The sequence below is a fragment of the Streptosporangium heterodermiicola genome, from assembly GCF_051390675.1.
GTDB lineage: Bacteria > Actinomycetota > Actinomycetes > Streptosporangiales > Streptosporangiaceae > Streptosporangium.
Genome location: NZ_JBPJSR010000016.1, coordinates 1 through 57,125, shown reverse-complemented (window position 1 = coordinate 57,125; position 57,125 = coordinate 1). Strand labels below are relative to the sequence as shown.

Here is a 57,125-nt window from a genome sequence, read left to right as displayed (position 1 = left end):
ACCTCGACAAGCCTGACGAGGCCGACGAGGCCGGTGGATGAAAGCGGCCATCGCCCTGCGGGGCCGGCACGAAGCCGCGCCAAGGGCTCCCGGCAGAAGCCCGGACGGGGGAAGCGTGTCCTCGCGCCGGCGCGGTGGAGCGCCGGACGCTAAGCGGGACGTGGATCGTCCTGCCGGACGTTCCGAGGACTCTCACCGGCGCGGAGACTCCCGGCCTCGCGAAAGCTCCGGGAACGGGATTTCCCGGCCTCGCGGAAGTTCTCCGCGAGGCGCCTCAGACCCGGTTCGATCCGCTCAAGGGGGATCGAACCGTACCCGAGCACCAGTCCCGCCCGCGCGGGGGCCTCGCCGTAGTAGGCGGCGAGGTCCTGCAGCTCGACGCCCGCCTCCCGCGCGTACGCCGTCACGAGGGCCGTGTCGACCCCGGCGTCCGGCGTCAGGTAGGCGCAGAGGTGCAGGCCCGCGGCGGAGGGAACCGGCTCCAGCCAGTCACGGAAGTCACGCCGGAGGATGGTGAGGATCCGCCTGTGGCGGGCCGCGTACTCGCGCGTCGCCTTGCGGATGTGCCGCCCCAGAAGACCCTCGTCGATGAAACCGGCCAGCGCCGCCTGGGTGGGAAGCTCGCCGCTCCAGCCGGTGAGCCGCTTGGCGGCGCGGAGGGCGGGCTGGAGCGAGGCCGGGGCGATCAGGAAACCCAGTCGCAGCATCGGCAGCATCGTCTTGGAGAAGGAGCCGACGTAGATGACGTGACCGCTGCGGTCGAGGCTCTGGAGCGGTTCGAGCGGGCGGTCCTCGAAGCGGAACTCGCTGTCGTAGTCGTCCTCGATCACCACGGCGCCGCGCCGCCCGGCCCATTCGAGCAGCGCGGTGCGACGGCCGAGCGACATCGGCGTACCCAACGGGAACTGGTGTGACGGCGTGACGTAGACGAGGCGGGCGGAGTCGGGGAGGGCGGCCACGTCCAGGCCCTCGCCGTCGACGGGGACGCCGACGACCCGCGCGCCCAGGGACCGGAACAGCAGCCTCGCCCGGGAGTAGCCCGGCTCCTCGACGGCCACCCGGCAGCCCGGCTCGATCATGACGCGGCCGATCAGGTCGAGCGCCTGCTGGGCCCCCTGCGTGACGAGCACGTCGTCGGCGCTCGCCCGCACCGAGCGGGAGACGCCGACGTGGCGGGCGATGGCCTCCCGCAGGCCCGCGTGTCCCGAGGGGGCGCCGTAGCCGGCGGAGCGCACCAGCGCCGGGCGCAGCTCGCGGGCGACGAGCCTGCGCCACGTTTCGAGCGGGAACAGCTCCGCGTCGGGGAGACCGACCCTGAAGTCGTAGACCGGCCCTCCCCCCTCTTCGTCCGGTTCGCTCTCTTCGTCCGGTGAGGCGTCCGGGGAGCGCCAGAGGCGGCGGGGACGCACGCCGCCTCCGCCCGCGGGCGCGTTCCTGGCACGGGTGCGGGCGAGAGGCTCGGCGCACACGAAGGTGCCCGCCCCGACCCTGCCGACGAGGACGCCCTCGGCGGTGAGCCGCTCGTAGGCGACGGCCACGGTGTTGCGCGACACGTCGAGCCGCCGCGCCAGCTCGCGGGTGGGGGCCAGGCGCTCCCCCGGGCGCAGGCGTCCGTCGAGGACGGCGTCCAGGAGCTGCCGGTAGATGCGGGCCGACAGGTCACCGCGGCCGGTGAGGCTCACGTGGAAGTCCATCGCGCCCCCTCGCATTGGCCCAGTGGATTCTCGTCATATTGGATCTTACATGGGACCAATGAGCTTCCTAGAGTTGCCCTCCGTACGGGGCCGCCGGAGCGCGGCCGAGGTGACGCCGGGCCGATGTCGAGACGGCGCCGGGCCGGTGACGTCCGGACAGCCGACGAAGGAGCACCATGTTCAGCCGGATCATGCCCTCGTCCGGGCCGCCCAGGGTCCTCGCCCTCGCGCAACTGGCCAACTCCATCGGGGACGGCGCGTACTACGTGTGCTCGGCGCTCTACTTCACCCGGATCGTGGGACTCTCGCCGACCCAGATCGGCTTCGCGCTGACGCTCGGCTGGGCCGTCGGCTTCGTGGCGGGCGTCCCGCTCGGCCATCTCGCCGACCGCCGGGGGCCTCGCGGCACGGCGGCCCTGCTCGCCGTCGCCACGGCCGCCGCGGTCGGCTCGTTCCTGTTCGTCCGCTCCTTTCCCGTGTTCGTGGTGGCCGCCTGCCTGTACGCGACCTCGCAGTGCGGTCTCGCCGCGGCCAGGCAGGCGCTGCTCGCCGGTCTGGTGGACAGGGCGCGGCGGACCCGGATCCGGGCCCACCTGCAGGCGACGGTCAACGCCGGGCTCGCGGTCGGCGCCGCGCTCGGCGGGGCGGCGCTGCACCTCGACACCCGGGCGGCCTATCTGACGGTCCTCGCGATGGACGCGCTGAGCTTCCTGCTCTCCGCGCTGATCCTGCTCCGCCTCCCCCCGGTGCCGCCCACCGCGGCCGCACCGGCGGGCGAACCGGCGCTGGCGGTGCTCAGGGACAGGCCGTACGCGCTGGTCTCCCTGCTCAACATGGTCGCGCTGCTGAACATGCCGCTGCTCAGCCTGGTCATCCCGCTGTGGATCGTCCAGCGGACCGAGGCCCCGAGCTGGACGGTCTCCGCCCTGCTGGTCCTCAACACCCTGGGCGTCATGCTGTTCCAGGTGCGGGTGGCCCGGCGGGTCACGGACCTGGAGAGCGCCGCCAGGTCCGTACGGCGGGCGGGTGCGACGCTGCTCGCCGCGTGCGCGGTGTTCGCCCTGTCGTCGGCGTCGTCGGCCTGGTCCTCGACCTGGGCCGCCGCGCTCGTCCTGCTCCTCGCGGCCTGCCTGCAGGTGTTCGGCGAGATGACGCACGCCTCCGGCTCCTGGGAGATCGGGTTCGGCCTCGCCCCGGCCGGCAGGCAGGGGCAGTACCAGGGCTTCTTCGGATCCGGCGCGGCGGTCGCCAGGATGCTCGGCCCGCTGCTGCTCACGACGCTGATCCTCACCTGGGGAACGCCGGGCTGGCTGGTGCTCGGCGGCCTGTTCCTGGTGTCCGGCCTCGCCACCGGACCGGCCGTGCGCTGGGCCCTGCGGACCCGGCGGGTGGAGCGGGCCGCCGAGGAGGTGTCCGGGTAGCGGGCGACGGGTCCGCGCCGTTCCACGGGCCGTCCCGTGGACGCCCGGCGGGTCCTCTCTGCGGGTCCTCCCGGTGGGTTCGCCCGGCGGGTCATCCCCGGCCTCGGCGAGTGACCGCGTCGCCGGCCGCGCCCACCGCGAGGCCGAGGACGATCATGATGACGTAGCTGTAGATCTCGTAGCCGTCGGGGGCGAGGAAGCGGACGAAACCCATGAAGTGGATCCAGCCGAACCACTCGTGCAGGAGGCCGCTCGCGCCGCCGACGACGAGGACGAAGCAGACAAGGCCCGACAGGGCCGCCAGCGGGGACTTCGGGGTGGTGGAGGTCATGGCCCGACGGTAGGCGTGCGGTAGCGGGCACCGGATCGGGCTCAAGATGGCCGGGTCCTGACCAAGGTCGGCCTACGGCGGGCCGGGGGTCGTACTTAAGTATCCGGCCGTGGCGTGGACGCCCGGTCGCGGGCTGGGTCCGCGTAGATTCCCGGAGTATGCGCCGCGTCCACCGCACCCGCCGCGACCGGGTCGCCGACCTGACGCTGTTCCTCTTCGCCGCCTGCTTCGCCGCCGTCAGCTCGCAGTCCATACCGATCCCCGATGACCTCGACCCCCTGTGGCGGGACGTCGACCAGGTGGTCGGCGGGCTGGGGTGCGCGGCGGTGCTCCTGCGGCGGCGCTGGCCGGTGCCGCTCGCGGTGACGCTGCTGCTGGCGGGCACCCAGGCGCACTACCTGACCGGCCCGGCGATGGTGGCGGTGTTCACGGTGGCCGCGACCCGGCCGTGGCGGGTCACGGCGTGGGTGGCCGCGCTGGCCTTCGCACCCCTGCCCGTCTTCCTGTGGCGGCTGGCGGAGCTGCCCGACGACCGCGCGGGTTCGGCGCTGACGTACTTCGCGCTGATCGCCGGGGCCGTCGGGTGGGGGCTGTTCAGACGCTCCAGGCGGCAGCTGATCGCCTCGCTGCGCGAGCGCGCCGAACTGGCCGAGGCGGACGCGGAGTTGCGGGCCGAGTGGGTCCGGCGGGAGACGCGGGAGGAGATCGCCCGCGAGATGCACGACGTGCTCGGCCATCGGCTGTCGCTGCTGAGCGTCCACGCGGGAGCGCTGGAGTTCAACCCGGGCGCGCCCGAGGAGGAGGTGGCGCGGGCCGCCGGGGTGATCCGGGAGAGCGCCCACCTGGCGCTGCGCGACCTGCGCGAGGTGATCGGGGTGCTGCGGGCCGGGCCGGAGGAGGGTGAGCGTCCGCAGCCGGAACTGGCGGACCTGGCCAGGCTGGTGGCGGAGGCGCGGGCGACGGGCGGCCGGATCGAGCTGACCGGACCACCGCGAGGGCCGGTGCCACCGCCCGTGGTCGGGCGTACGGCGTACCGGATCGTCCAGGAGGCGCTGACCAACGCGCGCAAGCACGCGCCCGGCGCGGCGGTCACGGTGGAGGTGACCGGGAGCCCGGCGGACGGTCTCGTGGTGGAGGTCCGCAACGCGCCACCGTCCGGCCCGACCCCGACCCCGCCCCTGACCTCCGGCGTGGACGGACGCGAAAGCGCCAGAGCGAACCGGGCCGAAAACATCGACGCGTACGGAGTCAGAGGTATCAAGACGAGCCGGGGCGAGAACGTAGGCGCGCACGGAGACGAAGGCGTCAGGGCGAACGGGGGCGGAGGCCGCGGGCAGGGGCTGGTCGGGCTGGCCGAACGGGCTCGCCTGGCGGGCGGTGAGCTGACGGCCGGTCCCGCCGACGGTGGTTTCCTGGTCCGCGCCTGGCTACCCTGGCCCGCGACGGACATCGCGCCCGTCGCGGGCCAGAAGTCCAGCGGCACGGAATCCGTCGCGGGCCAGCGGTTCGGCGGCACGGGACCCGTCGCGGGGCAGGCGTCCGGCGGCACGGGAGGGGGATGAGGTGATCCGCGTCCTGCTGGTCGACGACGACGCGATCGTGCGAGCCGGGCTGCGCCTGATGCTGGGCGGCGCCCCGGACATCGAGATCGTCGCGGAGGCCGCCGACGGGGCCGAGGTCCCAGCTCTGGTCACCGCGTACGGACCCGACCTGGTGTTGATGGACATCCGGATGCCGGGCGTCGACGGGCTGGCCGCGACCGAGAGGCTCCGGGCCCTTCCCGGCGCCCCGGAGGTGCTGGTGCTGACCACCTTCCACACCGACGCGCACGTGCTGCGGGCGCTGCGGGCCGGCGCGGCCGGGTTCCTCCTCAAGGACACCCCGCCGCGGGACATCGTCACGGCCGTCCGGACGGTGTCCGCCGGAGATCCGGTCCTCTCCCCCGCCGTCACCCGCCGTCTCATCGAGCAGGTCACGGACGGCTCCGAACAGGGAGACCGGGCCGCCGCCGCCCGTGCCCGGCTGGCGCTGCTGGCCGAGCGGGAGCGGGAGGTGGCCCTCGCGGTCGGGCGCGGCCGCTCCAACGCGGAGATCGCGCGGGAGCTGCATCTGGCGCTGCCGACGGTGAAGACGCACGTGTCCCGGATCCTGACCCGGCTGGATCTCAACAACCGGGTCCAGATCGCCCTGCTGGTCCACGACGCGAGCGCGCCGGGAAACCGGTAGGACCGGTCGTCACACCACCGGCCTCACGCTCTCCCCCCGGCCGAAGGCCGGTCGGCACGGAGCCGACCCGCCCCTCGCGCCCCAAGCGTCTCCTCGGCGCCGCCCCGCCCACCCGTACGGGCCATCTCGCGCCACTCCGGCCGCAGTCCCGCCAGGTTCGTGGTGAGAAAGTACGCGGCCCCGCAGGCGAGCGGTACCGGCGCTCCGGAGGAGAGCGACGGGGCTTCTTCGTGGACCGGCCGCGGCATCTGCCGGAGCTCGGCGTAGAACGCTCGCACGGCGGCGTCCGGCCGAGGCGACGGGCCGGCCGCGGGAGTCGGCGGCTGCGGGGGCGGGGGTCGGTGGTGAGGACGTAGACGATCCCTGCGACGGTTAGGGCGGCGATCAGGGGGAGCGCACTCTTTGGCTCTGCGTGCCATGCCGGGAGCCCAGGGTGACGAATTCGACGGCGGGCTCCGAAACGGAGAAGAGCCCCGCACCCGATCCCGACGCAGGGCCCTCACTCTCCCGATTCCAATCCCTCGCGAATCAGGCGAGCGGCCCGTACCTCCTGCGTCACAGGGGGTACGGGCCGCTCGCCTTCTCCACGAGAGGCCGGCCACGGTCGTCCCGGGGAGGGCGGCGACAGGGGTGACGACCTTGCGAGCGGGGAACCACGCCCAGGCGACAATCACCGCGTCGACAAGCCGCTCGGCGCGGGCCCCGCCAAGGCCCACTCAACCAGCGGCCAACCAAGTGCGCCGCCGACCCGGACGCCCCCCATCACGAGCGCGGCACGAGGTTCCACCCCGCCTCCAAGATCATGCGTCATGATCTTGGTTCGACGGGGAGGGTCCCTAGGTTCGACGAAACACCACTGTTCGCATTTCTCCAGGTCGACCGCTAGATCGTCTCGCTGACCAGGTGTGCCACGCACTCCACGTGGTGGGTCATCGGGAAGGCGTCGAAAGCGCGCAGATCGGCGAGGCGGTAGCCCCGCTCGGCGAACCAGGCCAGGTCGCGGGCGAGGGTGGCCGGGTCGCAGGAGACGTACACGATCCGGGTCGCCTGGAGGGTGGTCAGGCTGTCGACGACGTCGCGGCCCAGGCCCGCCCTGGGCGGGTCGACGACGACCAGGTCAGCGCGCTCGATGCCGAAGCGGTCGAGGGCGTTCTCCACCCGTCCCCTGGCGAAGCGGGCCTGGGGCAGGTCGCGGAGGTTGCGCTCGGCGTCGCGGACCGCCACGGACTCGGACTCGACGCCGAACACGGCCCCCTCGGGACCGACCGCCTCGGCCAGCCCGGCGGCGAACAGGCCGACGCCGCAGTAGAGGTCGAGGGCCCACTCGCCAGGCCGCGGGGCGGCGAACTCCAGGACGGCGTCGAGCAGGGTGGCGGCGGCGCCGGGATGCACCTGCCAGAAGCCGCTGCCGGTGACCTGGAAGTCGCGCTCGGCGACGCGCTCGACGAGGTGGTTGCGGCCGTGGACGACGCGGCTGCGGCCCTTGCCCTCGTCGACGAAGACGGCCACGCTCGTGTCGAGGTCGGGCACGGCCACCGTGCGCCGGGGCTTGGGCGCGACCACGACCGCCTGGTCGCCGGTGCTGGAGGCGATGACCTCGACCGAGGAGGCGTTACGCCAGTTCATGACCTCGGCGCCGACGTTCTCCACCTCGGGGTGGGCGATCAGGCAGGCGTCCACCGGCTCGATGTCGTGGGAGCGGTGGCGGCGCAGGCCCAGGCCGCCCTCGCGGTCGACGGCGAACTGGACGCGGGTGCGCCAGCCGAGCCCGTCGGGGGCTCCGGGGACCTCCTCGACGGTGCCCTTCCAGTCGATCGAGGCCAGCCGCTTGAGCTGCTCGGCCACCACGTCGGCCTTCAGGCGGCGCTGGGCGTCGAGGGAGGCGTGCTGCCAGTCGCAGCCGCCGCAGCGGCCGGGCCCCGCGAACGGGCACGGCGGGGTCACCCGGTCGGCGGAGGGCTCCAGGATCTCGACCGCGTCGGCCCGCAGGAAATGGGAGGTCTCCTCGGTGACCTCGGCGGTGACCCGCTCACCGGGCAGCGCGTGCCGTACGAAGACGACCCGGCCGTCGTGGCGGGCGACGCACCAGCCACCGTGCGCAACCGGTCCTACCGTCAGTTCGATGGCCATGGTCGTTGCCCCCAAGGGAAAATCCGTCGTCGGTCGAGCCTCCTCGCGTCAGGAGCGCATACGAAAGGTTATGCCTTGACGTCCTCGTCCCGTGCCGCCTCGGGGCGCGGACGGCGTACGGCGCCCGGCGCGAAGGGCTCGGGGCGGCCCTTGAGCCGGTCGGAGGAGTGCAGCTGCCAGGGCACGCTGATGACCATCACGCCGGGCTGGAACAGCAGGCGGCCCTTCAGCCGCAGCGCGCTCTGGTTGTGCAGGATGTGCTCCCACCAGTGGCCGACGACGTACTCGGGGATGTAGACGCTCACCACGTCGCGGGGCGAGCGGCGGCGCAGCGACTTGACGTACTCCAGGATCGGCCGGGTGATCTCGCGGTAGGGCGAGTCGAGCATCTTCAGCGGCACCGGGATGCCGCGCCGTTCCCACTCCTCCTGCAGCGCCCTGGCCTCGGGGCCCTCCACCCCCACGGTGATCGCCTCCAGCTTGGAGGGGCGGGTGGCGCGGGCGTAGGCGAGGGCGCGCAGGGTCGGCTTGTGGATCTTGGAGACCAGGACGATGGCGTGGTTGCGCGCGGGCAGCATCGACTCGTCCACCTGGGAGTCCTCGGCGACGGCGAGCTCGGCGGCCACGTTCTCGTAGTGGCGGTGGATGCCCTTCATCATCAGGAACAGCACCGGCATGGCCACGCAGACGATCCACGCCCCGTGGGTGAACTTGGTGAGCAGCACCACCACCAGCACCACGCCGGTCATCACGCCGCCGAAGGAGTTGATGGTCCGCGAGCGGTGCATCTGGTGCCGGACCTTCAGGTCGGTCTCGGTCCTCAGGTGCCGGGTCCAGTGCCTGACCATGCCGATCTGGCTCAGCGTGAACGACACGAAGACGCCCACGATGTAGAGGTTGAGCAGGCGGCTGACGTCGGCGTCGAAGCCCCACAGCAGCAGGCAGGCCCCGGCGGCGAGGATCACGATGCCGTTGGAGAAGGCGAGCCGGTCTCCCCGGGTGTGCAGCTGGCGGGGCAGGTAGCGGTCCTGGGCCAGGATCGAGCCGAGCACCGGGAAGCCGTTGAAGGCGGTGTTGGCGGCCAGGAACAGGATCAGCGCGGTGACGGCGGCGATGACGAAGAAGGGGAGCGAGCCGTTGCCGAAGACCGCGTCGGCCACCTGGGCGATGATCGGCTGCTGGTAGTAGCCGGGCCCGGCGGGCCGGCCGTCGATCAGGACGTCGCGGTAGGCGACGGCGGGGTCGGCGACCTTGACGCCCGAGGCGAGCCCCAGGGTGATGATGCCGACGAACATGGTCACCGAGACCAGGCCCATCATCAGCAGGGTGTTCGCGGCGTTCCTGCTCTTGGGCTTGCGGAAGGCGGGCACGCCGTTGCTGATCGCCTCGACGCCGGTGAGGGCCGCGCAACCGGAGGAGAACGCCCGCAGGATCAGGAAGGCCGCCGCGAAGGAGGTCAGGTCGGACTGCTCGGCGACGATCTCGTACCCCGAGGTGGGCGCGTGCAGCTCGTCGCCGAGGACGAGCACCCGGAAACCGCCCCACGCGACCAGGCCGAGGACGGCGAACATGAAGGCGTAGGTGGGGATCGCGAAGGCCGCGCCCGACTCCCGGATCCCGCGCAGGTTGACGATCGTCAGCAGCACCACGATGACGATCGCGACCAGCGGCTTGTGCTCGGCGACGTACGGGATGGTGGCGCCCACGTAGTCGACGCCGTTGGCGACCGAGACCGCGACGGTCAGCACGTAGTCGACCATCAGGGCACTGGCGACGGTCAGGCCCGCGTTCGGGCCGAGGTTGACGGTGGCGACCTCGTAGTCGCCACCCCCGCTGGGGTAGGCGTGCACGTTCTGCCGGTACGACGCCACGACGGTGAGCATCACCACGACGACGGCGACGGCGACCCAGGGGCTGAAGTGGTAGAAGGAGACCCCCGCGAGGGAGAGGATGACCAGGATCTCCTGCGGGGCGTAGGCCACGGACGAGAGGGCGTCGCTCGCGAAGACGGGCAGCGCGATGCGCTTGGGGAGCAGCTGCTCGTGCAACTGCGTGCTGCGCAGCGCCCGCCCGATGAAAAGGCGTTTGACAAGGTCCGTCACCTTCGACACGTCTGCAGATGCTAGCCGTTATTACTCGGCCCCACTCACGCGGCACTCCCGGGGCGGTCCATACTGGCTGAATACATCGGGATCAAGATCCGCCTCACAGCGACCGGCGGGGGAGCATGCATATCGTGATCATGGGGTGTGGCCGGGTCGGTTCGACCCTGGCGCACATCCTTGAGGACAGCGGCCACTCGGTCGCGATCATCGACCGTGACCCACAGGCGTTCCGCCGCCTGCGGGCGGGGTTCAGGGGTCGCAGGGTGACCGGGATCGGCTTCGACCGGGACGTCCTGGAAGAGGCGGGCATCGAGGCCGCGGGCGCCTACGTGGCGGTGAGCAGCGGCGACAACTCGAACATCATCTCCGCCAGGGTCGCCCGCGAGACGTTCGGCGTGGACAACGTCGTGGCGAGGATCTACGACTCCCGGCGCGCCGAGGTCTACCAGCGGCTGGGCATCCCCACCGTGGCCACGGTCCGCTGGACCGCCGACCAGATCCTGCGCCGCGTCCTGCCCGAGGGCGCCGAGCCGCTCTGGCGCGACCCCAGCGGGTGCGTGGTCCTCGCGGAGGTCGCGTACCACCCCGGCTGGATCGGCACCCCGACGAGGGATCTGGAGGCGGCGGCGGGCACCCGCCTGGCGTTCATCAACCGGATCGGCGACACCCTGCTGCCCAGGAACGACTCGGTGGTGCAGGAGGGCGACGTGCTGCACGTCATGGCGGTCGAGGCCGACATGGACCGCATCAACAAGGTGCTGTCCGGGGCGCCGGAGGAGGAGCACTGATGCGCGTCACCATCGCCGGCGCGGGAGCGGTCGGCCGGTCGATCGCCGCCGAACTCCTGGAGAACGGCCACGAGGTCCTGCTCGTCGACATCGACCCCAAGGCCATCAAGATCGATACGGTGCCGCGGGCGGAGTGGCTGCTCGCCGACGCCTGCGAGATCTCCTCGCTGGACGAGGCGGGCCTGGCCGAGTGCCACGTGGTCGTCGCCGCCAGCGGCGACGACAAGGTCAACCTCGTGGTCTCGCTGCTCGCCAAGACGGAGTACGGCGTGCCGCGCGTGGTCGCCAGGATCAACCACCCCAAGAACGAGTGGCTGTTCAACGAGTCGTGGGGCGTCGACGTGGCCGTCTCGACCCCGCGCCTGCTGAGCGCGCTGGTCGAGGAGGCGGTCAGCGTCGGCGACCTGGTCCGGCTGATGACCTTCCGCCAGGGCCAGGCCAACCTGGTCGAGCTCACCCTGCCCGAGGACGCCCCGGTCGTCGGCCAGCGCGCCGGCTCGGTGCCGTGGCCCAACGACACCGCCCTGGTCGCGATCCTGCGCGAGGGCCGGGTGCTGGTGCCCACCGCCGACGACCCGCTGGAGGCCGGTGACGAGCTGATGTTCGTGGCCAGCCAGGAGGTGGAGGAGGAGCTCGCCGAGCTCCTGTCCCCGCACCGCACGCCCCACTGAGCCGGGACCTCCCGGCCCCCGTACGCCTCCCCCGGCCGCGATTCCGGGAGTTCCGGGAGGAGGGGTACGGAAGTGAACGCGAAGGCGACGGCCCTGAGGACGGCCTCGGAGACGGCGAACCGGGAAGCCCTCCGCGAAGGCGCGGAGGGCGGCGATCCTGAGGCCGTTCCCTAAACCGGGCCGGAGGACCAAGATCGAGGCCGAGGGGCCCGCCGGTCAGGAGACCGCGGGCCGCACCGGGGTCCTGCCCTTGGCCAGCAGCCACACCATCGCGGCGAGTGCCGCGACCTGGAGCGGCCAGCCCATCGCGATCTTGAGGATGCCCAGCTCGGCGACGGCGTCGTCCCGGCCGATCAGGTAGACGGGGAGCTGCACCGCCACCCGGACCACGCACGGGATCATCAGCAGCCAGGTGAGTTTGGTGCACAGCCTCACCACGGCCGGATCCGCGCGCCACGCGGTCGGGTCGCCGGTGACGGACCCGATGAGGAAGCCCACCACCGGCCATCGGGTGACGATCGACAGCAGCATCACCACGGAGTATCCGGCGTTGTAGAGGATGCCCGGCAGGAAGACGTCCTCGGCCTGGCCGGTGCGGGAGGCGAAGAACGCGCCGATGCCGATGCCGATCAGGCTGTTGACCACGAACTGCGGCGTCGAGCGCTGCAGCAGCCGCACGACGAGCAGCAGCACCGCGGCCGAGATGCTGACGATCAGGGACTGTTTCAGGTCCGAGGTGGTGATCCACATGCCGGTGAAGGCGATGGTGGGCACGGCCGCCTCGATGACGCCCCGCACTCCGCCGAAGGCCTTGGCAAGCTGGCTGCGGATCGCGGCCTCGACCGTGTCGTGCGCGGCTGTCTCGCCGGTGGTGGTCATCTTCTCGCTCACCGTCTCGTGATCGTCAATCACTCACGCACCGCCCGCTGGGCGCAGCTCGTATCTCGGATTGAACATGACTTTGCGGCCATCCTGCACGCTGACGAGCCCTTCCGCCAGCACCAGACGTCCCGGCTCGATACCCGCGATCTTCCTGCGGCCCAGCCATATCAGGTCGATCACATCGGAACCATCGTAAAGCTCGGCCTCCAGCGCCGGGGCGCCCCCGCGAGGGCGCAGCGTCACCGTCCGCAGCGTGCCCGTCACGCAGAAGCGGCGGCGCATGCCGCACGAGACGATGGGCGTGGCACCGTGACGGTCGAGGTCCTGCTGGAGCTCGTCGGCCTCCAATTCGGCCTGACCGGCGGTCAACCGGCGGAAGAATCCCCGCAAACCGCTCTGTTTATGCGGCTCCTGAGAACCCACGGACCTCTCCTTCACACACGAGTCGAACCAGCGTACGCGATCCGCCCCGTCAGCGGATCTCGGCGATCTCCGGCCCCCGGTCGAACGGGTTGAGGTCGGGCACGTCGCCCCCGGCGGCCTGCTGCTCCGCGGCCTGCCTGGCCTCGGGCGGGAGCCGGAGCTCGATCGCCTCCTTGGGGGCCATCGGCTCGTCGCCGCGTACCACGACTATGTCGCGGACGACACCCTCCAGCGTCGCGGCGACCTCGGCGTCCTCCGCGGCCTTCCCGCTGATCACCGCGCGCAGGAACCAGCGCGGCCCGTCGACCCCGAGGTAGCGGACCGGCTGCTCGCCGCCCTCGGCGGGGATCCTGGCGGCCAGCTCGACGCCGAACGGCCCCTCGCGCTCCTCGGCGGTGCCCCCGGCGCCCTTGACCCCCTCGGCCAGCTCGGCCCTGACCTCGTCCCAGATCCCGCTCCGCTTGGGCGCCGCGAAGGCGTGCACCTGCAGGGCGCTCCCCTCGAACAGGACGACCGCGCCGACGATCTGGTCACCGGCCAGGTTGAGCTGCACCTCGAACCCGGCGTCGACCGGCAGGCGCATGCCCCCGAGGTCGACCCGCTCCCGCTCGGGGTGGGGCTCGTCGGCGTCCCACGGCCCCGACTCCCGCGACGGGACCCGCTCGACCTCCTCCACCACGGCCTTGGCTGCCGGGGACTTCTCACGACGGTTACGTCCGAACACTTTCCTCACGCTCCTTGAAGATTCACTGGTCACTCGTCCCCCGCCGGGCGCGGCGGCGGCCCCGCGAGCCGGGGACGCGCCCCGGCCCCCGGTCACCACCGGCCGTCACGCCCGCCTCGCCGGGTTCACTCCCTGTCAGCGGCCGGTGGACCCGAACCCGCCGGCGCCTCGCGCCGAACCCGGCAACCGGTCCACCTCGTGGAACGCCGCCTTCTCCACCTTCTGGATCACCAGCTGCGCGATGCGGTCCCCCCTGCGCAGCCGTACGGCGTCCTTGGCGTCGGTGTTGATCAGCGTCACCCTGATCTCGCCCCGGTATCCCGCGTCGACGGTGCCGGGCGCGTTGACGAGCGTCACGCCGTGCCTGGAGGCCAGGCCCGAGCGCGGGTGGACGAACGCGGCGTACCCGTCGGGCAGGGCGATCGCGAGCCCGGTGCCGACCACGGCCCGCTCCCCGGGGAGGAGCTCGACGTCCTCGGCGGCGTGGAGATCCGCGCCCGCGTCGCCCGGGTGGGCGTACGAGGGCGGCGGCAGGTCGGCGTCGAGCCGGTGGATCAACACCTCGACGGTGTGGGTCACGGGTTCACCTCGTACTCGTGGTGCTCGTCGGCGATCGTCTGGATGTCACCGTGCTTGGCGAAATGCTCCATGGCCACCTCGATGAAGAGCGCCGCGGCCCGCACGGCGACCGGCCCGTCCGGGGAACCGATCCGGCCCTCAGCCTCAAGGTACGCCTTCCGGCCGGACATGCCGTTGCACCAGGCGCGCATGTGCAGGACGGTTCCGACCGGAACCGGCGCGAGATAGTCGGTCTCCAGCCGGCCGGTGACGTAGGGGCGCTGGAAGAGCCACACGGACATGCCGATGACCTCGTCCATCGCCGCTGCGAGCACGCCACCGTGCGCCAGGCCTGGCGCGCCCTGGTGGGTCTCCTCCACGGTGAACTCGGCGACCACCGAGATCCCGTCGGGGGTGAGGGCGGTCAGGTGCAGGCCGTTCGGGTGTCCGGCGCCGCAGCCGAAGCAGCGGCTGTAGTGGGGGCCGAGCGGGGTGCCGGGAGCGGGCGCGCCGGGAAGCGGGCCCGGGCGGGTCGCGTCCGGCGGGGGGGTGGTCAGGGCGGAACGGGTCACGGGGCAGAACGTTACCCCCTGGGCTGCGGTGATTCCTCATTCACCGGCTTTCCCGCCGCCCCCGCCGGTGCCGGGCCACCGGGATCGGGACCCGGATCGCCGGGACCACCTGGGCCGCCGGGATCGCCGGGGCTCCCAGGATCGTCGGGGCTCCCGGGATCGGGATGGGGCGGGGCCGGTGGCAGCGCCAGATGGGAGCGGCCGGCGAGCTCGGGCAGCGCCCGGTAGATGACGGCGGCCACCGGCACCGCCACGGCGGCCCCGGCGATGCCCGCCAGGATGCCGCCCACCGCCAGCACCAGGATGATCGCCAGCGGGTGGAAGTGGAGCACCCTGCCGACGATCAGCGGCTGCAGCACGTGGTTCTCCAGCTGCTGCTCCACGAGCAGGATGCCGAGGAAGATCAGGGCGTAGATCGGGCCCTTGGCGCCGAGGGTGACCAGGGTGGCCACGGAACCGGCGAAGAAGATGCCGACGATGGGGATGAAGCTGGCCAGGAAGATCATCACCGCGAGCGGCGCCCAGAGCGGCACGCCCATCCCCGCGAGCACGATGCCCATGATCACGCCGTGCACGGCGGCCACCGCGACCGTGCCCTGCACGTAGTGCGAGAGCGTCACCCAGGCGGCCCGCCCGGCCTTGTCGACGCGGGGCGCGACGTCGCCGAAGCCCCTCAGGAACCACGACCAGATCCGGTCGCCGTCCTTGAGCAGGAAGAACGTCACGAACAGCAGCAGCACGATCGAGGCCAGCACCTCCAGCGCCACCGTGGCGCCGGTGAGGACCGTCTGGGTGATCTGGTTGCGCTGGGTGGTGATCTGCTTGCCGATCTCGTCGACCCAGCTGGTGATCTGGGTCGGCTGCAGGTGCAGCGGCCCGGTGTAGAGCCAGTTCTCCACCGTCTTGGCCGTCTGGCGCACCTGGTCGACGAGGCCGGGGAACTCGTCGTTGGCGCGCACCCCGATGATCCAGCCGGTGCCGCCGAGCACGGTGAGCGCGATGATCATCGTGAGCCAGGTCGCGTAGATGGGCCGCATGCCCATCGCGCCGAACCGCCGGGTGAGCGGGAACAGCAGCGCGGTCAGCAGGAGCGCGATGGCCACCGGCAGCACCACGATCCGCAACGTCGCGATGAACTGCGCGAAGTAGAAGACCGCCCAGCCGATGATGATCAGGCAGAGGCTCCACATCGCGATGCGCAGCAACGTGCGAGGCACCAGGCTGGTCAGGCGTTCCCGATCGGAGATCACATAATCCAGACTGTCACGCCGGGAAGGGAAATGCGCGAGGGTTATCGCGAGGACACGAAAAGCGACGGCCCGTCCGGCGACGCCCAACGGGGCCGCGCCCACCTGCGAAGGCGGCGGTGAAGGTGGCGGTGAGGGCCACCCGGACGACCGGGGTGAACGCCCGCCCGGTCAGGGACGGGCGCTCACCCGGCCGAGATCAGCGCTCGTCCGGCGGGCGGGAGATCACCCTGTCTTCGAGGTAGCAGCTGCAGTTGCCACATCCTGGCGGCATGCCTGTCCTCCTCTCTTTCCTACCTCGACCGTACGGCAGGATTCCCCGACGGCGAGGACAGATTCGCGTGCGCGCCCGGGGTCAGGTGAGGGCGACCTCCACCAGCAGGTCCCCCTCGCCCTCCTGGAGCACGAACTCGTCGATGACGCCCGCGCCGCACAGGTCGTCCTGCGCCAGGCGCACGAGGCCGACGCCCGCGCCGGTGACGGTCAGCCGGGAGACCTCCGCGCGCATGGAGAGGCGCGCGTCGGACTTGGCCTTGCGGACCCGGCCGAGGACGGCGGCCACCACGGGCAGCAGCTCGGGGTCGCCTCCCCGCCCGCCCGCCTCGGGCCAGGCGGCCCGGTGCACCGAGCCCTCGCGCCACCAGGACCAGACCTCCTCGGTGACGAAGGGCAGGAACGGGGCGAACAGCCGGAGCATGACGTCGAGCGCCTCGCGCAGCGCCGCGTGCGCCGAACGCGCCGCCGCGCTCGCCTCCCCCGCCCCGTCCCCGTCGTTCGCCCCGTCCCCGTCGTCCCCGTCGTTCGCGTCGTCGTAGGCCCTGGCCTTGACCAGCTCCAGGTAGTCGTCGCAGAACTCCCAGAAGAACCGCTCGGTCCGCTCCAGGGCGCGGGTGTAGTCGTAGCCCTCGAACGCCTCGGTGGCCTCGTGGACCACCTCCGACAGCCGGGCCAGCATCGACAGGTCGATCGGCTCGGTGACCTCCCCGCCCCCCTCGCCCAGGCCCAGGACGAACCTGGAGGCGTTCAGGATCTTGATGGCCAGCCGGCGGCCGACCTTGATCTGGCCGGTGTCGAACGCCGTGTCGGTGCCCGGACGGCCACCGGCCGCCCAGTAGCGGACCGCGTCGGAGCCGTACTGCTCCAGCAGGCCGAGCGGGGTGACCACGTTGCCCCGGGACTTGGACATCTTCTTGCGGTCGGGGTCGAGGATCCACCCGGAGATCGCGACGTCGCTCCAGGGCAGGGTGCCCTGCTCCAGATGGGCGCGGACCACGGTGGAGAACAGCCAGGTCCGGATGATCTCGTGGGCCTGCGGGCGCAGGTCCATCGGGAAGACCCGCTCGAACAGGTCCCGGTCGCGCTCCCAGCCCCCGGCGATCTGCGGCGTCAGCGAGGAGGTCGCCCAGGTGTCCATGACGTCCGGGTCTCCGATGAAACCACCGGGCTTGCCGCGCTGGTCCTCGGTGTAGCCGGGCGGGACGTCGGCGGACGGGTCGATCGGCAGCGCGGACTCGGGCGGCGCGATCGGCGCGGAGCGGTCGGGCTCGCCCTCGCCGTCCAGGGGGTACCAGACCGGGATGGGCACGCCGAAGAACCGCTGCCGGGAGATCAGCCAGTCGCCCGCCAGGCCCTGCACCCAGCTGTCGTAGCGGACCCGCATGTGCGGCGGGTGCCAGGACAGCTCCGCGCCGCGCGTCAGGAGCGCGTCGCGCAGGGCGAGGTCGCGCCCGCCGTTGCGGATGTACCACTGGCGGGTGGTGACGATCTCCAGGGGCCGGTCGCCCTTCTCGTAGAACTTCACCGCGCGCCGCACGGCCCGCGGCTCGCCCTCCATGTCGCCCGACGCGCGCAGCAGCTCCACGATCCGCTCGCGGGCGCCGTGCACGGTCCTGCCCGCCAGCTCCGCGTACGGCTCCCCCGGCACGCCCTCGGGCGCGTCCGGCAGCAGCCTGCCGTCCCAGCCGATGACGGCGCGGGTGGGCAGGTCGAGCTCGCGCCACCAGACGACGTCGGTGACGTCGCCGAAGGTGCAGATCATCGCGATGCCCGAGCCCTTGTCCGGCTCGGCCAGGTGGTGGGCGAGCACCGGCACCTCGACGCCGAACAGCGGCGTCCTGACCGTGGTGCCGAACAGGGGCCGGTAGCGTTCGTCGTCGGGGTGGGCGACGAGCGCGACGCAGGCGGGCAGCAGCTCGGGGCGGGTCGTCTCGATCCAGACCCGGTCACCGAACCCCCTGGCCCGCTGCTCCTCCGACAGGCTGAAGCCCAGCCGGTGGAAGGCGCCGGGCCACTCGCGGTCCTCCAGCTCGGCCTGGGCGACGGCGGTGCGGAAGGTGACGTCCCACAGCGTGGGCGCCTGCGCCACGTACGCCTCCCCCCTGGCCAGGTTGCGCAGGAAGGCGCGCTGGGACGCGGTCCGCGCGGCGTCGCCGATGGTGGCGTACGTCAGCGACCAGTCGACCGACAGGCCCAGGCGGCGCCAGAGCTCCTCGAAGACCTTCTCGTCCTCGGCGGTGAGCCGCTCGCACAGCTCGATGAAGTTTCCGCGCGAGATCGGGATCTGCCGCTTGGGGTCGGGCTTCGCGGGGGGCTCGAACGAGGGGTCGTAGGCGATGGACGGGTCACAGCGCACGCCGAAGTGGTTCTGCACCCGGCGCTCGGTGGGCAGGCCGTTGTCGTCCCAGCCCATGGGGTAGAAGACCTCGCGCCCGCGCATGCGCCGGAAGCGGGCGATCGTGTCGGTGTGGGTGTAGGAGAAGACGTGGCCGACGTGGAGGGAACCGGAGACGGTCGGCGGCGGGGTGTCGATCGAGTAGATCTCCGCACGCGTGCGCGACCTGTCGAAACGGTAGGTCCCCTCGGTCTCCCAGCGGCCCGACCATACGGCTTCCAGGCCATCGAGAGTCGGTTTCTCGGGCATGGGCGCAGGGCGCGGTCGCTGTTGTGTCATGCCTCCCTATGGTATGGCTTCACGCGATGCGACGCTCGGGGAGACTAGTGTTCTTGGGGCGAACCGCGAACGGGAGGACCACATGGCCGACAAGACAGAGAAGCAGGACATGGCGTGGAGGGCCATCGGTGGCCTCCTGGGCCTCGCCACCGCGTGGGGGGCGAAGAAGGCCATCGGTTTCGCCTGGGAGAAGACCACCGGCAAGAAGCCGCCCGTCGACAACGAGTCCCTGGAGATCAGCCTCGGCGAGGCGATCGGCTACGCCGTGGTGATGGGGGTCGGCATGCAGGTGACGCAGATCGTGGTCGCCCGCACCGCCAGGAAGCGCTACAACGCGTGGAAGGCCGTGAAGGACGCGGCCAGGGACGTCACCACCTGACGGCGAGGGCCGTGCCCCGCCGCCGGTGAACGCGCGGCGGGCGCCCCGGCCGAGGCCAGGCCCCGGCTCCGCCCTGGGCCCCCGGCCGTGAGGTCCGGATCCGGCCTGAGGCCCTCGGCCGGGGCTTGGGCATCCCCGGCTCACCGCCTCGATCATCGGCCGCGCCGGCCGGAGGCCGCGCCGGAGCCCCGCCGTCGGGCGCGCCGGGGTCCCGGCCGCGCCGGACGGCGGCAGCCGGGTGCCCGTACGGGCCCGGCTACGCGAAGTCCCTGATCACCATCATGGACCCGCCGCGCCGCTCGCCCCACGCGAGGGCGGTGAGGTCGACGGCCGCCGCCAGCCCGTCCTCGGCGGCGATCCGCGCCCGGATCTCGTCCGGCGTGCGCGCGGACTCCATCGCGCGCAGCCCGTCGGCGAAGTCCTCGCCGGTCCAGGGCTCGCCGCGTCCGACCCGCCGTGTCCCCGCGATCATCCCGGTGAGCTCCTCCTCGCCGATCCGCTGCCCGACGCCGAGGAGGCCGTGCAGCCGCCCGCCGGTCACCATCCCGGCGACGTAGGACCGCGAGCGCCCGCCCGGATGCCGGGGCGCGCCCCCGGCCCGCAGCCGTGCCGCCTCCCGGGCGACCTGCCACGCCCACGTCGGCTCGATCTCCATGTACTGCCGCATGTCCCACCGGTTGCCCGCGGCGGTCACGGCCAGCCCGAGCCCCGGGTACGTCCACGACACCGACCACCAGCCGAACGGGTACGCGGCGTTGTGGCCCACCGCGAACTCCCGCGTGCCCACGTCGCGGAGCTGGACCCCGGCCCCCAGGTGCATCCCGACGGGACGGCCCTGGAACGTGTACTCCACCCGCGACGCCGTCAGCCACCGCAGGGTCTCCGGGCCCAGGAGCGCGCCCCCTCCTCCCAGGAGGTGCGTCATCAGGCGGTTCTGGTCCCCGACCGTCGTCACGACCCCCGTGCTGGACGCGCACCGCGAGCCGATGACCGGCGTCGGCACCGCCTGGTCGCCGAACCCCATGTATCCCGTCATGCGCCCGCCGCGGCCCCAGCCGGGACCACCGGGCCACGACGTGGCGGCGAGCCCGGCCGGGGCGGCGATCTCGTCGGCGACGAACGTCGCGAACGGCACACCGGCCAGCCGCTCGACCACGGCGGCGACGAGCGCCATGCCGAGACTGGAGTACGCGAACACCTCCCCGGCCGGAGCGACCCACCGCTGCCGCACCTGCCCGTACTCCGGGCCGTACAGTTCCTGGACGAGCGCCGTCGCCTCGTCCTGCGAGGTGCCGATGACGGCGTCGTAGGTGTCCAGCGCCAGCCCGGCACGGTGGGTCAGCAGGTGCGCGACGGTGAGCGGGTCACCGCCGAGGGGGTTCGCCACCTCGATGTACTTCGTCAGCGGCGCGTCGACGTCGAGCGTCCCGCGCTCCACCAGGAGCGCCACCGCGAGGGAGATGTAGATCTTGCTCAGGCTCCCGCCGGGGAACGCGAGGCCCGCGGTCATCGGTTCCCGCCGCGCGAGGTCGCCCCACCCGCACGCCACCTCGGCCGTCTCGGAGCCGTCCGATATCCCGATCACCCCGCCGGGCGTCCCGGTCGCCAGGCGGATGTCCTCCGCGTACCCCTGTAACTCGGCTCCGATCTCCGCGATGTCCATTCGCGTCACCCTTCCGGTGAGCCCCGCCGGGTACCCCGACCGGCTCTAGATCGACGGTAGTCCGCTGGCCCGCGCTCGGCCATGTGAGTCATCGTCGCCGCCGGAACCCCCGCGCGTCACGTCCGTACGGCGATCCGTGCCGCACGGGCGACAAAGGGAGCGGGGAAAACGGGCGTCCCCGGTGCCGCCCGTGACGGGCGGCACCGGGGACGCCGACGATCAGGAGGCCCCTGAGGACTCCTGGGACTCCTGGGAACCCTGGGCCTCTGCCGACACCGGGGACCCCGAAGATCCCGGGGAACCCGAGGATCCCGAGGACTCCAGCGAGGTGAGGAACTCCTTCGCCCAGCGGTCCACGTCGTAGGTGGACACCCTGCGGCGCAGCGACCGCATCCGGCGCGACAGGTCGTGCGGGGTGGCCCGCATCGCGGTCAGCATCGCCCGTTTGAGGCCGTCGACGTCGTAGGGGTTGACCATGAACGCCTGGCGCAGCTCGTCGGCCGCCCCGGCGAACTCGCTGAGCACCAGGGCTCCGCGCAGGTCGTTGCGGCAGGCGATGTACTCCTTGGCGACCAGGTTCATCCCGTCGCGCAGCGGCGTCACCACCATCACGTCCGCCGCCAGGTAGAGCGCGGCGAGCTCGTCCCTGCCGTACGACTGGTGCATGTACTGCACGGGCTGCTGCCCGAGTTCGCCCTGCTCGCCGTTGATCCGGCCGACCTGGAGCTCGATCGAGTCGCGCAGCCGCATGTACTCCTCGACGCGCTCCCTGCTCGGCGTGGCGATCTGCACGAACGCCGCCTCGCCCGGCTTGATCGCCCCCTCGGAGAGCAGCTCGCCGAACGCCTTCAGGCGCTGGCCGATGCCCTTGGTGTAGTCGAGCCTGTCGACGCCGAGCAGCATGCACTCGGGGTCGCCCAGCTCCGCGCGGATCTCCCTGGCCCTGGAGATGATGTGCGGCTCCCTGACCAGGGAGTCGAGCTCGCCGAAGTCGACGGAGATGGGGAACGCCCCGGCGCGCACCACCCGGTCCTCCACGTGGATCTCGTGCTTGTGGTGCTGGAGGCCAAGCAGGCGGCGGCAGAGCCGGATGAAGTTGGACGCGCCGCCGGGACGCTGGAACCCCACCATGTCCGCGCCGAGCAGTCCCTCGACGATCTCGCGCCGCCACGGCAGCTGGGAGAACAGCTCGACCGGCGGGAACGGGATGTGCAGGAAGAAGCCGATACGCAGGTCGGGGCGGAGCTTGCGCAGCATGGCCGGGACCAGCTGGAGCTGGTAGTCCTGGATCCACACGACGGCGTTCTCCGCGGCCTCCTCGGCGGCGGCCTCGGCGAAGCGCTCGTTGACGGTGCGGTAGGCCTCCCAGGTGACCCGGGAGTAGGCGGGGGCGGCGACCACGTCGTGGTAGAGCGGCCAGAGGGTGCCGTTGGAGAAGCCCTCGTAGTAGAGCTCGACCTCGGATTCGGACAGCGGGACGGGGACGAGCTGCATGCCGTCGTGTTCGAATGGTTCGAGGCTCTCGTCGGGTGCGCCGTGCCAGCCGACCCAGGCCCCCTCCCTGCGCTGCAGGACGGGGGCGATCGCGGTGACGAGGCCGCCGGGGCTACGCCGCCACATGTCCTCCCCGACTCGGTCGACGGGGAGACGGTTGGCGACGATCACAAATGCGCTGCGGCCCAGCACAGATTCCTCCAGGTAGTCGGGGGCTTACTGGATTAACTACCCGTCTGAGAGGTTTCTATGACTTGCCAGGTGGGAGGGCGCGGTGGATCCTCAGATCGGCCCGTACGACCTCGCCGAGCTTCTTCGTGGCGGCGCGGTTGAGGAACCCTCCGGCCACGGCGCCCGTGAGGAACGGCCCGAAGGTGGTGAGGTGCCGCCCGAGGGTGCGCATCAGCCTGTTGCGCAGGGCGGTCTTGGCCGCGGTGCCCAGGGCGACGGTCATCGTCCCGGGGGCCATGGGGTCGACGCCGCGCTGCTTGGACCAGGCCATCGCGAAGGCCATCGCCCGCTGGGAGCCGGTGCCCGGCACCTGGATCCCGTACACCTCGTGGAGCTCGGCGATGAGCTTCACCTCGATCGCGGCCACGACGAGGGTCTCGGCCACGAGCTGGGCGGGGGCGGAGAGCAGGAGGGGCGGGGCGGCGAACTCGGCGGCGGCGACGGCCCCGCCGATGGCCCCGACCGCCATGGTCGCCTTGGTCGCGGTGCGCACCAGGTCGTCGGCGAGCGCCTCGGAGGTGAGACCGTGGTGATGCTCGGAAAGGGTCTGGAGGTCGCGGATGGGGATGCGGGGCGCCACGGCCATGAACACGTCGGTCAGCCAGCGGCCCCGGCTCTCGCCCGACGCCTTGGCCCTCTTCGCCCCCCGGGCCAGCGACTTCGTGAGACGGCCGAGCAGCTTCCGCCGCTCGGCCCCGTCCATGTCGCCCGGTTCGGCGAGCCTGCCGACGATCTCGGCCACTTCCCGCTCGGCCCGGTCGTCCGCCTCGTGATCGGGACCGTCGTCCACGGGCACCTTCCGGCCGGACCCGCCGGCCGTGGCCGCTCCGTGACCAGACCCGCCGTCCGCGGCCACCCTGTGACCGGGATCACCGTCCGCGGTCACTTCGCGATCAGGCGCGCCGTCCGACTCCTCGGCCGTGGAGTCGTCCGGCGCGGCACCGGTCTGCCTGTTCTCTGACGTCATGTCTCGGAACCTCCTCAAGGCTGTCCTGAGGCCCTACCCATACCTGGAAGGGCACACCTCGGACAGGCCATCGGAATCATCTCAAGCCGCGCATTCCCGGCAGATCTGCTGGCCGTTCTTCTCAACGGCGAGTTGACTGCGGTGGTGCACCAGGAAGCAGCGCGCGCAGGTGAACTCGTCGGCCTGACGAGGAATCACCCGGAGCGAGAGCTCCTCGTTTGACAGGTCCGCGCCCGGCAGTTCGAGCGACTCGGCGAGATCCGTCTCGTCGATGTCGATGCTGCCCGAGGACTTGTCGGTACGGCGGGCCTGCAGTTCCTGAAGACTGTCCTCGCTGAGGTCGTCGTCGGTCTTGCGTGGGCTGTCGTAATCGGTAGCCATCGGTCTGCTCCATCCCCCTCATCTATCTGTCTGCGCTCACTCGCGCGTGTGTAACGTTCGAGAGGCACGACTTGTGCCCGATCCGCCAGAGAGATTCCTGCTTCGGTACCCCGCCGGAATGGTCACTGAACCTCCCTACACGTGAGGGACGTACTGCCAATGGCCACGGTTAGCCAAATATGGCGTAAACCACAGCATCGGCGGCATGCACCACCGTGTTCGACGGCACATCCAACCACATGTACGGCGTGAACGAGACGCCCCCCGCCGGATCAACGTGACCGAAGTCGCACCGTGACCACCAGACCGCCTCCGTCCCTGGGTACGGCGGTCACGTTGCCCCCGTGGGCGCGCACGACCGCGCGGACGATGGACAGCCCGAGCCCCGCGCCCTTGTCCGAGTCGACCCGGTCGGCGTTGAGCCGCCGGAACGGCTCGAAAAGGCTGTTCACCTCGTACGCGGGCACATGCGGCCCCGTGTTGGCCACCTGAACAACCAAGGCACCCTCCACCATTCCCGCCCTGACCCACAGACGTCCGGAATCGGAAAGATTGTGCTTTATAGCGTTCTCCACCAAATTGGCCACGCAGCGTTCGAGAAGCACCGGATCGCCGATGGTCTCGGCGCTTCTCAGCTCGGCGACCACGGTGACCCCGGCCTCCTCGGCCCGCGCGGCGAGCTGGTCGACTACCGTCTCGGCCACGTCCTTCATGTCCACCGGCTTGCGTACGCTCAGCTCGCGCTCGCTGCGGGCCAGCAGCAACAGGCCCTCGATCAGGCGCTCGTTGCGGGCGTTGACCTCCAGGAGGGTGCGGCCCAGCGCCTTCAGGTCACCCGACGCCTCGGGATCGCCCAGGGCGATCTCCAGGACCGTCCGGTTGATCGTCAGGGGGGTGCGCAACTCGTGCGAGGCGTTGGCCACGAATCTTCGTTGTGTGTCGAAGGCCACATTGAGCCTGGTGAGCATCGCGTCGAAGGTGTCGGCCAGCTCCTTCAGCTCGTCGTCGGGCCCCTTGAGGTCGATCCGCTCGTGGGCGAGCGTGGAGCTCGACAGCTTGCGGGCCGTGGCGGTCATCTGCTGGATCGGCTTGAGCGCCCGGTCGGCGACGATGTAGCCGATGATGACGGCCAGGATGCCGACCCCCAGCAGGGCCAGCAGGGCACGGGCCAGCAGCTCCCGCTGCGCCCCGGAGATCGCGGCGTGCTGCTGCCAGTACCACTGCTGCTTGAAGATGGCCGCCGCCTCCGGCCCCACGAGCTCCCGCAGCTCGTCGTACGGGAAGGGCGGCCACCCCGAGGAGAGCGCCCAGCCCACCATCAGGTAGATCACGGCCATCAGCAGGGCCCCGGCGATGAAGAACAGCGCGGCGTAGGTGAGGGTGAGCCGCCACCTGATGCTGAGCCGGTCCAGGATCGCCCGCACCCGGTCCAGGGGGGTCCGCGAGACCGGGGCGGCACCCACCGGGGGCGGCCCGTCCCACGCGGGCGGGCCGGTCGGCGGCGGGGGCCGCTCGGCCGCCCCGCCCTCCTTCCCGGCGGGCCCGGACTCCAGCCGCTCGCTCTTCCAGGCGCCCCGCTCGGAGTGGGGACTGATCATCGGGTGGGTCGGCACCGACTCAAGGTTCTCGCCCACCGGGACGAACGTCGGGCGTTCCTCTCCCCCGCCTGCCGGAGCGCTCACAACTTGTACCCGACCCCGGGCACCGTCTCGATCACCTGAGGCTCGCCCAGCTTCTTCCTCAGCGTCATCATGGTGACGCGCACCACGTTGGTGAACGGGTCGATGTTCTCGTCCCACGCCTTGTCCAGCAGGTCCTCCTGGCTGACGACCGCGCCCTCGGCGCGCATCAGCTCCTCCAGGACCGCGAACTCCTTCTTGGTGAGCGCGATCTCCCCGCCGTCCCTGGTCACCAGCCGCTTGCCCGGGTCCAGGCGGACCCCCGAGCGCTCCAGCACCGGCGGCAGCGCCGGGGCGGACCGGCGGCCCAGCGCCCGCACCCGCGCGACGAGCTCGACGAACACGAAGGGCTTGGCCAGGTAGTCGTCGGCCCCCAGCCCCAGCCCCTCCACCTTGTCGTCGACGTCGCCCGAGGCGGTCAGCATGAGGATCCTGGACGCGGTGCGGGAGGCCACCAGGCGGCGGCAGACCTCGTCGCCGTGGACCTTGGGCAGGTCCCTGTCCAGGACGACGACGTCGTAGTCGATGTATCCCGTCCGCTCCAGCGCCCCCGCGCCGTCGTAGGCCACGTCCACGGCCATCGCCTCGCGCCGGAGCCCGGTCGCGATCGCGTCGGCGAGCACCCGCTCATCCTCAACCACAAGCACTCGCACGGCTTATGGCACCTCCCGTCACATTCCCTGAGCAACCGCTGGGACGGCTCCCCATTCTCCCCTCACCACCTGTAAGCACACGGTAAGGCCCTCACACGAGAAGGGGCACTCCGTGTGATGTCGGAAACACACAGGTTTAGCTCGTGGTTCACCCTGGGTACAGCCGGTTCCAGTCTCTATCGCGGTACCTTCCGTCCCTGAGTCCGTGAGAAAGAAGGTGAGATGGGCGAGTTCACCACAACGATCGAACACCGCCTCGACCAGGCATACAGGAATCTGCAGGAGGCCAGGACCTCCGGCGACGATTACCTCGCCGACACCTTCACCGCCGAGATCGAGGATCTCCGCCGTCTAGCCACAGACAACGGTGTCCCCATCCAGCGCTGATGGGAGGGAGCCCCCCGGCCACCGCCGGGGGGCTTTTTCGTGCCCCGGCGCCTCAGGGCTCCCAGTGCCCCCAGTGCCCCCAGTGCCCTCGGTGCTCCCAGTGCCCCCGGTGCCCCCGGTGCCCCCGGTGCCCCCGGTGCCCCCGGTGCCCCCGGTGCCCTCGCCCTGTCCCTGAGGTCAGGCCTGGGGTCAGGCGTCGTCACCGGGGTCAGGCGTCGCGTTCCGGGCCGAGCGGGAGCAGCAGGTCGTGCAGCTCCTCGAACAGGCCGGGTGCCGCGCACAGGGTGAGGCCGGGATTGGCCGGCCTGCCCTCCAGACCGCCGACCCTGGCCCCGGCCTCGGCGGCGATGAGGCCACCGGCCCCGTAGTCCCAGTACTGGGGGCCGCGCTCGTAGTAGCCGTCCACCCGCCCCGCCGCCACCGAGCACAGGTCGGAGGCGGCCGAGCCGCCCCTGCGGATGTCGCGCACCCGGGGCAGCACGTGGCGGAGCACCTCCGCCTGCACCTCGCGCCGCCCGCTCTCGTAACCGAACCCGGTGGCGATCAGCGCCCGCTCCAGCGGCACGCCGGTGTTGCAGCTCAGCCGCTCCCCCGCCAGCCACGCGCCCCCGCCCCTGACGGCGGTGAACACCTCGCCGCGGGGCACGACGTTGACCACTCCCGCGATCACCTCGCCGTCCACCTCGACCGCGATGCTGACCGCCCACTCGGGCACGCCGTACAGGAAGTTGACCGTCCCGTCGATCGGGTCGACGACCCAGCGGACCCTGCCCTCGCCGGTGGGACCGCCCTCCTCGCCGAGGATCGCGTCGTCGGGCCTGACCGCCTTGATCCGGTCGCGGATGAGCTCCTCCGAGGCCCGGTCGAGGGCGGTCACCACGTCGGTGGGACTGGACTTGGTGGCCAGCACCTCGGGGCGGGCCGGTCGCTTGGCCAGCAGCATCTCGCCGGCCTCCCTGGCGATCTCCTCCGCCAGCCGGCCGAAGGTCACGGCGCTGTCCACGATCCGCTCCTCACTCCTCACACGCTCCCCCGGGTCCGCGACGGCACCCGCCGCCGTCCCCCATGCCCAGCCGGACGGTACGGCATTCCCCTCCCGTCCCGCCGATCCGGGTCCCTCCGTCGCCGTTCCCGGCGCGCGGCGCCCCCGCTCGCCGCGCCGGGCTCACGACAGCGACTCCGGGCGCTTCCACTCTCGCCCGAGGACGTGCTGGTCGAGGAAGGCCAGGACGGTCTCGTACCAGACGACCGCGTTGCCCGGCTTGAGCACCCAGTGGTTCTCGTCGGGGAAGTACAGGAACTTCGACTCCACCTCCGAGCGCTGCAGGTCCCACCACAGGCGCAGCGCCTCCCCGATGGGCACCCGGTAGTCCTTGTCGCCGTGGACGACCAGCATCGGGGTGGTGATGTTCGCCAGCGACAGGTGCGGGGAGAGCTTGGAGTACAGGCCGGTCCCCGGGGAGCCGAACTCGCGCTGCCAGTACATGGACGCGTCGGTGGTGCCCGCGAACTGGTCGAGGTTCCAGAGCGAGGCGTGGGTGACGATCGCCCTGAACCTGCCGGTGTGCCCGGCGACCCAGTTGGCCATGTAGCCGCCGAACGAGCCGCCCATCGCGGCGGTCCTGGCCGGGTCGACCTGGGGCAGCTCCAGGGCGGCGTCGGTGATCGCCATCAGGTCGGCGTGGGTGCGCGGGCCCCAGTCGGCCCAGCCGCGCCGGATCATGTCCGGCCCGTAGCCGGTGGACAGGCACGGATCCGGCAGCAGCACGGCGTAACCGTGCTGGGCCATGATCCACGGGTTCCAGCGCCAGGACCAGTCGTTCCAGCTGGACAGCGGGCCGCCGTGGATCCACAGCAGGAGCGGGGCGGGGTTCTCCGCCGAGGCGCCCTCCGGCAGCGCCAGCCAGGCCCTGATCTCCGTGCCGTCGTCGGCGGTCGCGGTGACCTCGGTGAGCGTGCCGGGCGGCTCCAGCTCGGGCGCGGGGGAGGTCAGCTTCGCGACCGTGCCGTCCGGGGCCACCCTGACCGGGACCGCGGGCGCGTCCACGGCGCTGCGCAGCGCGTAGACGGCACCGTCGGGCGCGACGTTGAGCGAGGAGTAGGCGGCGTCGTCGGAGGTGAGCCGCTCCGGCGCGGCCCCGCCGGCCGGGACCTCGAAGATCGGGCGGCGGCCGTGGTCGTCGGCGACCACGAACAGCGAGCCGGAGTCGGGCGCCCAGACGACGTCGGACGGCCAGAGCGCGCCACCCGCCGGGTGCCCCTCCCCGGTGGCCAGGTCGACGATCCACAGGGTGCTCTCGGGGATCCGGTCGATGTCGGCGTGGTTGTTCCTGACGCACGCGACCAGGCGCCCGTCGGGGGAGATCCTGACCGGCCCGTCGAAGTCGTGGTCGTCCGCGGCGGCCAGGACCCGCCGGTCGCCGCCGGTGGCCGTGTCGATGGCGACCAGCTCGAAGCGGAGCTCGCCCTGCGGCATCGAGACGCCCCAGGTCGTCACGACCGTGGAGCCGTCGGGTGTCACGTCGTACGCGCTGTGGCTGGACAGCGCCTTGCCCGGCTGCGGGGTGAGGTCCCTGACCTCGGTCAGCCGCTCGCCGTCGCCCAAGGTGCCCGCGAACAGCCGTGGCTCCCCGGGGCCGAGGTCGTGATCCCAGTAACGCACCGGGTAGCTCTCGTGCAGGATCGCGCTGATCCCGGCGTCCTTGCGGGTCTTGCGCCGCTCGGCCTCGCCCGCCTCGTCGCCGGGGAGCACGTCGGAGCCGAAGACCACGGTCCTGCCGCCGGTCACGAATCCGGCGACGCCTCCCGGCCGGGAGGCGATCTGCCGGGCCTCGCCTCCCGTGGCGGGCAGCAGCCAGAGCGCGGGAACCTCCTCGTCCGCCTCCTTGACGGTCGGGTCGGGCCGGCGCGAGCCGAAGAGCAGGTCGCCCTCCCGCGTGAACACGGCCCCGGCCTCGCCCTTGACGGATCTGGTCAGCCGGTACGGCCCGCGGCCGTCGAGAGGGATCTCCCACAGGGAGGTCCCGTAGGATCTCCCGTCGGGATTAAGCGCCTGCACCACGCTGACCAGGCGCGCTCCGTCGGGGGACAGCCGCAGGGATGCCACCCGCGGCACGCCGACATAATCGCGGATGTCGTTAAAAGGGGTCACGGTTTCGAACTTACCCCGGCGATCGTCTCCGAACATGCATCCGAACATGCATCCACAAACCTTGTTGATAACGAACCACTCAAGGTGAGGATGCGAGAGGACACCCCGGCATGCGGTTTGATGAATGGCATGGGGAATTACGACGCGCTTCTCGTCGTCTCGTTCGGGGGACCGGAGAAGCCGGACGACGTGATGCCGTTCCTGGAGAACGTGGTCCGGGGCAGGGGGATCCCGCGAGAGCGGCTGCTGGAGGTCGAGGCGCACTACCAGCGCTTCGGCGGGGCCAGCCCGATCAACCAGCAGTGCCGCGACCTGATCGCGGCCGTGGAGCCGACCGTCGGCCTCCCGGTCTACTGGGGCAACCGCAACTGGCACCCCTACCTGGAGGACACGCTCCGCCGGATGGCGTCGGACGGCGTACGCAGGGCGGCGGCCTTCGTCACCTCCGCCTACGGCTCGTACTCGGCCTGCCGCCAGTACCTCGACGACATCGCGCTCGCCAGGGCCGCGGTCGAGGGGGCCCCCGAGGTCGTCAAGCTCCGGCACTACTTCGACCACCCCGGGTTCGTCGCGGCGATGGCCGACCACACCCGCGAGGCCCTGGACCGGCTGCCCGCCGGGCTCGGGGACTCCGCGCGGCTGGTCTTCACCGCGCACAGCATCCCGGCCTCGATGGCCGCGACGGCCGGGCCCGGCGGCGGGGCGTACGAGGCGCAGCTGCGCCGGGCGGCGGCGCTGGTCACCGCCGAGGTGCGCGGCGACGGCGGCTCCGGTGGTGACAAGGCTGACGGGGCGTGGGACCTGGTCTGGCAGAGCCGGAGCGGCGCCCCGCACATCCCGTGGCTGGAGCCCGACGTCTGCGACCACCTGCTGGAGGTCGACGCCCCGGCGGTGGTGCTGGTGCCGATCGGCTTCGTCTCCGACCACATGGAGGTCGTCTACGACCTCGACGTGGAGGCCGCGGAGACGGCGAGGAAGATCGGCCTGCCGCTGGCCAGGGCGGCCACGGCCGGGACCCACCCGCGTTTCGTCTCGATGGTCGGGGAGCTGCTCGCCGAGCCCGAGCCCGCCGGGTGCGCGGCCACCTGCTGCCCGGCCCCGCCGCGCCGAGGGTGATCGCGCGTCAGGGGTAGGCGGCGGCGTAGCCGCGGGAGATGCCCATGACCTTGGCGACGTACGACCAGGAGTGGTTGTAGAACCAGATGGCCTTCTCCAGCTTCTTGCCGCCCCGGCCCGCGCCGTTGGCGCACAGATAGTTGGCCGCGCCGGGCACCGCGTCGTACGGGTTCCAGATGTCGGCGACACCGTCGGCGTCGCCGTCCACGCCGTAGGCCTTCCAGGTGGCGGGCATGAACTGCATCGGTCCCTGCGCGCCCGCCGAGGAGGGGCCGTTGTTGCGCCCGTGCGAGCTCTCCACCTGGCCGATCGCGGCCAGGACCGTCCAGGAGAGCCCCGGGCAGACCCCGGCCGCCTTGCGGTAGAGCTCCAGATAGCTGCCCGGCCTGCCGACCGTGGCCTGCCGCACCCGGCCGGTGCCCGTCTTCCCGGCCGTCCCGGCGGTGGTGGGCCTCAGGGTGGGTTTCGCCGTACGGGGACCGCCGACGGCGACCACCTGGGAACCCGGGCCCAGCAGCCTGCCCACCCGTGTCCTGAGGACGCCGGCGGCCTTCTCCGAGCTGTGCACGAGCAGCGCCACGCCCGGCAGCAGGCCCAGCCTGCGGCCGGTCTCCTCCCCCACGATGCCGTCCACGCCGGGCAGGCCGAACCCGGCGGAGGCCGCGGCCCGCAGCCGGGGGCCGCCGTCCACCTGGTACTCCGAGCCGAGGACCAGGCCGAGGCGGCGTACAGCCGCGCTGTCGGCGACGAACTCGCCCTTGGCGAGGGCGTTCCAGATCCCCTGCTGTTCGGCGACGGCCCTGGGCGCCCACGCGCGGAAGCGGGCCGGGTCGACCGCGATGAGGTTGAGCCCGATCCCGGACACCTTGACCGCCCCGCCGTCGAAGGAGTCGATCTTCTGGACGTACTTGAGCCGGGAGATGTCCTCCTTGGTCTGCTCGGTCAGCGTCGAGGGGGAGATGACCATCAGCCGGGGCGGGGTGGGGGTGAGCCCGGGGGCGCCCGTCACCCCCGGCCCGGGGGTCTCTCCGGCCCCGGGGCCGGGGGTCGGCCCCTGGGAGGCGGAGTCCCACAGGCCCGAACCCCGCGGGTCCGGGTTCTGCGCGGATAGGCTCTGCGCGGATGGGTTCTGCGCGGCCGGGTCGTCTCCGGGCTGAGGGTCGGGATCCGGGTTCGGGTTCGGGTTCGCCGTACCCACCGGGACCGCGGGAGGGTCGGCCACCGGGGCGATCGCCGACAGGTCCCGGATGCGGGACTCCACGACGGCGCTCTCGCCGGAGGCCGCGGAGTCCGCGGAGGCCACGGGAACGGCGGGGCGAGCGGCGTTGATCATCGCGAGCGCGACGCCGCCGAGGGCGAGGAGAGCGGTGATGACCACTGCTACTGGGACGAACAACCGCAAGCCGGAAAGACGTGACACCGCGCTCACGTTAGCTCCAACAGACCGTGCTGTGAGCCGTTGCCCGGAAAATCACTTGCCGATCAGCGGCTTCGTGCGAAATCGTCGGCCTGCTCCACGCGCGCGGAGCGGCAAGGAGATGATCGGTGGTCGGGCCGTACCGGGGGCTCCTCAGCACGCCCGGCGTCAAGGGTTTCGTCGTCGCGGGGTTCGTCGGGCGGATGCCCATGTCGATGCTCGGCATCGGCATCATCCTGCTCATCGAGGCGCTCACCGACTCCTACGCGACTGCGGGCGCGGTCGCGGCCACCGTCAACGTCTCCTTGGCCGTCGCGGCCCCGCTGTCGGGGCGCCTGGTGGACAGGTTCGGCCAGGCCAGAGTAGTCGTCCCGCTCACCCTGACGCACGGCGCCACGCTGACCGGCCTGATGCTCTGCGCCCATTACGGCGCCCCTCTCTGGACCCTCTTCGCCACCGGCGTCGTGCTCGGCGCGACCGCGCTCTCGCTCGGCTCGCTCGTGCGGGCCCGCTGGTCGCACCTGCTGGCCGGGTCGGGGAGGCTGCACACCGCGTTCTCCTTCGAGTCGGTCGCCGACGAGGTCATCTTCGTCGCGGGCCCGGCGCTGGTCACCGCCCTGGCCACCCTGGTCAACCCGTACGCGGGCCTGATCGTGGCTCTGACCTGCACGGTCGCGGGCACCGTCGCCTTCGCGCTGCAGCGCGGCACGGAGCCGCCCGTCCGTCCCAGGCAGGCCGGCTCCGGCACCCCGATCACCATCCCCGGCGTCGCCCTGATGTCGTGCGCGTTCCTCGCGATGGGGGCGGTGTTCGGCTCGGTCGACCTGATCACGGTCGCGTTCGCCGACGAGCGGGGCGCCAAGCCCATGGCCGGGCTGCTGCTCGCCTCGTTCGCCGGCGGGAGCCTGGTCTCCGGTCTCTGGTACGGCTCGCGGCAGTGGAGCATCCCGCTGAGCAGCAGGTTCGTCCGCTCGCTCGCGGTGTTCGCGGCGGGCCTGACCCCGATCACGCTCATCGGCGACCTCGGGCTCATGGCGGGCGCGCTGTTCCTGGCCGGGCTGGCCATCTCCCCGACCATCATCACCGGCTACAGCCTGACCGAGCGGCTGGTCCCGGCGGGCCTGCTCACCGAGGGCATGGCGTGGATCTCGACCTCGGTCGGGTTCGGCGTGGCGATCGGCGCGTGGGCGGGGGGAAGGCTCACCGACGCGTTCGGCGCCTCCAACGCCTACGGGTTCTCCTTCGCCTGCGCCCTGCTCGCCGTGGCGGTCGGCGTCGGCGGCTCCGCCTGGTTGCGAACCCCTGTTGCCCGGCAGCGATCGTGAGTATCGTTCATATTCGCTGGCGAAACACGCGAACACGAACCGACAAGAACCGACGTGGACCGAACGTGAACCGGCGGTGGCCCACCTGACCGTGGGCGGGACGCCCCCGCGAGCGGGCGTCGGCGCCCCCCGGACGGCCGGGCGCCGCCCGCGGGGCAGGAGCGACCATGGGCGAGACCTTCCGCAACTGGGCCGGGAACCAGTCCGCCTCCCCCGCGGAGGTCCGCGCGCCAGCCTCCGCCGAGGAGGTCTCGCGGGCCGTACGGGACGCCGCCGCGTCGGGCCGCCGGGTGCGGATGACCGGCACCGGCCACTCGTTCACCCCGGTGGCGCTCACCGACGGCCTCCTGCTGCGGCCCGGCGCGCTGACCGGGATCCGCGAGGCCGGCGACGGCTGGGTGACGGCCGAGGCCGGGACGACGGTCGGCGCGCTCAACCGGGAGCTGCACCGCAGGGGCCTGGCCCTCGCCAACATGGGCGACATCGACGCCCAGACCGTGTCCGGGGCCATCCAGACCGGCACCCACGGCACCGGCAGGGACGTCGGCGGGATGGCCGACCAGGTGCTCGCGCTGGAGATGGTCCTCGCCGACGGCGAGATCGTCACGGTCCGCGGCGACGGCGACGGGAAGATCCGCGGGGTGGCCGAGAAGGACCTGTTCGACGCCGCCAGGGTGAGCCTGGGCGCGCTCGGCGTGGTGACCGCGGTGACCTTCCGGGTGGAGCCCGCCTTCCTGCTGCGCAGCGTGCGGGAGCCGATGACGCTGACCGCGATCCTCGGCTCCCTCGACACACTCGTCGCCGGCAACGAGCACCTCGACTTCTTCTGGATGCCGCACACCGACGCCTGCCTGACCAAGCGCAACAACCGCGACCCGGGACCGGCCAGGCCGCCGAGCGCGTTCAGGCACTGGTTCGACAACCGCTTCATGGAGAACACCCTGTTCGGCGCGCTGTGCGGCGTCGGCGGCCGTTACCCGGGCGCCATCCCCCGGCTCAACGCCCTCTCGGCCGCGACCCTGTCGGCCTCGGCCCACACTTACGCCTCGCACAGGGTCTTCACCAGCGTGCGGGAGGTGCGCTTCCTGGAGATGGAGTACGCCATCCCCCGCGAGCACCTCGGCCAGGTCCTCCGCGAGGTCCGCGACCTGCTGGACCGGCGGGACTGGAGGATCAGCTTCCCCGTCGAGGTGCGGGTCACCCCGGCCTCGGACGCCTGGCTGTCCACCGCCTACGGCAGGGACTCGGCCTATCTCGCCTGCCACGTCTACCGGCCGACCCCGAACCCGGCCTACTTCGAGGGCGTCGAGGAGATCATGACGAGGCTCGGCGGCCGGCCGCACTGGGGCAAGTTGCACACCCGCGACGCGGCCTACCTCGCGACGGTCTATCCCCGTTTCGCGGACTTCACAGCGGTACGGGATGCTCTCGACCCGGGGCGCGTCTTCGGCAACGACCACCTCGACACCGTCCTTGGTTGAGGGACGGCGCCCTCCGGTCTCCCCCGGCCGCATTTTCGCGGTGGCCTGAGACGGCGCGGCGCCGATTCCCGCGGCCGCCCCCGACCCCCTTGACCACCCGGCCCCGTTCCCCCGAATCGGCCGCTTCTCGCCAGCTTTCGGTAAAGGGTGGCGCAAAGGCTCGCTCGAAGAGTGACGCGTCCGCGTGTCCCGTCGTTCCCCGGACGCGTACGAGGGGCAGATTCGCAGACGCCCGCGCCCGCTCGACCCCGAGGGAGTCCGCTGGAGATGACCTTCTCCCGCCGTCCATGTCAGCCGCCGCCGCGTCCCGTCCTCACGGACCTCGTCACGGACCGCGACGACCGGCCTCCGCACAACGCCGCGATCGCGGCATACCCTCCCCGGACCGGCGGACCGGCCTCACCGCCATCTCCCGGTTCTTGGTGGAAGTCCGCAGCGGTTCCCGGAGTTATCCGTGAGAATCCCTTGAGGACCCCGAAGTTGCTGCTCCAGCCCGGTGCCCTGTAATTAGATGAATGGAGCAAATGTGACCGGCGTCACATCGCTGCGAGCCCCATCCAGGAAGGCGATGTTCGGACATGCCGGGTACGGTGCTGGCAGGCAACCGGCACACGCGAGAGACTCAAGGGTCCGGGGGAAGATTGAGCACGACGACGAAGGGACTCGCATGCAGGAGCTCCGACTCGTCGCGGTGAGTGAGGACGGGACCTATCTCGTGCTGGCGACAGCCGGCCGGGGTACCCGGTTCACGCTGCCCGTCGACGACCGGCTCCGTGCTGCCGTCCGCGGCAACTTCTCCCGTCTCGGCCAGTACGAGATCGAAGTGGAGAGTCCGTTGCGCCCCAAGGAGATCCAGGCCCGGATCCGTGCCGGCGAGACCGCGGAGGAGATCGCCAACACGGCGGGAATCCCGGTCGAGCGCGTGCGATGGTTCGAGGGTCCCGTGCTCCAGGAACGTGAGTACATGGCACAGCAGGCGCAGCGCTGCGCCGTACGCCTGCCCGGCGACTCCGCTCCCGGTCCCACCCTCGGCGACCTGGTCGCCGAGCGGCTGACCCGCCGTGGCGTTCCCGCCGACGAGATCGAGTGGGACTCCGCCAAGCGGGACGACAACCTGTGGCGCATCAAGCTCGGGTTCGTGTGGAACGGTCACACGCGCAACGCCGAGTGGCTCTTCGACCCGCGCCGGCGACACATCACGCCCCACGACGACGAGGCCCTGCGGCTGTCCAGCGGCGAGGACGTCGAGCCGTTCGAGGACACCACGGTCACGCCGTTCGTGCCGCGCGTGGCCAAGCTCGCGCCGGTGCCGCCGCTGGCGCCCGAGCCGCTGAGCCAGCCGCCGGTGGCCTTCCCCTCGGTCCTGCGGCACGAGACCCCGGCCCAGCCCCGGCCCGCCTACGCGCAGGCCGAGACCGCCGCGCCCCCGGTGCCCTCGGTGCCGGCCGTGCCCTCGGCGCCGTCGCCGTCCCCGGCCGCCTACCAGCAGCCGCCCATGCCCCCGCTCCCCGCCGGGTACGAGGCGCCGAGGGTGTCGGTGCCGCCGCTGCGCGCTCCCGACCCGGCCGGATACCAGCAGGAGCGGGCCCCGGAGCCCGCCGCTCCCGCGGCCCAGGGGCCCGATCCCGCCGCGCGGGTCAGGCCTCCCGAGCCCGTGCTGCCCGAGCCCCTCGCCCCGTACCCACCCCCGTACGAGCCGGTCGCCCCGGTGGCGCACGAGCCCGTCACGTACGAGCCGGCCGCGTACGAACCGGTCACACCGGCCGCGTACGAGCCGCGCACCGCGCCTGAGCCGGAGCCCCCGGCGCCCGTCGCGCCGCAGCCCGCCGTGCCGCGGCCCGTCTCCGCTCCGCAGCCCGCCGCGACGGTGGCCGAGCCGCCCGTGGTGGCGGCCGGACCGTCCGTGGCGACCGCGCCCGAACCGCCTGTGGTGACCGCGCCCGAACCGGCGCCCGCCGCGCACGGATCCGGCACCGCCCCGGAACAGGCCCTCCCCCGGGAGCCGTCTCCCGAGCGGGGACCGGCCGCTCCCCCCGGAGCGGCGGTCGCCGGGCCGGAGACAGTGGCCGAGCCCGTGGCCGAGCCCGCGGTGGCGAAGGCGCCTGAGGTCGTACGGGCACCGGAGGTCGCCGAGGTCGCGAAGCCCTCGGCGTCCCCCGCCGCGGCCACAACGGAGCCGGCCGAGGCCGCCCGGGTCGCCCGGGTCGCTCAGGCCGCCACCCCGTCCGACGCCGCGGACCGGCGGTCCCCCGCCGCCGGAAAGGCCGTCGAGCAGGCTTCCGCGGAAGCGGAGAAGACCGTCGCGGTGAAGGAGACCCCCGCCTCCGAACCCGCGCCGGAGACCGGATCGGCCCAGGAGGGTTCGATAGCTGTACCGGCGGCGCGCGTCAGCGTGGACGAGCGGGCCAAGGCCGAGCCGGGCAGGCAAGAGACACAGGGGGACACGGGGGCCATGCAGGAGACCAAGGTCGACAAGCCCGCGGCGGAGAAGCCCGCGGAGCCGCCGAAGCCGGCACCGGCTCCGGCGCGGCCTGCCAAGAAGTCCCGGGGACGGCGCGCGTCCGTGCCCACCTGGGACGAGATCATGTTCGGCGCTCGCCGCCAGGACTGACCGCACCGACGCCGGGCGGGGGTGACCGGGACACCGGTCACCCCCGCCTCGTCGTGTGTCAGCCGCCCCCGGGGGCGTCCGGGGCGGGAACGGCGTCCGGAGCGCCGGAGGTGTCCGTGACGAGGAACGGGGCGAGCCAGGCGGGGGTGACCTCGGCGGCGAAGGCGGGCCCCTCGGCCTCGCCGACGTCGAGGGCCGCGTAGCCGCCGGTGCCCGCCCCCACGCCCGCGGTCACGGTCAGCAGACCGGCGCGGCGCTGGAACCAGGTCTGGCTCAGGGTCCAGCCGACCACGGCCCGCCGCTCCACCACCGCCTGGGACCGCCGCAGCGACCCCGACCGGACCGACAGGCGGCTCCCGTCGTACGTGTGGCCGAGGGACCGGTAGCGGTCGAGGCCGAGCGGTACGCCCAGCAGCGCGAGGAGCAGGGCCGGCACCGCGAGCACCCACCAGAGCCCGGACCACAGCAGGGCGGCCGTCACCGTGAAGGCGGCGATCACCAGCCAGGGGAAGATCGCCCGGAACAGCCTGCGCCTGCGCGCCGCCGGCGGGTGCGGCCGCAGCCCGGTGGCGATCGGGCCGATCGCCTCGCCCACCACGTCGAGCACGATGTCCCTCGGGGCGACGGGCATCAGCTGGCCCCGGGTCTCCGAGTCGCCGAGACCGGTCACGATCGCCCACGCGCGGCCGAGCCCCGCCCGGCGCTCGGCCGGTCCCTCGACGAACTCGAACCCCCGCACCCTGCGCCGCTCCAGCGACACGCTCCTGCGCGTGATCAGACCGCGCCCGGCGATCAGGTATCCCTCGCTGGCGCGGAGGGTGAAGTCCCAGTTGAACACCGCGTACATGATCACAGCGATCACCGGCATGGCGAGGACCAGCAGCACCAGGGCCGCGACGAGCAGGGGCGGGTGCTCCCAGATCCACTCCCCCGCGCCCACCACGACCCGCCTGTCGATCCTGAACTCGCTGCCCCACTGGAACGCCAGGCCCACGGCACCGGCCACCAGCGCGAACGGGGTCAGCAGGTAGGCGCCGGAGAGGGGACCGTACGCGAGCCACTTCCTCGGCATCACGAAGAACACCCGCTCGGGGGTCGTGTCGCCCACCTCGTGGCGGGTGGAGGATCCGGCGGGCGCGGCGGACGTGCCCGCGGTGAGTTCGTCGGGCGGGGTGGCGGAGACAGAGGCGTCCGCCGGAGCCGCCCCGCGCGCCTGGACGCGTCTCGCCGTCCGGGCGCGGGCGTGCCAGAGCAGCACGGCCTTGAGCCGCTCCCCCTCCTCGACGGTGACCCCGTCGAGCTCGCCCTCCTGCTTCTCGTCCCCGCCCGCGCCGGTGTCGATCCGCAGGACGGCGATGCCGAGCAGGCGGTGCAGCGGCGGGGCGCTGACGTCGACGCCGCGGATCCGCTCCAGCGGGATCGTCCGCACCGACCTGCTGATCAGCGACCGGGTGAGTTCCAGACGGTCGCCGACGATCTGGTAGGTGAAGGTGAGCCAGCGCACGGCCGCGAACACGACGGAGCCGACGACGGCCGTCGCCGCCCACCCGAACGATCCGAGGGAGAAGCCGCCGAGGAACAGGACACCGACCAGCGGCAGGAGGAGCGAGGGCAGCATCCGGATCGGGTCGGTCAGCAGCACCTTCGGGCTGAGCCGCAGGGGCCTCTCCGTCGGCGTCCTCTCCACCGGCGGGCCCCCTTCCGGTACGGCTCCCGTATCGGCCACGTCACCACCGGGCGTACGGGGGGATCCAGGCCCGCCACCGCCGGGCGTGTGCGGGGGCCCGTCAGGCGCGTGTCCGGCGGGTGGGCCGTCTGCGGGGGGACGGCCTGCCGGTGGACGGCTGGGATCGGGGGAGGATTCGGTCACGTCGCGTCGTCCCTGAGCTCTTCCGCGCGGCGGGCGAGGCCCTCGGCCAGCTCGGCGGCGACCTCGTACTCAAGACCCTTGATGGTGGACGAGCCCGCGTGGGAGGCGGTGCGGATCTCGACCGTGGCCAGGCCGAGCATGCGCTCGAACCAGCCCTGCGCCTTGTCGACCGTCTGGATCCTGCTGACGGGGACGAACACCCATTCCCTGCTGAGCCACCCGGAACGGGCGTAGACGACGTCCCCGCTGAACTCCCACCGGTGCACGGCGTACCGCCAGAACGGCTCGATAAGCGTGCCCGGGATCAGGAGCAGAACCATCAGCCACGGCAGCCACCAGATGTTGTCGAGCGCCCACCCGGGGAGCCAGGACCACCGGTCGTCGTCGATCCACCTGGCGAGGAAGAAGGAGCCCCCGACCAGGAAAACGGACCAGAACAGCCCCTCCAGCAGCCACAACGCGATGGCCTTGCGGGAGACCGGGTTGGCGGGGGCGCGCAGGGAGACTCCGGCTCGCCCGGGAGCGCCGGCGCGGCGCCCACCCGGCAGACCGGCCGCCCTGGCCTCCTCGGAGGCGACGCTGTGTTCAGCGGCGCTGTGCTCATCGGCTCGGTCGCTCACGCTGTCAGCCTAAACGCTCTTGTCCCGGCGGGCGTTCCGGCCACCTCACGGAAAACTCCACCGAGCACCGGGGAAGCGGCGCACCGGGGAGGCCGCTCGACGGGGAGCAGGCGCCACGGGGAAGACGGTGCGGCGGGGAGCAGGCGCACCGGGGAGAGACGGTGCGGCGGGAGAAGGCGGCGCGGCGGGCGCGGGGGCGGGTGCCCGGGTACGCCGGAAGGCGGCTCCCGGTCGTTCGCCGGCGACCGGAGGGCGTTCCCTCGCCTCCGCCCCTGCTGGGGCGCGAAAAGTGTCGGTGCCACAGGGCATGCTGGGGGTCCGATGATTACCGAGAGGCGCGAATGATGACCTATGCGATCCAGGCCGAGGGTCTGGTGAAGCGCTACGGGGAGACCCGCGCGCTGGACGGGGTGGATCTCGTCGTGCCGCAGGGGCGGTTGCTGGGCGTGCTGGGCCCCAACGGAGCGGGAAAGACCACCGCGGTGCGGGTCCTGGCGACCCTGCTGCGTCCCGACGCCGGCACCGCCAGCGTCGGCGGCTACGACGTGACGCGCCAGGCACACCAGGTGCGCTCGCTGATCGGCCTGACGGGCCAGTACGCCGCCGTCGACGAGATGCTCACCGGTGTCGAGAACCTGATGATGATCGGCCGCCTGCTGGGCATGACGCGTGCCGACTCCCGGGCACGCGCGAGCGAGTTGCTGAAGCGCTTCGACCTGTCCGACGCCGGGGGGCGTGCCACCAAGACCTACTCCGGCGGCATGCGCCGCCGTCTCGACCTGGCCGCCAGCCTGGTCGGCCGCCCCCAGGTGCTCTTCCTCGACGAGCCCACCACCGGGCTCGACCCGCGCAGCCGCACCGAGCTGTGGAGCGTGGTGCGCGGCCTGATGGCGGACGGCGTCACGGTGCTGCTCACCACCCAGTATCTGGAGGAGGCCGACCAGCTCGCCGACGACATCGTCGTCTTCGACCACGGGAAGGTCATCGCCTCCGGCACCTCGGACCAGCTCAAGGCGACCACCGGCGCGCAGGTCCTGGAGGTGCGCCCCCTGGAGGCCGGGCACCTCGACCTGGTCGGCAAGATCATGGCCGACGTGCTGGGCGAGACGCCCGACCTCAACGGGGGCAGGGCCACCGCCTCCGTCCACGACCCCGCCGTCGTCCCCGCGATCGTGCGCCTCCTCGACGACCAGGGCGTCGTCGCCTCGGAGCTCGCGCTGCGCAAGTCCAGCCTGGACGAGGTGTTCCTCTCCCTCACCGGCCGGTTGCCGGACGACGAGGGCAGCCCCGACGACGAGGGCACCCCCCGGAAAGAAGAGGCCTTCGCATGACCACGCTGACGACGACCATCCCGCAGGTGGCCGCCAAGCGCGTCACTCCCCTGGCCACCCTGCAGCAGACCATGACCTTGGCCTGGCGCAGTCTGGTCCAGATCAAGCACAACCCGTGGGAGCTGCTGGATCTGAGCATCCAGCCCATCATGTTCCTGCTGCTGTTCACCTACGTCTTCGGCGGCGCCATCTCCGGCTCCACCGGCGACTACCTGCAGTTCGCCCTGCCCGGCCTGCTCGTGCAGAACGCCCTGTTCTACACGCTTTCGACCGCCATCGGCCTCAACACCGACATCACCAAGGGCGTCTTCGACCGGCTGCGCAGCCTGCCCATCGCCCGCACCGCGCCCCTGTCGGGGCGCATCATCGCCGACACCGTCAAGCAGGTGTGGGCGTTCGCCCTGCTTATCGGTTTCGGCATGGTGCTGGGCTTCCGGGTGACGACCAGCGTCTTCGGCCTGCTGGGGGCGCTGGCCCTGCTGGTCGTGGTCGCCCTGGCCATGTCCTGGATGTCGGTGCTGATCGGCCTGAAGGCCTCCAGTCCCGAGAAGGTGCAGATGATCTCCTTCTCCACGATGATGCCGCTCACCTTCACCAGCAGCGCGCTGGTGCCCTCGGCCACCTTCCCGTCCTGGCTGAAGACCTGGTCGGACATCAACCCGGTCACGCATCTGGCGGACGCCATCCGCGGCCTTCTCATCGGTGGCGACGTCGGCCAGGCCACCTTCTTCTCGCTGCTCTGGGCCGTGGGATTCGCCGTCGTCTTCGCCCCGCTGGCGATCCGCGCATTCCGCAGCCACGTCTAGTCTGTCGGCAGGCCGGGCTCGGGGGTGACGCCCGCCGGACGAACGAAGAACTAGGGGTGGTCACGTGCTCGTGGTCCATGGCGTGTGGGTGGACGGGCTCGTGGGGGTCTGGGCGGAGGACACCGCCCAGACCCCCGCCTCCGTCTCCCGTGCCGCCCTGCGCCCACACCCCTTCGCGGCGTCCGCGGCCGCGCTGGCCACCGTCCTCGGTGGCATTTTGGGGGATTTATCAATAGAAGCCCTGAATGAGCCGCTAAGCGAAGTTTCGAGGGAGACCCTCCCCCGAGGTGCGGGCGGGGGCCGCGAGGCCGTGGCGGCCCCTCAGGGGGCCGCCACGGGTATCCCTGCCGCCCCGGGCACCCCCTCCGTCGCGCGAATCCCAGGCGTCACGGGCACCGGGACCGTCGCGACCCTGACGAACCCGACGAACCCGACGAACCCGACGAACCCGACGAACACCACGGCCGTCGAGCGCGAGCTGGTCGTCCTGCTCCCCGGTTCGGCCTCTGGCCCGCTGCCCTCTCCCGAGTCCGGTCTGGCGAGCCGGGCCCGGAATCCGAGGATCTCCGGCTGGCGGGTCCCCGCCCTGCTCTTCCGACCGGCCGGCGCGCTCCGCCTGCTCGGCTCGCTGTCGGACCTCGGCCCCGTCCCCACCGATCTCGGCACCGGTCCCGGCGCCGGTCGCGGGGCCGGGAGTGCGGGCGGCGCCGGGGATGCCGGGGATATTGGGGATGCCGAGGACCTGGCGTGGGAGCCCGCGCTCTCGCTGCGCTACCTCGCCGTGGTCGCCGAGCACGCTCGCGGCCTGGTCAGGCGCGGCCGGATCCTGCCGCAGCTCGTCCTGGAGGGAGAGGTCCACGCGGCCCGCTGGCGCCCGGTGCCGACCGGCGCCGACCTCGCCGCGCTGCCAGGTCTCGCCGGCGCGATGCCGCCGGTGTGCAGGGCGGTGGTCCGCGAGAGACCGGCGGGAGAGGTGCTGGGAGAGGCTCTGGACGGCCTGGTCGACGGCGCGGCGCGGCTGTCACTGCCCGGCCGCCTGATCCTCGGCAACCGTCCCGGCCTCAGGACCGCCCTGCCCGACCGCTGGCTGTACGCGCTGACCGGCGAGGACGCCTCGCTCCCCGCTGCGAGACAGGACGAGGCCACGGCGCTCGGCGAGGCCCTGACCGGCTGGTTCGACTCGGCGCACGAGCTGGGCGGACCGGTCAGGGTCTGCTTCCGGCTGATCGAGCCCGCCGACGACGGCGACTCCTGGCGGGTCGAGTTCGGCCTCGCCCCGGCGGACGACCTGGACGCCGTCCCCGGCGGGGGAGGCGACAGCGGCGAAGAGCATATGGGAGACCGGAGACACGAAGGCGGCGAAGGGCATCCCGGAGACCGTGAACGAGCAGGCGGCGGGGACCGTCCGGGAGACCGGGAACACGAAAGCGGCTGGGAGCATCCAGGGGACCGTGAACCGGAAAACGGCGGTAAGCCCCACGGAGACCGGGAACACGAAGGCAGCGGGAAGCTCCCGGGAGGCCGGGAACGCGGAAACGGCGCAAGCGACGAGGAGGGCGGGACCGGCCGGGGGCGTGCGGACCGCGAGCCCGTCCGGTATCTGTCGGCCGAGCGGATCCGGGCCGGCGAGCGGGCGCCGTGGCTGCCCGAGCGGCCCGGGGAGCTGATCCGCGCCGACCTCGGACGGGCCGTACGCCTCCATCCCGACCTCCACGTCGCGCTGCGCGCTCCCGAGCCGGTCGCCCTCACGGTCGAGACGGCGTGGGCGTTCTCGTTCCTCCGCAACGGCGCGCCCATGCTCAGGGCGGCGGGATACGGCGTACGGCTGCCGGCCTGGGCCGGACGCCAGGGGCTGGGCCTGAAACTGACCACCCGCACGCTCACCGGCGAGAGCGGCGAGAGCAGTGGGGACGGTGAGGGCGGCGACGGTGAGGGGTTCGGCCTCGGCGGGCGGGTGAGCGTCCGGCTGGACGTCGCCGTCGGCGACCACACGATCAGCGCGGAGGAACTGACCGCGCTGGCCGGGCTCCGCATCCCCCTCGTCCGGGTCAAGGGCCGCTGGGTCGAGCTGGACGACCAGCAGGTCAAGGCCGCCCTGAAGGTGATCGAGCAGCGCGGCGGCGGCGAGAGGACCGTCGGCGAGGTGATCCGCGAGGTCGTGGAGGGCGGCGACGAGAGGCTGCCGCTGATCGCGGTCGACGCGGACGGCCTGCTGGGCGACCTTCTCTCGGGCGAGGCCGACCGCCGTCTCACCCCGGTCGCCACGCCCCGGGCGCTGCGCGGATCCCTCCGCCCCTACCAGGAGCGCGGCCTGTCCTGGCTGAGCTTCCTGTCCGGGCTCGGCCTGGGAGGCATCCTCGCCGACGACATGGGCCTCGGGAAGACCATCTCGACCCTCTCGCTCCTGCTGTCCGAACGCGAGACCGGCACGCCCGCCCCGACGCTGCTGGTCTGCCCGATGTCACTCATCGGCAACTGGCAGAAGGAGGCGTCCAGGTTCGCCCCGTCGCTCCGTGTCCACGTCCACCACGGCGGCACGCGCAGGCGCGACGAGGAGCTGGCCGCCGCCGTACGGGAGGCCGACCTGGTCGTCACCACGTACGGCACCGCGCTGCGTGACCTGGGGGCGCTCGCGGGACTGGGGTGGGAGCGGGTGGTCTGCGACGAGGCGCAGGCGATCAAGAACAGCTCGGCGCAGCAGTCCAGGGCGGTGCGGTCCATTCCCGCCCGCACCCGGCTGGCCCTGACGGGCACGCCGGTGGAGAACCATCTGGCGGAGCTCTGGTCGATCATGGAGTTCTGCAATCCCGGCCTGCTCGGCCCGGCCAGGCGGTTCAGGACCCGATACCAGGAGCCGATCGAGACGCGGCGCGACCCCGACGCCACCGCGGCGCTGAAGCGGGCCACCGGCCCGTTCGTGCTGCGGCGGCTCAAGACCGACCGCTCGATCATCTCCGACCTGCCGGAGAAACAGGAGATGAAGGTCTGGTGCACGCTCACCCCCGAGCAGGCCGAGCTGTACAGGGCCGTGGCCGGCGAGATGCTGGGAAGGATCGACGCCTCCACGGGCGTCGAGCGGCGTGGCAACGTGCTGGCGACCATGACGAAGCTCAAGCAGGTCTGCAACCACCCGGCCCAGCTGCTGAAGGACGGTTCGCGGCTGGCGGGCCGGTCGGGCAAGCTGGCCCGGCTAGAGGAGCTGGCCGAGGAGATCGTCGAGGAGGGCGACAAGGCGCTGGTCTTCACCCAGTACGCCGCGTTCGGCGCCCTGTTGCAGCCGTATCTGGCCGCCCATCTGGACCGGCCGGTGTTGTGGCTGCACGGCGGGCTGCCCAAACGCAGGCGCGACGAGCTGGTCGAGCGCTTCCAGGGCGATGACGAGCCGATGGTGTTCCTGCTCTCGCTCAAGGCGGCCGGGGTCGGCCTGAACCTGACCGCCGCCACCCACGTGATTCACCTCGACCGCTGGTGGAACCCGGCGGTGGAGGACCAGGCGACCGACCGGGCCTTCCGGATCGGCCAGACCAGAAACGTCCAGGTCAGAAAGTTCATCTGCCTTGACACGCTGGAGGAGCGGATCGACGAGATGATCGAACGCAAGAAGGCCCTGGCCCAGAGCGTGGTCGGCACCGGCGAGGACTGGATCACCGACCTGTCCACCGACCAGCTGCGCGAACTGTTCCGGCTCGGCCCCGGGGCGGTGAGCTGACATGGACGACACCGGATCCGGCGACAGGCCGCGGGACGGGCGAACCCCCGAGGGGCGGGCCTTCGAGGAGCGAACCGGGAGCGAGCGAACTTCCGAGGAGCGGACCGGGGGTGAGCAGACCGAAGACGAGCGGGCCTTCGAGAAGCGGACCGGAGAGGAGGGGACCGGAGACGGGCAGGCCGGAGACGAAGGGACTGCCGGGGAACGGACCTTCGACGAGCGGGTCGGGGACTTCTACTCCCCCGCCGTCTCCCTGAACCGCCTGCGGCCCCGGCCCGACCCCACCGGAGCCCCGGCCGACCTGCTGCTGCGGACCCTCGAACCGCCCGCGGTCAAGGTACGGCACATCCCGCTGGTCGACCTGCTCAGGAAGCCCTACCGGGAGCTGGGCGGCGACTGAGACCTCGGGCCCGCCGGTCCCGTGGGCGGCCCGGCCGGCGGGAGCTCGGCGGACAGGCACCCGGCGGCCCGGCGGATGACCACTCGATGGACGGGCGGCCCGGCCGGTGAGCGGCTCGGCGGACAGGCACCCGGCGGGTGGGCGACTCGGCGGATGGGCGGTCCAGCGGGTGGCGGCCCGGCCGGTGGGTGAAACTCGTTTTGGAAGTCACTCCAACCCCTTCCGCCCCTCGATTTCCTGCTATTTCAGACTTTTTCCCTGCGGCAGAACCTCGCGATCCGGTCTGCACATCTTCCAGACCCGCGTAGCATCATCGGGCATGGGGCAGCCGAAAACGTCTACGCGCCGCCCGCGGCACACCTCGAAAGTGGCGGTGGCCGCGGCGCTCGTCGTCATGTCCTCAGGCTGCGGGATGGCGAGCGGCATGGCCTCCACGGAGCGGTTGCAGCTGGAGCCGATCAGCGTCTCCAGCTCTCAGGTCAAAGACGGCGGCCCCCTGCCGTCCGACTACTCGTGCAAGGGTTCGGCCGGTAACCCGCCGCTCCGCTGGTCTCGCGTGCCGGAGGGAACGAAGTCCGTCGCAATCGTGGTGGACAACAACTCCCGGACCGGCGGCGAGGTGAACTGGGTCGTTTTCGACATCGATCCGCGGACTAACGAGCTACCGGAGGGTAGCGTCCCGGTGGGAGCCGTGGAAGGGAGCACGACGAGCGGCAAGGTGGGCTATAGCCCTCCGTGCGACGCCCAGGAGAACTATCGTTTCACTGTCTACGCGCTGGACGGCAAGGTCGATCTTCGTAAGGGGACTCTCCTCAACGAGACCTTGAAGAGCATCGCGGACAAGACGATCGCCTGGGGACGGCTCACCGCGGCGCACATCGAGTGACTGGCCAAACACCGGAGGTAGTAATGGTTACCAATTCTTCACTTAGGGTGTGACAACGCTCATAGTGGTCCGACACAATCAGATCCAATGTCCAAGCGCAGGTGATGCATGGGGGCAGGTCGCGTCGATGGCCGCGCGATCTCACCGGCGCCGCTGTAAGGCCATGGCCTTGAGGGTGGTGCAATGATCGCGGTCGTAGTAAGCCTGGTCGCCGTCGTGCTCCTCGTGCTCGTCGTCGTGGCACTGGGAATGCGGTCGATGAACCGCAGGGAGAGCGCACTCCCCGCGGAGCGTCTACGAGAGATGGCGGAGAAGGAGGCGCTGACTCCGACCATGTCCAGCGACGACTTCGCCACCAGAGAACCGAAGATGAACCATTTCACCCCCGACCTCACCCCGTTCGACGAGCCGAAGCCGCCGCGCCAGCCGCGGCCGCCGAGCTCCCGGGGCAAGCGCGGGCTGAACGAGTTCGGCCAGGTGGACGACTACGACGACGACTACTGGACGCGGCTCCAGGCTGACGAGGGCGGTTTCGGAGGGTCCTTGGCGGCTCGGATGGGCGCGAGCCGTCCCGTCGAGCAGGAGGGCCAGAAGGCCGACCCCGACGCGGTGACCGTGCAGGCTCCGCTGCCGACCAGGCCCCAGCCGCCCCGCGCCACCCCGCAGCGGCCCCCGGCCCCACCGGCCAGGCCCGCCTCCGAGCCGGCCATCGCCTCCGCCTCGCTGCCCTCCGGTCTCTCCGACCTGGTCGCCCCGGTCCAGCCGAACCCGGCTCCCACGGCCGCCTCGCTCGCCGAGCAGAAGACCGTGACCTTCGCGGCTCCCACCCCCGGCGCCTTCGGTGAGGCCCGCCCCTCCCGGGCGAGCTCCCGTCGCGGCGGCAACAGGGCGCCCTCGCAGCCGGCCGCCCCGTCCCCCCAGGGCGGCTCGCCCCGGTCCGCCCAGAGCGGCCCGTCCAGGCCCGATCCGCTGAACGACCCGCTCGGCGGCTCCTACGCCCGTCGCGGCGCGGGTTCCGCGGCGAACGGCGCGGGCTCCCGGCCCAGCGGCGCCGCCTCCCCGGCGAACGGCAACGGCGCTCCCGGCACCCGCCCCGGCCCGACCGGCGGCCGTCCCGGTGGCGGCGGTGCCATCGGCGCCCCGATGCCGCCGATGGGGCCCACGACCAGCGGTGGCTTCCCCGCGATGCCCGACCCTCTCGCCGCCTCCTACCGCACCCCACCGCAGCCTCCCGGCACCGGCGGCCCGGCGGACAACCCGTGGGCCCAGGCCACGAACCCCTCCTCGGGTGGCTGGCCCGCGGCCAACACCGCCAACACCGCCGACATCCTCGACGACCCCGGCCCGTCCTACTCCTCGTACCAGACGCCGGTCTACAACGCTCCGACCACCGGCTCGTACGAGGTCAGCTCGGGCTGGGCCACCATCGAGGACGACGCGATCACCGGCCCGAGCCCGGCCGTCTCCACCTCGACCGGGCCCTCCCGGACCTTCTCCCCCACCCCCAACTCCCCGAACCGTCCGGCCGACCCGCGGGGCGGGGCGGCGGCGGGCGGATACGGCTACGAGCCCAGGCAGGCGAGCCCCGCCAGCCCGGCCGCCTGGCCTGAGCCCGGCGCTCCCAACGGGAGTGACGCGGCGAGCTGGCCGAGCTACGGCGAGCTCTACGGCACGGCACCGGCCCCCGAGGCCGCGGCCACCGGCACCGACGCGCGGGGCCGGGCCGGCTCGCGGGGCAACCACCACCGGGCTCAGGAGCCCGACTACCCCGACTATTACCGCTGATTCTCTCCGTCCTCCGTAAAGGCCTCGGGTAAACGCCCGGATGGCATGGGGCAGCACCGTAAGGTCTGCCCCATGGAGACGGACACGAAGAGCGACGGTGTTCTGACAGCGGGTGGCATCGGCTCCGTGCTGCGGCATGACCTGCCCGCCTCCCTGGTGGTCTTCCTGGTGGCCGTGCCCCTCTCGCTGGGCATCGCGGTCGCCTCGGGGGCGCCACTGGCGGCGGGCCTCATCGCCGGTGTGGTGGGCGGCGTGGTGGCGGGCTTCCTGGGCGGCTCCGTCGTCCAGGTGAGCGGGCCCGCGGCAGGGCTCTCCCTGGTGGTGGCCGACCTCGTGATCACGTACGGCTGGCGGGCCACCTGCATGATCACTCTGCTCGCGGGCGCCCTGCAACTGCTGCTGGGCGTCTGCCGGGTGGCCCGTTCGGCGCTGGCGGTCTCTCCCGCCGTGGTCCACGGCATGCTGGCCGGGGTGGGCGTGGTGATCGCCCTCTCCCAGCTGCACGTGGTGCTCGGCGGGAGCCCGCAGCGCTCAGCGATCGAGAACCTGATCGAGCTGCCCCAGCAGATCATCCACAACCACACGCACGCGGTCTTCGCCGGCCTGCTGACCATCGCGGTCCTGGTCGCCTGGACCCGTCTGCCGCAGCGGCTGCGGACCCTCCCCGCGCCGCTGGCGGCCCTGTTCGTCGCCTCGGTGACCGCCTGGGCGCTCGGCTGGGAGGTCACCCGGATCGACCTGTCGGCCAGCCTGGACTCCTGGGCCGCTCCGGTCTGGCCCCAGGGCGACTGGCACGGGATCATCGGGGCGGTGCTGCTCGTGGCCCTGCTCGCCGGGGTGGAGTCGCTGCTGTGCTCGGTGGCCGTCGACAAGCTGCACGACGGCAGGCGCTCCGACCTCGACAGGGAGCTCACCGGTCAGGGCCTGGCCAACATGGTGACCGGCGCGCTGGGCGGGCTGCCGGTGGCCGGGGTCATCGTCCGCAGCACCACCAACGTCCGCGCCGGGGCCCGCAGCCGCTGGTCCACGATCATGCACGGGGTCTGGATCCTGCTGTTCGCGGTCGGGCTGGGGTGGATGATCGCGCTGATCCCGATGGAGGCGCTGGCCGCGCTCCTGGTGTTCATCGGCGTGCAGATGGTCAACATGGGGCACCTGCGCAACCTGCGCGGCCACAGCGAGGTCCCGGTGTACGTCGTCACGATGGCCGGGGTGGTGCTGCTCGGTCTCGCCGAGGGCGTGCTGGTCGGGCTCGGCCTCGCCGCGCTGTTCGCGTTGCGCCGCCTCACCCGGGTGACCGTGCGGGCCATGGCCGAGGCCGACGGCCACTGGCACGTGGTGATCGCCGGCTCGCTGACCTTCCTGGGGGTGCCCACGCTCACCTCCGAGCTGCGTGCCATCCCCGCGGGGGCCTCGGTCGACCTCGACCTGAACATCGACTTCATGGACAACGCGGCCTTCGAGGCGATCCACGACTGGCGCAACGAGTACGAACGCGCCGGCGGGACCGTGAACATCGACGAGATCCACGACGAGTGGTACTCCATGGCGGCCAGCGGGGTCCGGGTGTTCCCCGCCAAGACGCCGCCGCGCGCTCCCGACCGGTGGTGGCTGCCCTGGTCCCACCGGCGGAACGGGCAGCGGACGAGCCGCCGGCCGCTGGTCGCCGCCCGGCACGCGCCCCGCGACGACACTCCCGCCAGTCCCACCAGTCCCACCAGTCCCACCAGTCCCGCCGTGCCCGACCTGCTGGCCGGGGCGCGGGAGTTCCACCGGCGTACGGCCCCGCTGGTCCGTCCCCTCCTGCACGACCTGGCGCGCGGGCAGGAGCCCTCGCATCTCTTCATCACCTGCGCCGACTCCCGCATCGTGCCGAACCTGATCACCGCCAGCGGCCCCGGCGACCTGTTCACCGTCCGCAACCTCGGCAACCTGGTGCCCCGGCTGGGGTCGGTGCCGGCGGACGACTCGGTGGCGGCGGCGATCGAGTACGCCACGGGCGCGCTCAACGTCCGCACCATCACGGTCTGCGGGCACTCGGGCTGCGGGGCGATGGCCGCGCTGCTCAGCGGGGGTGAGAAGGCGGCGGGCCTGCCCGCGTTCGGCCGCTGGATGCGCCACGGCAACCACACCCTGGCGCGGTTCATCGAGGGAGAGAGCGCCGGTGAGGACGACGGGCCGCTGGACCGCCTGTGCCGGGTCAACGTGATCCAGCAGCTGGAGAACCTGCGGACCTATCCGCAGGTGGACCGGCTGTTCCGCGCCGGGCACCTGGAGCTGGTCGGCCTGTACTTCGACATCGGCACCGCCCGGGTGCACCTGCTGGAGCATCCTCCGATCGCAAGCCGTCCGCTCTGAGCGGATGGCTTGCGCCACGGGTGAAAGCCTGTGGTCACGCACCGGCCGGGCGCGCAGGATGAGGCGCTATGAGAATACTGGTCATCGGTGGCTCGGTCTTCGTCGGCCGGGCGGTCACGGAAGAGGCGCTGCGGCGCGGGCACGAGGTCACGACGTTCAACCGGGGGCTCAGCGGGGTGGACCTGCCGGGCGCGGAGGCGGTGAAGGGCGACCGCGGGGTGGCGGCCGACCTGGACCGCCTGGTGGAGGGCCGGGAGTGGGACGCCGTCATCGACGTCATCGGCAGGGTCCCGAAGCTCGTCGGCGAGTCGGTGCGCAGGCTCAACGGCCGGGCGGGCGTCTACACGTACGTCTCCAGCATCTCGGCGATAGCCGACTTCCCCACCAAGGAGTGCGACGAGAGCTCACCGCGGTTCGAGTGCGCGCCGGACGCGGGGCCGGAGGACGGCGAGTACGGCGCGCTCAAGGCGGGGTGCGAGCGAGCGGTGGAGGAGGGCTTCGAGGGTGAGGCCCTGATCATCCAGCCGGGTCTCATCCTGGGCCCGTACGAGGGCGTGGGCCGCCTGCCGTGGTGGCTGGACCGGATCTCCCGGGGCGGGCGGGTGCTGGCACCGGGCGACCCCGGCCGCGCGATGCAGGTCATCGACGTGCGCGACCTCGCCGCGTTCGTCCTCGACCGCACCGAGGCAGGGAAGGCCGACCGCTTCCTCGCCAGCGGGGTGCCGGGCAACATCACCTACGGCGGCTGGCTCGCCGAGTGCCGCGCGGTGACCGGCTCCGACGCCGAGTTCGTCTGGGCCGACGACCGGTTCCTGCTCGACCGGGAGGTGCAGCCGTGGACGGAGTTCCCGCTCTGGGCCCCGGACAGTCCCGACTTCGCCGCCGTCTGGTCGCCGTCGTCGGCGAAGGCCCTCGCGACCGGGCTCACCTGCCGCCCGGTCGCCGAGACCGTACGTGACACCTGGGCGTGGCTCCGCGACGTCCCCCCGGCGGAGCGGGTGTTCGGCAGGCACGGCATCGATCCCGAGAAGGAGGCCAGAATCCTCGCCGAGTGGGCATAGGGGTCTCCATGGAGATCCAGATCACTTTCGACGCCAACGATCCGCCGTCGCTCGCCGCCTTCTGGGCCGAGGCCCTCGGTTACCGCCTCCAGCCGCCCCCCGAGGGGTTCGACAGCTGGGAGGCGTGGGAGGAGGCTAGGGCATCCCCGAGGAGAGGCGTTCCAGCCGGTCGGCCATCGTGGACCCGGCCGAGGGGCGGCCCCGCTTCTACTTCCAGCGCGTGTCCGAGGGCAAGATCGCCAAGAACCGCGTCCACCTGGACCTCAACGTGAGCGGCTCGCCCGATACGTCGTTGGAGGAGCGCCGCAAGCTCGTGGAGGCGGAGGCGGGACGGCTCGCCGCCCTGGGGGCCGTCGAGGTGCGGACGGTGGAGGAGTACGGCGAGTACTGGACCGTCATGACCGATCCCGAGGGCAACGAGTTCTGCCTGCAGTAAGCATGCATTTCTACGCATACATCCTGTAGGTGGACGCATAGATTCATCGCTGTCCGGCTCCGTCCCCCGAATGCCGGACGGCGGCCCACGCTCCCAGGGCCGGGGGTGGGGGGCGACCGATTCCGCCCTCCACCCACCCTGCCCTGCGCCGTGTCACGCGCGGCGGGTGTGCCTCATCGTCCAGTTGGTCTCCCAGGTCTTCTCTCCGTCGGCGGAGAACGCCTGCTCCCACAGGGCCGATGTCGGTGTGATCTCCGACCATGTGTAGCGCATCCGGATGGGCGTGCCCTCGTGGGTCTCGTCGCCGTTGAACACCCCCTTCCCGTCGGCGAACGCGCCGAAGACGGGGTTGTGGAGGACTCCGGTCTCACTGTTGATCCAGTAGATCGCCCACAGCTCGCGCTCGACGTCGAAGGTCCTTATCGACACCCCCTTGAAGCCCTTGGTGGGGAAGGTGATCTCGTCGAAGACGCCCGCGCCGTCGAAGAAACCCTGGCAGACGGCGACGCTGGGAAACTCCTCCCACTCGTCCCTCCCGCTCAGGGGTGCGAGGAGCCTACGGTTCTCGATGTCCCAGCTGCCGTGCAGGAAGTCGAAATCGCTGTTCATGACAGAAGGTTAGAACCACCCACCGGCGCTTGGGGGGCGCACGGGAACTCCGGATACCGGCGGATCCGTCCGTGAGTGTGCCCCGCCGCGCCGCCGAACGCCTCGGCCGGTGCGACGCCTCGGCCGGTGCGACCGCCGCGAGCTCCGCCCCGGCCCGCCGGGCACGCGACCGGCCGCCGATCCGCCAGCTCGTCAAGACCCTGAACCTGCCGCCGTCGTTCACCCTGCCGAACGGCCGGAGCTGGACCCCCTGTGACGAGCCGGGCCGGGAGCCGCAGGTCGAGGGCATGGTCGTGGACCAGGAGAAGGACGTCCTCTACGCGGCCCAGGAGGACGTCGGCATCTGGCGGATGCGCGCGGACCTCACCGGGCCCCCCGTGCTGGTGGACAAGGTCCGCGAGTACGGCGTGCCCGGCACCTACGACCCGGTGGCGGACGAGTGCACCTCCGGCACGGACCCGGGCTACGGCGGGCAGCGCCTGACCGCGGATGGTTCTGGTGTGGACGCCTGCCGCATCCGGCGCCGGCGCCTCCCAGGCGTGCCGGAACAGGCCGGCGCTCGCGGAGGCGCCCCCGTCCGGACGCGCGTACGGGTACACGGGTACACGGGTACACGGGTACACGGGTACACGGGTACACGGGTACACCGTGTGCGACCCGGTCCCGGATCGGGATCCGAACGACGCTCCCGATCCGGCCGCGCTCCCGATCCGCCGCGCTCGCGGCCGAGGTCGCGCGGAGGTGCGGGAGACGGCGAAGACCCGCCACGGGGCGACGGGGACCCGGTGTCCGCGCCGGGCACGCGCCGAGGAAATGGGAACGCCGCCGCGGTAACGCGGCGGCTCGCCGATCGGCACGGACGAACACCGGGACTCAGCGGGAATCAACCGGTTCGGCACTCCCCGGCCGGGGCGTTCTCACCGGCCGTGCCGACATCGATCAGGCCGCCCACATCACCCTGGCCCGGCCCGAGAGCGGGCCGGGCCAGGGTGGCCGGAGGTCGGGGGCCGGGGGTCGAAGGACGGGGGGCGAAGGATGAGGGATGAGGGCCGGGAGGCGAGGGCCAGGGGCCGGGTGACCGTCACCTGCTCCCCCGGCTCCCCCGGCGCCCGCACGTTGTAGGCGAAGACCGTGGCCTTCGACAGCGCGAGCAGCGGGTTCTGGTTCTCGGCCGGGATCTGGTCCCTGAGGTCGCCGGGCACCCAGGTCCGCGCCACCCCCTGCGGGATCAGCTGGCCCACCAGCACGCCGCCGTCCTCGTACATCGCCGTACATCGCCGCGTCGATCGTGATGTTGTCGGCGGCATGCTCTCTGATCATCTTCTCGGCGGTCTGCGGGGTGTCCGGCTTAACCCCTTCCATCTTGACGCCGTACTTCGCGGTGAACGCCTTGGCCACCTCTTCGATGTCGCCGCTGGAGTCGCAGACCAGCACACCGCCCTCCTTCTTCGCGGCGGCGACCAGCGTGTCCAGGTCGAGGTTCGCGTCGAGCGAGGGTGCGGGCAGCGGCTGCCGGGCGGTCGTCGCCGGCGAAGGGGCGCCGGTGGCCGTGGAGGGCGCGCAGGCCGCGGCGGCGAGTGCCAGCAGCGCCACAGGGATGATCTTTCTAGTACGCCACACGGTAGCGTCACTCCTTCCGCCCATCGGGGTCGCAGGCGCCGCCAAGCACCCCGACTCGGCGCCACGGTGGGGTCAACAATGAACATCATGTGAACAGATTGTCAAGACATTCTTACTTTTAAGGTACACCCGACACGCCCTCGTTACCGGACGGGAGACCGGCGAGCCGACCCGAATCGGCCATTGGTCAGGACATTCTGACGTCAGATATCATCCGACGGTGACTGCGACGAGATTGGACATCGACCTCGACCGGTCGAGCCCGGTTCCCCTGTACTTCCAGGTGGCCGAGCGGATCGCGGAGGCGATACAGACGGGCGAGCTGCTCCCGGGCGCCCGGCTCGACAACGAGATCCAGCTCGCCGACCGGCTGGGGCTTTCACGCCCGACCATCCGCCAGGCCATCCAGTACCTCGTCGACAAGGGGCTGCTGGTCCGCAAACGCGGCGTCGGCACCCAGGTCGTACACGGCCAGGTCAAGCGGGCGGTCGAGCTCACCAGCCTCTATGACGACCTGCGCAGGGCAGGGCAGAAGCCGATGACCAGGGTGCTGTCCATCGACACCGTCGCCGCCGAGGAGAGCATCGCCGAGGCCCTCGGAGTCGCGCCGGGCGCCGCGGTGCTCCGGCTGGAGCGGCTCAGATACGCGCTGGGGGAGCCGCTCGCCCTGCTGCACAACTGGCTGCCCCTGGGGCTGACGCCCCTGACGGCCGAGACCCTGGAGTCTCGCGGGCTCTACGAGCTGCTGCGCCTGTCCGGCGTCCGGATGCGGGTCGCGAACCAGCGGATCAGCGCCCGCGCCGCCACCCCGGCCGAGGCGCGGCTGCTGAACGAACGCCGCGCCTGCCCGCTGCTCACCATGGTCCGCACGACCTACGACGACCAGGGCAGGGCCGTCGAGCACGGCTCACACGTCTACCGCGCCTCCCACTACTCCCTTGAGGTCACCCTCGTGGAGCGCTGAGCACGACGCCGCTCCCGGCTTCAGTACGGTGATGATGATAGATAGTCAGAATGTCAGGACAAACTATTGACGGTTCACTTTTCGTTCATCTAGAACTGGAGGCCCCTGTTACAGGAGCCGCCATGCGTGTGGGTTTGCTGGGCCTTGGTCGGATAGGCATGTTCCATGCCACCACCCTCTCGACTCTCGTCGACGACCTCGTCGTCTCCGACGCGGACCTCACCAGAGCCGAGGAGGTAGCGGGACGGCTCGGCGCCAGGGTCGGAGACCCCTTCGACGCGGACGCGGTGGTGATCGCGACCCCGACCTCCACCCACGCGGAGGCGCTGCTGCGGGCATGCGACCGGGGAGTGCCGGCGTTCTGCGAGAAACCCGCGGCCCCGACCGTGGCGGAGACCCAGCGGGTCCGCGAAGCGGTCAGACGTGGCGGCGTCGCCGTTCACATCGGCTTCCAGCGGCGCTTCGACGCCGGTTACGTCGCCGCGCGCGAGGCGCCGCGCGCCGCGCTGGTCAAGGCGGTGGCGTCCGCGCGCACCACGGTCGTCCACGTCGAGACCGTCCCCGGCGGCGGGTCCGGCGCCCAGGCCTGGTGGGACGTCCCCATCGCCGAGGTGTCTGGACTGGCCGGGACCCGGGCCGCACGTGAACACTACGGCGAGGCCAAACGTGATCAGCGGCCCTACCTGTGACGGGGTGGACAGCGGCGTTCGCCGTGGTGGCGGTCCTCTTCGTGCTGATCAGCGGAGCCAACGACGGAGCCACCCTGATCAGGCTGGGGCTCGGGTTCCCCCGCTCGCCGGGATGGGTGATCGCCGGGCTCCTCGTGGTGGTGCTCTTCGCCGGGCCGTACGTGCTGGGGGTCGCGGTCGCGCGGACCTTCACAGGAAGGCTGGCAGGACTCGGCACGAGCGGCGGAGCGGCGGCGTTCCCGGCCGGGGTGGTGACCGCGGTGATCGTGGACGGCCGGCTCACCCCCGTCCTGGGCGGCGCCACCGCCCAGGAGAGCCCTGGCC

At 72.1% G+C, this 57,125-nt stretch carries 49 protein-coding genes; 25 read left to right on the top strand and 24 right to left on the bottom strand.

All coding sequences use genetic code 11. The annotated features are described in order from the left end of the window. Positions 1-149: 149 nt before the first annotated feature. Complete coding sequence (pdxR, locus tag ACSC1Q_RS30055) at positions 150-1,694, bottom strand: MocR-like pyridoxine biosynthesis transcription factor PdxR (RefSeq protein WP_436762048.1); 1,545 nt, start codon at positions 1,692-1,694, stop codon at positions 150-152. A 176-nt stretch (positions 1,695-1,870) separates the two neighbouring features. On the opposite strand from pdxR, the gene ACSC1Q_RS30050 reads away from it, so the two are divergent. Then, positions 1,871-3,115, top strand: a complete 1,245-nt coding sequence (locus tag ACSC1Q_RS30050) for an MFS transporter (RefSeq protein WP_436762047.1) — start codon at positions 1,871-1,873, stop codon at positions 3,113-3,115. 91 nt (positions 3,116-3,206) lie between these two features. On the opposite strand, the gene ACSC1Q_RS30045 is transcribed toward ACSC1Q_RS30050, so the two are convergent. Beyond that, positions 3,207-3,446, bottom strand: coding sequence for a hypothetical protein (locus ACSC1Q_RS30045; protein WP_436762046.1), 240 nt, complete (start codon positions 3,444-3,446; stop codon positions 3,207-3,209). Between the two features lie 158 nt (positions 3,447-3,604). On the opposite strand from ACSC1Q_RS30045, the gene ACSC1Q_RS30040 reads away from it, so the two are divergent. Both ACSC1Q_RS30040 and ACSC1Q_RS30035 read left to right on the top strand, forming a co-directional pair. After that, positions 3,605-5,008 (top strand): sensor histidine kinase, encoded by a 1,404-nt coding sequence (locus tag ACSC1Q_RS30040; RefSeq protein ID WP_436762045.1) that lies wholly within the window; start codon positions 3,605-3,607, stop codon positions 5,006-5,008. A gap of 1 nt (position 5,009) precedes the next feature. Further along, entirely contained in the window at positions 5,010-5,672 is a 663-nt protein-coding gene (locus ACSC1Q_RS30035) for a response regulator transcription factor (protein ID WP_436762044.1), read from the top strand. A gap of 882 nt (positions 5,673-6,554) precedes the next feature. Here ACSC1Q_RS30035 and ACSC1Q_RS30030 read toward each other — a convergent pair. Both ACSC1Q_RS30030 and ACSC1Q_RS30025 read right to left on the bottom strand, forming a co-directional pair. Further along, positions 6,555-7,802 carry a class I SAM-dependent RNA methyltransferase gene (locus ACSC1Q_RS30030; RefSeq protein ID WP_436762043.1) on the bottom strand — a complete coding sequence of 416 codons (1,248 nt, stop codon included), beginning with the start codon at positions 7,800-7,802 and terminating at the stop codon, positions 6,555-6,557. Between the two features lie 68 nt (positions 7,803-7,870). Further along, the gene (locus ACSC1Q_RS30025) at positions 7,871-9,913 is read right to left on the bottom strand and encodes an APC family permease (RefSeq protein ID WP_436762042.1); all 2,043 of its coding nucleotides are present in this window, start codon (positions 9,911-9,913) and stop codon (positions 7,871-7,873) included. 116 nt (positions 9,914-10,029) lie between these two features. Between ACSC1Q_RS30025 and ACSC1Q_RS30020 the strand changes: the two genes are divergently transcribed. Together ACSC1Q_RS30020 and ACSC1Q_RS30015 are read left to right on the top strand one after the other, a co-directional pair. Next, positions 10,030-10,695: a potassium channel family protein gene (locus ACSC1Q_RS30020; protein WP_344918225.1), complete on the top strand. Its 666-nt coding sequence runs from the start codon at positions 10,030-10,032 to the stop codon at positions 10,693-10,695. Then, positions 10,695-11,366: a potassium channel family protein gene (locus ACSC1Q_RS30015; RefSeq protein WP_344744600.1), complete on the top strand. Its 672-nt coding sequence runs from the start codon at positions 10,695-10,697 to the stop codon at positions 11,364-11,366. The genes ACSC1Q_RS30020 and ACSC1Q_RS30015 overlap by 1 nt, the downstream gene beginning before the upstream one ends. A 216-nt stretch (positions 11,367-11,582) precedes the next feature. On the opposite strand, the gene ACSC1Q_RS30010 is transcribed toward ACSC1Q_RS30015, so the two are convergent. From ACSC1Q_RS30010 to valS, 7 genes are all read right to left on the bottom strand, one after another. Continuing rightward, the gene (locus ACSC1Q_RS30010; protein WP_436762191.1) at positions 11,583-12,245 is read right to left on the bottom strand and encodes a DUF3159 domain-containing protein; all 663 of its coding nucleotides are present in this window, start codon (positions 12,243-12,245) and stop codon (positions 11,583-11,585) included. Between the two features lie 33 nt (positions 12,246-12,278). Beyond that, on the bottom strand, positions 12,279-12,671 hold the full coding sequence (locus ACSC1Q_RS30005) for an OB-fold nucleic acid binding domain-containing protein (protein WP_344744598.1): 393 nt from the start codon (positions 12,669-12,671) through the stop codon (positions 12,279-12,281). Between the two features lie 49 nt (positions 12,672-12,720). Next, complete coding sequence (locus ACSC1Q_RS30000; RefSeq protein WP_436762041.1) at positions 12,721-13,395, bottom strand: DUF3710 domain-containing protein; 675 nt, start codon at positions 13,393-13,395, stop codon at positions 12,721-12,723. A gap of 135 nt (positions 13,396-13,530) precedes the next feature. Further along, on the bottom strand, positions 13,531-13,974 hold the full coding sequence (dut, locus tag ACSC1Q_RS29995) for a dUTP diphosphatase (protein ID WP_436762040.1): 444 nt from the start codon (positions 13,972-13,974) through the stop codon (positions 13,531-13,533). After that, positions 13,971-14,525, bottom strand: a complete 555-nt coding sequence (locus ACSC1Q_RS29990) for a PaaI family thioesterase (RefSeq protein ID WP_436762039.1) — start codon at positions 14,523-14,525, stop codon at positions 13,971-13,973. The genes dut and ACSC1Q_RS29990 overlap by 4 nt, the downstream gene beginning before the upstream one ends. Before the next feature lie 11 nt (positions 14,526-14,536). Continuing rightward, the gene (locus ACSC1Q_RS29985; protein WP_436762038.1) at positions 14,537-15,775 is read right to left on the bottom strand and encodes an AI-2E family transporter; all 1,239 of its coding nucleotides are present in this window, start codon (positions 15,773-15,775) and stop codon (positions 14,537-14,539) included. Positions 15,776-16,127: 352 nt separating this feature from the next. Continuing rightward, positions 16,128-18,692, bottom strand: coding sequence for a valine--tRNA ligase (gene valS / locus ACSC1Q_RS29980; protein ID WP_436762037.1), 2,565 nt, complete (start codon positions 18,690-18,692; stop codon positions 16,128-16,130). Positions 18,693-18,804: 112 nt separating this feature from the next. Here valS and ACSC1Q_RS29975 point away from each other — a divergent pair, with 112 nt between their 5' ends. Beyond that, on the top strand, positions 18,805-19,101 hold the full coding sequence (locus ACSC1Q_RS29975) for a DUF4235 domain-containing protein (RefSeq protein ID WP_436762036.1): 297 nt from the start codon (positions 18,805-18,807) through the stop codon (positions 19,099-19,101). Positions 19,102-19,357: 256 nt separating this feature from the next. Here the strand turns inward: ACSC1Q_RS29975 and ACSC1Q_RS29970 are convergent, their stop codons facing one another. From ACSC1Q_RS29970 to ACSC1Q_RS29945, 6 genes are all read right to left on the bottom strand, one after another. Next, a complete protein-coding gene (locus ACSC1Q_RS29970) occupies positions 19,358-20,764 on the bottom strand; it encodes a serine hydrolase domain-containing protein (protein ID WP_436762035.1) in 1,407 nt (468 codons plus the stop codon). A gap of 219 nt (positions 20,765-20,983) precedes the next feature. Further along, complete coding sequence (locus tag ACSC1Q_RS29965) at positions 20,984-22,450, bottom strand: alpha,alpha-trehalose-phosphate synthase (UDP-forming) (RefSeq protein WP_436762034.1); 1,467 nt, start codon at positions 22,448-22,450, stop codon at positions 20,984-20,986. Positions 22,451-22,505: 55 nt separating this feature from the next. After that, entirely contained in the window at positions 22,506-23,456 is a 951-nt protein-coding gene (locus tag ACSC1Q_RS29960) for a hypothetical protein (RefSeq protein ID WP_436762033.1), read from the bottom strand. Positions 23,457-23,537: 81 nt separating this feature from the next. After that, a complete protein-coding gene (locus tag ACSC1Q_RS29955; protein ID WP_030914836.1) occupies positions 23,538-23,837 on the bottom strand; it encodes a DUF4193 domain-containing protein in 300 nt (99 codons plus the stop codon). A gap of 272 nt (positions 23,838-24,109) precedes the next feature. Continuing rightward, complete coding sequence (locus tag ACSC1Q_RS29950) at positions 24,110-25,435, bottom strand: sensor histidine kinase (RefSeq protein WP_436762190.1); 1,326 nt, start codon at positions 25,433-25,435, stop codon at positions 24,110-24,112. An 80-nt stretch (positions 25,436-25,515) separates the two neighbouring features. After that, positions 25,516-26,169 carry a response regulator transcription factor gene (locus ACSC1Q_RS29945; RefSeq protein ID WP_436762032.1) on the bottom strand — a complete coding sequence of 218 codons (654 nt, stop codon included), beginning with the start codon at positions 26,167-26,169 and terminating at the stop codon, positions 25,516-25,518. Between the two features lie 222 nt (positions 26,170-26,391). Here ACSC1Q_RS29945 and ACSC1Q_RS29940 point away from each other — a divergent pair, with 222 nt between their 5' ends. After that, the gene (locus tag ACSC1Q_RS29940; RefSeq protein ID WP_436762031.1) at positions 26,392-26,556 is read left to right on the top strand and encodes a hypothetical protein; all 165 of its coding nucleotides are present in this window, start codon (positions 26,392-26,394) and stop codon (positions 26,554-26,556) included. 208 nt (positions 26,557-26,764) lie between these two features. Here the strand turns inward: ACSC1Q_RS29940 and ACSC1Q_RS29935 are convergent, their stop codons facing one another. After that, positions 26,765-27,499, bottom strand: coding sequence for an inositol monophosphatase family protein (locus ACSC1Q_RS29935; RefSeq protein ID WP_436762189.1), 735 nt, complete (start codon positions 27,497-27,499; stop codon positions 26,765-26,767). 222 nt (positions 27,500-27,721) lie between these two features. Beyond that, complete coding sequence (locus tag ACSC1Q_RS29930; RefSeq protein WP_436762030.1) at positions 27,722-29,743, bottom strand: S9 family peptidase; 2,022 nt, start codon at positions 29,741-29,743, stop codon at positions 27,722-27,724. Between the two features lie 93 nt (positions 29,744-29,836). Here ACSC1Q_RS29930 and ACSC1Q_RS29925 point away from each other — a divergent pair, with 93 nt between their 5' ends. Then, a complete protein-coding gene (locus ACSC1Q_RS29925; RefSeq protein ID WP_436762029.1) occupies positions 29,837-30,823 on the top strand; it encodes a ferrochelatase in 987 nt (328 codons plus the stop codon). Between the two features lie 7 nt (positions 30,824-30,830). Here the strand turns inward: ACSC1Q_RS29925 and ACSC1Q_RS29920 are convergent, their stop codons facing one another. Further along, positions 30,831-32,243 carry a lytic transglycosylase domain-containing protein gene (locus ACSC1Q_RS29920; RefSeq protein ID WP_436762028.1) on the bottom strand — a complete coding sequence of 471 codons (1,413 nt, stop codon included), beginning with the start codon at positions 32,241-32,243 and terminating at the stop codon, positions 30,831-30,833. A gap of 125 nt (positions 32,244-32,368) precedes the next feature. On the opposite strand from ACSC1Q_RS29920, the gene ACSC1Q_RS29915 reads away from it, so the two are divergent. The 3 genes from ACSC1Q_RS29915 to sepH all read left to right on the top strand — a co-directional run bounded on the left by ACSC1Q_RS29915 (position 32,369) and on the right by sepH (position 37,657). Then, complete coding sequence (locus tag ACSC1Q_RS29915) at positions 32,369-33,565, top strand: MFS transporter (protein ID WP_436762027.1); 1,197 nt, start codon at positions 32,369-32,371, stop codon at positions 33,563-33,565. Positions 33,566-33,732: 167 nt separating this feature from the next. After that, positions 33,733-35,046: a D-arabinono-1,4-lactone oxidase gene (locus ACSC1Q_RS29910; RefSeq protein WP_436762026.1), complete on the top strand. Its 1,314-nt coding sequence runs from the start codon at positions 33,733-33,735 to the stop codon at positions 35,044-35,046. A 667-nt stretch (positions 35,047-35,713) separates the two neighbouring features. Next, on the top strand, positions 35,714-37,657 hold the full coding sequence (gene sepH / locus ACSC1Q_RS29905; protein ID WP_436762025.1) for a septation protein SepH: 1,944 nt from the start codon (positions 35,714-35,716) through the stop codon (positions 37,655-37,657). Between the two features lie 58 nt (positions 37,658-37,715). On the opposite strand, the gene ACSC1Q_RS29900 is transcribed toward sepH, so the two are convergent. Next, positions 37,716-39,344 (bottom strand): PH domain-containing protein, encoded by a 1,629-nt coding sequence (locus tag ACSC1Q_RS29900; protein ID WP_436762024.1) that lies wholly within the window; start codon positions 39,342-39,344, stop codon positions 37,716-37,718. A 179-nt stretch (positions 39,345-39,523) separates the two neighbouring features. Beyond that, entirely contained in the window at positions 39,524-40,147 is a 624-nt protein-coding gene (locus ACSC1Q_RS29895) for a PH domain-containing protein (RefSeq protein WP_436762023.1), read from the bottom strand. 344 nt (positions 40,148-40,491) lie between these two features. Here ACSC1Q_RS29895 and ACSC1Q_RS29890 point away from each other — a divergent pair, with 344 nt between their 5' ends. From ACSC1Q_RS29890 to ACSC1Q_RS29845, 10 genes are all read left to right on the top strand, one after another. Beyond that, positions 40,492-41,478 carry an ATP-binding cassette domain-containing protein gene (locus tag ACSC1Q_RS29890; RefSeq protein WP_436762022.1) on the top strand — a complete coding sequence of 329 codons (987 nt, stop codon included), beginning with the start codon at positions 40,492-40,494 and terminating at the stop codon, positions 41,476-41,478. Continuing rightward, entirely contained in the window at positions 41,475-42,284 is an 810-nt protein-coding gene (locus tag ACSC1Q_RS29885; RefSeq protein WP_389917649.1) for an ABC transporter permease, read from the top strand. The genes ACSC1Q_RS29890 and ACSC1Q_RS29885 overlap by 4 nt, the downstream gene beginning before the upstream one ends. Before the next feature lie 64 nt (positions 42,285-42,348). Next, positions 42,349-45,993 (top strand): SNF2-related protein, encoded by a 3,645-nt coding sequence (locus ACSC1Q_RS29880; RefSeq protein ID WP_436762021.1) that lies wholly within the window; start codon positions 42,349-42,351, stop codon positions 45,991-45,993. Between the two features lies 1 nt (position 45,994). After that, positions 45,995-46,393: a hypothetical protein gene (locus tag ACSC1Q_RS29875; RefSeq protein ID WP_436762020.1), complete on the top strand. Its 399-nt coding sequence runs from the start codon at positions 45,995-45,997 to the stop codon at positions 46,391-46,393. Positions 46,394-46,712: 319 nt separating this feature from the next. Further along, positions 46,713-47,279: a YbhB/YbcL family Raf kinase inhibitor-like protein gene (locus ACSC1Q_RS29870; RefSeq protein WP_436762019.1), complete on the top strand. Its 567-nt coding sequence runs from the start codon at positions 46,713-46,715 to the stop codon at positions 47,277-47,279. A gap of 183 nt (positions 47,280-47,462) precedes the next feature. Further along, complete coding sequence (locus ACSC1Q_RS29865; RefSeq protein ID WP_436762018.1) at positions 47,463-49,064, top strand: hypothetical protein; 1,602 nt, start codon at positions 47,463-47,465, stop codon at positions 49,062-49,064. A gap of 72 nt (positions 49,065-49,136) precedes the next feature. Further along, the gene (locus ACSC1Q_RS29860; RefSeq protein WP_436762017.1) at positions 49,137-51,422 is read left to right on the top strand and encodes a SulP family inorganic anion transporter; all 2,286 of its coding nucleotides are present in this window, start codon (positions 49,137-49,139) and stop codon (positions 51,420-51,422) included. 68 nt (positions 51,423-51,490) lie between these two features. Next, complete coding sequence (locus ACSC1Q_RS29855) at positions 51,491-52,483, top strand: NAD-dependent epimerase/dehydratase family protein (RefSeq protein WP_436762016.1); 993 nt, start codon at positions 51,491-51,493, stop codon at positions 52,481-52,483. 8 nt (positions 52,484-52,491) lie between these two features. After that, a complete protein-coding gene (locus tag ACSC1Q_RS29850) occupies positions 52,492-52,755 on the top strand; it encodes a VOC family protein (protein ID WP_436762015.1) in 264 nt (87 codons plus the stop codon). After that, positions 52,662-52,919: a VOC family protein gene (locus ACSC1Q_RS29845; RefSeq protein ID WP_436762014.1), complete on the top strand. Its 258-nt coding sequence runs from the start codon at positions 52,662-52,664 to the stop codon at positions 52,917-52,919. Before ACSC1Q_RS29850 ends, ACSC1Q_RS29845 begins: the two co-directional genes overlap by 94 nt. 153 nt (positions 52,920-53,072) lie before the next feature. On the opposite strand, the gene ACSC1Q_RS29840 is transcribed toward ACSC1Q_RS29845, so the two are convergent. Next, complete coding sequence (locus ACSC1Q_RS29840; RefSeq protein ID WP_436762013.1) at positions 53,073-53,528, bottom strand: hypothetical protein; 456 nt, start codon at positions 53,526-53,528, stop codon at positions 53,073-53,075. A 953-nt stretch (positions 53,529-54,481) separates the two neighbouring features. Next, positions 54,482-54,793 carry a hypothetical protein gene (locus ACSC1Q_RS29835; RefSeq protein WP_436762012.1) on the bottom strand — a complete coding sequence of 104 codons (312 nt, stop codon included), beginning with the start codon at positions 54,791-54,793 and terminating at the stop codon, positions 54,482-54,484. Positions 54,794-54,918: 125 nt separating this feature from the next. Here ACSC1Q_RS29835 and ACSC1Q_RS29830 point away from each other — a divergent pair, with 125 nt between their 5' ends. From ACSC1Q_RS29830 to ACSC1Q_RS29815, 4 genes are all read left to right on the top strand, one after another. Further along, positions 54,919-55,230 (top strand): hypothetical protein, encoded by a 312-nt coding sequence (locus ACSC1Q_RS29830; RefSeq protein WP_436762011.1) that lies wholly within the window; start codon positions 54,919-54,921, stop codon positions 55,228-55,230. A 138-nt stretch (positions 55,231-55,368) separates the two neighbouring features. Beyond that, on the top strand, positions 55,369-56,112 hold the full coding sequence (locus ACSC1Q_RS29825; RefSeq protein ID WP_436762010.1) for a GntR family transcriptional regulator: 744 nt from the start codon (positions 55,369-55,371) through the stop codon (positions 56,110-56,112). A 50-nt stretch (positions 56,113-56,162) separates the two neighbouring features. Continuing rightward, entirely contained in the window at positions 56,163-56,801 is a 639-nt protein-coding gene (locus tag ACSC1Q_RS29820) for a Gfo/Idh/MocA family protein (protein WP_436762009.1), read from the top strand. Further along, positions 56,798-57,125 (top strand): hypothetical protein (locus tag ACSC1Q_RS29815; protein WP_436762008.1); only part of this gene is annotated, 328 nt, incomplete at its 3' end. The genes ACSC1Q_RS29820 and ACSC1Q_RS29815, both read left to right, overlap by 4 nt.

What these genes read in the sequence shown, in the direction of transcription:
- pdxR (WP_436762048.1), bottom strand. Translation starts at nt 1,694, where the DNA reads ATGGACTTCCACGTGAGCCTCACCGGCCGCGGTGACCTGTCGGCCCGC.
- ACSC1Q_RS30050 (WP_436762047.1), top strand. Translation starts at nt 1,871, where the DNA reads ATGTTCAGCCGGATCATGCCCTCGTCCGGGCCGCCCAGGGTCCTCGCC.
- ACSC1Q_RS30045 (WP_436762046.1), bottom strand. Translation starts at nt 3,446, where the DNA reads ATGACCTCCACCACCCCGAAGTCCCCGCTGGCGGCCCTGTCGGGCCTT.
- ACSC1Q_RS30040 (WP_436762045.1), top strand. Translation starts at nt 3,605, where the DNA reads ATGCGCCGCGTCCACCGCACCCGCCGCGACCGGGTCGCCGACCTGACG.
- ACSC1Q_RS30030 (WP_436762043.1), bottom strand. Translation starts at nt 7,802, where the DNA reads ATGGCCATCGAACTGACGGTAGGACCGGTTGCGCACGGTGGCTGGTGC.
- ACSC1Q_RS30020 (WP_344918225.1), top strand. Translation starts at nt 10,030, where the DNA reads ATGCATATCGTGATCATGGGGTGTGGCCGGGTCGGTTCGACCCTGGCG.
- ACSC1Q_RS30015 (WP_344744600.1), top strand. Translation starts at nt 10,695, where the DNA reads ATGCGCGTCACCATCGCCGGCGCGGGAGCGGTCGGCCGGTCGATCGCC.
- ACSC1Q_RS30010 (WP_436762191.1), bottom strand. Translation starts at nt 12,245, where the DNA reads ATGACCACCACCGGCGAGACAGCCGCGCACGACACGGTCGAGGCCGCG.
- valS (WP_436762037.1), bottom strand. Translation starts at nt 18,692, where the DNA reads ATGCCCGAGAAACCGACTCTCGATGGCCTGGAAGCCGTATGGTCGGGC.
- ACSC1Q_RS29975 (WP_436762036.1), top strand. Translation starts at nt 18,805, where the DNA reads ATGGCCGACAAGACAGAGAAGCAGGACATGGCGTGGAGGGCCATCGGT.
- ACSC1Q_RS29970 (WP_436762035.1), bottom strand. Translation starts at nt 20,764, where the DNA reads ATGGACATCGCGGAGATCGGAGCCGAGTTACAGGGGTACGCGGAGGAC.
- ACSC1Q_RS29960 (WP_436762033.1), bottom strand. Translation starts at nt 23,456, where the DNA reads ATGACGTCAGAGAACAGGCAGACCGGTGCCGCGCCGGACGACTCCACG.
- ACSC1Q_RS29955 (WP_030914836.1), bottom strand. Translation starts at nt 23,837, where the DNA reads ATGGCTACCGATTACGACAGCCCACGCAAGACCGACGACGACCTCAGC.
- ACSC1Q_RS29950 (WP_436762190.1), bottom strand. Translation starts at nt 25,435, where the DNA reads ATGATCAGTCCCCACTCCGAGCGGGGCGCCTGGAAGAGCGAGCGGCTG.
- ACSC1Q_RS29940 (WP_436762031.1), top strand. Translation starts at nt 26,392, where the DNA reads ATGGGCGAGTTCACCACAACGATCGAACACCGCCTCGACCAGGCATAC.
- ACSC1Q_RS29935 (WP_436762189.1), bottom strand. Translation starts at nt 27,499, where the DNA reads ATGCTGCTGGCCAAGCGACCGGCCCGCCCCGAGGTGCTGGCCACCAAG.
- ACSC1Q_RS29930 (WP_436762030.1), bottom strand. Translation starts at nt 29,743, where the DNA reads ATGTTCGGAGACGATCGCCGGGGTAAGTTCGAAACCGTGACCCCTTTT.
- ACSC1Q_RS29925 (WP_436762029.1), top strand. Translation starts at nt 29,837, where the DNA reads ATGGGGAATTACGACGCGCTTCTCGTCGTCTCGTTCGGGGGACCGGAG.
- ACSC1Q_RS29910 (WP_436762026.1), top strand. Translation starts at nt 33,733, where the DNA reads ATGGGCGAGACCTTCCGCAACTGGGCCGGGAACCAGTCCGCCTCCCCC.
- sepH (WP_436762025.1), top strand. Translation starts at nt 35,714, where the DNA reads ATGCAGGAGCTCCGACTCGTCGCGGTGAGTGAGGACGGGACCTATCTC.
- ACSC1Q_RS29890 (WP_436762022.1), top strand. Translation starts at nt 40,492, where the DNA reads ATGACCTATGCGATCCAGGCCGAGGGTCTGGTGAAGCGCTACGGGGAG.
- ACSC1Q_RS29885 (WP_389917649.1), top strand. Translation starts at nt 41,475, where the DNA reads ATGACCACGCTGACGACGACCATCCCGCAGGTGGCCGCCAAGCGCGTC.
- ACSC1Q_RS29875 (WP_436762020.1), top strand. Translation starts at nt 45,995, where the DNA reads ATGGACGACACCGGATCCGGCGACAGGCCGCGGGACGGGCGAACCCCC.
- ACSC1Q_RS29870 (WP_436762019.1), top strand. Translation starts at nt 46,713, where the DNA reads ATGGGGCAGCCGAAAACGTCTACGCGCCGCCCGCGGCACACCTCGAAA.
- ACSC1Q_RS29865 (WP_436762018.1), top strand. Translation starts at nt 47,463, where the DNA reads ATGATCGCGGTCGTAGTAAGCCTGGTCGCCGTCGTGCTCCTCGTGCTC.
- ACSC1Q_RS29860 (WP_436762017.1), top strand. Translation starts at nt 49,137, where the DNA reads ATGGAGACGGACACGAAGAGCGACGGTGTTCTGACAGCGGGTGGCATC.
- ACSC1Q_RS29855 (WP_436762016.1), top strand. Translation starts at nt 51,491, where the DNA reads ATGAGAATACTGGTCATCGGTGGCTCGGTCTTCGTCGGCCGGGCGGTC.
- ACSC1Q_RS29850 (WP_436762015.1), top strand. Translation starts at nt 52,492, where the DNA reads ATGGAGATCCAGATCACTTTCGACGCCAACGATCCGCCGTCGCTCGCC.
- ACSC1Q_RS29840 (WP_436762013.1), bottom strand. Translation starts at nt 53,528, where the DNA reads ATGAACAGCGATTTCGACTTCCTGCACGGCAGCTGGGACATCGAGAAC.
- ACSC1Q_RS29835 (WP_436762012.1), bottom strand. Translation starts at nt 54,793, where the DNA reads ATGTACGAGGACGGCGGCGTGCTGGTGGGCCAGCTGATCCCGCAGGGG.
- ACSC1Q_RS29820 (WP_436762009.1), top strand. Translation starts at nt 56,163, where the DNA reads ATGTCAGGACAAACTATTGACGGTTCACTTTTCGTTCATCTAGAACTG.